The organism is Mycobacterium sp. SMC-16, from assembly GCF_046250085.1.
GTDB lineage: Bacteria > Actinomycetota > Actinomycetes > Mycobacteriales > Mycobacteriaceae > Mycobacterium > Mycobacterium phocaicum.
Genome location: NZ_CP176427.1, coordinates 2,101,457 through 2,158,276 on the forward strand (window position 1 = coordinate 2,101,457; position 56,820 = coordinate 2,158,276).

Here is a 56,820-nt window from a genome sequence, read left to right on the forward strand (position 1 = left end):
AGCATGCTGGGCTTTCCGGTGGCGGCGGTGGATCAGCTGTGGCTGCGCTGCACGCTCGGGATCGCCGCGGCCATGGGCGGCGCGACGCTGTTCATCTTCCTGGGCGCGTACATGCTGGCCGACCGCCACGACGAGTTGGCCTGGATCCTGTACGGCCTGGCATTCCTCGTCACCGCTGCCATGGTCGCCATTCCCTGGTACTGCCTGCGTGGCCTGCATGCGGTGCTCGAGGCGTCGGCCGAGGATGCCCGGGCGGCCTAGCGCTCAGCGCGGTGCGAACGCGCGAATGGTGCGCCGGACGGTCTCACCGAGATAGTCGGGCGTGACCGCGTCTGCCGTGAACAGGACGCGGAAGTAGACCGGCCCAGCGGCCATCTCCAGCACTGCGCGCGGGTCGGTGCCGGGCGGGATTTCGCCACGCGTCATCGCGCGTTCGACGACCGCGCCGCTACGCCGGAACCGCTCCTCCCAGAACCTGGCCCGCGCGGTCCGGACGTCGTCGTTGTCGTCGGCGCCGGCCAGCGCGCCGTAGAGGACGGCGCGGATGGCCCGATCGGTCAGCGCGGTGACGATGTCGGCGAGGAGCTGTTCGAGGTCACCCTGCAGTGATCCGGTGTCCGGTGTCGCGACGTTGCGCTGCGTGAAGCTCACCAGCAGGTCGGCAACCAGTGCGGCCTTAGTCGGCCACCGGCGGTAGACGGTCGTCTTGTTCACCTCGGCCCGCTTGGCCACGTCGGACAGTTGCAGGCTGTCGTACCCGATTTCCGTCAGGAGCTCGAGGGTTGCCGCATGGACCGCGGCCACCACACGTGCGGACCGGCCACCTGGTCGCGGTCGGGGGACTGCGGTGGCGTCGATGGTGGTGTCCGTCACCGATTCAGTCTCGCAGGACTGTTGACCCAGGAGCGTCACGGGGCATATAAAAGCAACCATAGGTGCTTTTAGTGTAGGAGATGCGCACATGCCGGACCAGACGCTCACCATCGACGCCGTGATCGCGGGTCGTGCCGTGTCTCGTGATGAGGTACTCGCCTGGGAGGCCAGGCGCCTGCCCAAGGCCGCCCGCAAGATCGGCCTGCCCGTGCCCGCCGGCGATCTCGCCCGGCAACGAACAGCTTTCGCCGACGCCAAGCTGGCCCTGGGTGCCGACGACGTCCGTCGGCGCTTGGCGCGTGACATCCGCGCGGCCGGGGTCGTGGCCCGCGGGTCGACGCAGCTGTCCGTCGGACGACGCGCGACGAGCGTGTGCGACCTGTACGTCACCGGCGGCAGCGCGGCGGCATTCGTCGAGTGGTTCACCGCCGCCGAGCGCGACGACTACGCCCACAGCATGATCGCCGCCAACCCCGACCACTTCCTCATCGACACCGCCCCGGACGGACGGCAGGAGGTCGTCGAAACGACCGGCGGCAGCCCACTGGCGACGCAGTTCTTCGTCGACTACGACGACACGTCACCACTCGTCACGCCCCGGGACGCGGCGTTCCCGATCGAGGCGGCGGGGGTCGCGCGTGCCGCGGGCGGTCTCGCGATCGGCGGCGTCCGGCACGAGTTCCGCGACGACGCGAACGGCTTCCATGCGCGGCTGTGCGTCGAATTCCCTTGGCTCACCGCGCCGTACATGATCGCTCAGCACAGGTGGCACCTGGCGTGCGAGTTCAGCAACTGGATCACCGCGGCGTTCGCACACCACTGAGTCTGCGCCGAGGCCGCAGGGCACTCGACTTTTCTCCCCCCCAGCGCAGGCTCAGCGCAGAAAACGGAGGCGGGGTAGGGGAGTGGACCCGAAAACGACTTCGGCCCGGTCTGGTGGAAACCAGACCGGGCCGAAACCGTAGATCGAACTAGTGATGCCCGTTGGAGCCGTTGGGCGAAATCTCGTCCTGGTACTCCTTGAGGGCGGTGAGTGCCTTGTGTTCGGCGGCGTGTTCGGCGTCGGCGAGGGCGGCTTGTTCGACGGCGGAGTCGGCGAACAGGAAGCTGCCGGTGCCGGGGGAGCCGGCGGAGCCGAGCTTGTTCATGCGCTTGGGCAGTGCGGCACCCTGGTATTCCAGCGGGATCGGGTGGCCGTGATCGTCGACCGGGCCCAGCGGCTGGTGCAGCTCGACGTACGCGCCGTGCGGCAGCCGCTTGATGATGCCGGTCTCGATACCGTGCTCGAGGACGGCGCGGTCGCTGCGCTGCAGGCCTACACACCAGCGGTAGGTGAGGTAGTAGACGATGGCGGGCAGGACCACCATGCCGATGCGGCCGATCCAGGTGGTGGCGTTCAGCGAGATGTCGAACTTGAGCGCGATGATGTCGTTCATCGCGGCCAGGGTCAGCACCATGTAGAACGCGATGGCCATGGCACCGATGGCGGTGCGGACCGGCACGTCGCGCGGACGCTGCAGCAGGTTGTGGTGTGCGTTATCGCCGGTGAACTTCCGTTCCAGGAACGGCCAGGCGATCAGCAGTCCGAACACCACGCCCATCAGCACCGCGACGCCCATCACGGCCGGGATGGTGTGGCCGAAGGGGTAGAACTCCCAGGCCGGCCAGATACGAGCCAGGCCTTCGGTCCACATCATGTAGAAGTCGGGCTGGCTACCAGCGGACACCTGCGAGGGCTTGTAGGGGCCGAGTTCCCAGATGGGGTTGATCTGCAGCAGGCCGCCCATGATGCCCAGGACGCCGGTGACCAGGGCGAAGAACGCGCCGCCCTTCATCGCGAACACGGGCATGACGCGCACGCCGACGACGTTCTTCTCGGTGCGGCCGGGGCCGGGGAACTGGGTGTGCTTCTGGAACCACACCAGCGCCAGGTGGGCGCCGATCAGGGCCAGGATGATGCCCGGGATCAGCAGGATGTGCAGGGCGTACATGCGCGGGATGATGATGTTGCCGGGGAAGTCGCCACCGAACAGTGCCCAGTGCATCCAGGTGCCGATGACCGGGATGCCGAGGGTGATCGAGGACAGCGCGGCGCGCAGGCCGATGCCGGACAGCAGGTCGTCGGGCAGCGAGTAGCCGAAGTAGCCCTCGAACATGGCCAGGATCAGCAGCAGCGAGCCGATCACCCAGTTCGCCTCACGCGGGCGGCGGAACGCACCGGTGAAGAAGATGCGCGCCAGGTGCACCATGATCGACGCGGCGAACATCAGCGCGGCCCAGTGGTGAATCTGGCGGACGAACAGGCCACCACGGACCTCGAACGAGATCTCCAGGGCCGATTCGTAGGCGCGGGACATCTGCACGCCGCGCAGCGGCTGGTAGACGCCGTTGTAGACGACCTCGACCATCGACGGATCGAAGAACAGCGTCAGATACACGCCAGTGAGGAGCAGCACCAGGAAGCTGTACAGCGCGATCTCACCGAGCATGAACGACCAGTGCGTCGGGAAGACCTTGTTCAGCTGGCGGCGTACCGCGGCCGACGGGTGGTACCGCGAGTCGATCGCATCGCCTTGTGCGGCAGCGATGTCAGCGAGCTTGGGACTCATGATTTGCGCTCCCAGAATGCCGGTCCGACGGGTTCGATGAAGTCGCCGTTGGCGACCAGGTAGCCCTCTTTGTCAATCGTGATCGGCAGCTGCGCCAGGGCGCGGGCCGCCGGTCCGAAGATCGGCCGCGCGAAGTGCAGCGCGTCGAACTGCGACTGATGGCAGGGGCACAGAATGCGGTAGGTCTGCTGCTCGTACAGCGACGAGGGGCAGCCCAGGTGCGAGCACACCTTGGTGTACGCGAAGAAGTCACCGAAGTTGAAGCTCTCCTGGCCCTGGCGCTTGACCACGCGGCTCAGGTCCTCGGGCTTGATGCGGATGAGCATCACCGGGTTACGCACACCGAGAGCGATGTGGCCGAGCTTCTCGTGCGATTCCAGGGTGGTGCCGTCGCCGTCGGACTCACGCCACGGGAACACGGTCTCCATGCCGCCCGCGTCGAGGTCCTCGGGACGCATCTTCACGAAGGGGGACTCACCCGGCAGACCGGTGGCCCGCGCCAGGAAGATGGTCTCGCCGTGGAAACGCGGGGTCCAGCCCGACGTCCACAGGACGGCCTTCTTGCCGTCGGCGGTCGGCACGACCGGCTTCCACGGGTTCTTGATCAGACCGCCGATGAAGGCGACCGCGGTGCCCAGGCCGAACGCGCCGAGGCCGACGCCGAGCGACAGGCCGATCAGCTTGCGGCGCTTGAGCGTCGAGCCCTCGAGCGCATCGGTCAGGTTGGCCGCGACGGTGGCGCGGTGGACCTCGGGGGAGGCGCCGTCGTGGCGGTCCTGGATCGAGATTTCCTCGGGGATGAACTTCTTCTGGAAGAGCACCGCACCGATGCCGATCGCGAGGATCGACAGACCGAAGGTCAGGCCGTACAACGGGGTGGCCAGCGAGTAGATGAACTCGCCGTCGGATTCGAACGGCTTGTACTCCCACGGCCAGAACAGGAACACCAGCAGCAGGGCCAGGCCGGAGAGACCACCGAGCAGCAGCCAGGCCGCAACCTGACGCTCGGCGCGCTTCTCCGCCTTGGTGCCCTCGACGGGCCAGCGCGGCTCCTTGAAGACGGTCGTGACGCCGTCGATCTTTCCGCCCAGTTCGACGAGTTCTTCGCGCGACATCTCGCGCAGTTCCGCGTCACTGGGAATGTTCACGTTCTCGCTCATGCGCGAGCTCCGATCCACATAGCCGCGCCGATCACGGCGACCATCCCGATAATCCACATCGCCATGCCCTCGGGCGCGGGGCCGAAGCCGCCGAGGCCGTAGCCGCCCTGGCTGCGGTGCTCAGCCGACTCGCGGACGTAAGCGACGATGTCGCGCTTCTCTTCCGGGGACAGCTGGCGGTCCGAGAACTTGGGCATGTTCTGCGGGCCGGTGAGCATGGCGGTGTACACCTGCGCCGGCACTTCGGCGGCATGGCCGAGGTCGGGCGCGTACTTGCCCGACGACAGTGCGCCACCCTTGCCGGTGAAGTTGTGGCAGGACGCGCAGTTCAGGCGGAACAGGTCGCCACCGCGGGCGACGTTCTCACCGATGAACGAGTGCTGGTTGATCTGGCCGTTGGCGTCACGCGGAACCTGAGGACCGCCGCCGTTGGCCTGGATGTAGGCGCCGAGGGCGTCGATCTGGTGTTCGTCGAACGCCGGGTCCTTGCGGGCGGCCTGGGCCTCGCCGCGCATGGCAGGCATGCGGCCGGTGGACACCTGGAAGTAGACGGCCGCGTCGCCGACGCCGATGAGGCTCGGGCCGCGGTCGGTCACACCCTGCAGGTTGGCGCCGTGGCACGAAATGCAGGACGTTTCGAACAACTGCTTGCCGGTACGCAGCAATGCCAGCTGCGACTCGTCGGCGACCGCGACCTGAGGCCGCGGCGTCAGGGTGGCCGCGAGGCCACCAGCGACTAGAAGTCCGAGCAGCAGCAGCATCGCTGCTGAGAGGCGCCGGTGTAACCGACGACGGGACTTGCTGGTCATCGAACCCCTTCTCATCGACGAGTTGGTCATCGGACGAAGTAGATGGTGGCGAACAGGGCGATCCACACGATGTCGACGAAGTGCCAGTAGTACGACACAACGATGGCAGCGGTGGCCTGGGCCGGCGTGAACTTGCTCATCTTCGTGCGGGCAAGCAGGTAGACGAATGCCACCAGACCGCCGATGACGTGCAGGCCGTGGAAACCGGTCGTCAGGTAAAAGACCGATCCGTAGGCACTGCCCGGGATGGTGGTGCCCTCGTCGACCAGGTTGAGGTACTCGTAGCCCTGTCCCAACACGAAGAACAGGCCCATGAGGAACGTGATGACGTACCACCGGCGCAGCCCGAACACGTCGCCGCGCTCGGCCGCGAACACGCCCATCTGGCAGGTGAACGATGACGCGATCAACACCAGCGTCACCGGCACCGCGAGGGCCAGATTGAGTTCGGTCGGCTTCGGCGGCCAATCGCCGCCCGCCTGGGCACGCGCGGTGAAATACATTGCGAACAGCCCAGCAAAGAACATCAACTCGCTGGAAAGCCACACAATGGTGCCGACACTGACCATATTCGGCCGGTTCAGCGAATGCACCCTCGACGTGATGGCGGTTCCGGAGGTACCTACAGCGCTCGTCACAGCGGTAAGTATGACGCTTTGTAGTTGTTGAACTCCACCCGGGTGCCGACATTGGTCATAATCGGGTTCGTGCCAACCACCGATCCCCATCAGGAACCGATCACCGACGGGCCGCAATGGCCCCAGATCCTGGGCCGGCTGACCACCGGCCAGAACCTTGCCGCGGGTCAGGCGGGGTGGGCAATGGACCAGGTCATGACCGGTTCTGCGACCCCGGCGCAGATCGCTGCGTTCGCCATCGCGATGAAGATGAAGAGGCCCACCTCCGCGGAGGTGACGGAGCTCGCCGACGTGATGTTGCGACACGCCCGAAAAGTGCCCGCGGACGCGCTCGCGGCGATCGGCACCGATGTCGTCGACATCGTGGGCACCGGAGGCGACGGCTCGAACACCGTGAACCTGTCCACGATGGCGTCGATCGTCGTCGCCGCGTGCGGGGTGCCGGTGATCAAGCACGGGAACCGCGCGGCATCGTCGTTGTCCGGTGGCGCCGACACTCTCGAGGCCCTGGGCGTCCGGATCGACCTGTCGCCGGGTGACGTGGCCCGCTCGGTCGCCGAAGTGGGTATCGGGTTCGCATTCGCCCCGCAGTTCCATCAGTCCTATCGGCACGCTTCCTCCGTGCGACGGGAGATCGGCGTGCCGACGGTCTTCAATCTCCTGGGGCCGCTGACGAATCCGGCGATGCCGCGCGCCGGCCTGATCGGCTGCGCCTGGGCGGAACTGGCCGAGGTGATGGCCGGGGTGTTCGCCGCGCGCGGCTCCAGCGTCCTGGTCGTGCACGGCGACGACGGGCTCGACGAACTGACCACCACGACGACGAGCACCATCTGGCGCGTGCAGGCGGGCACCGTCGAGCGGCTGACGCTGGACCCGAAGGCATTCGGGTTCGCCCGCGCCGAGCTGAGCGAGTTGCGCGGCGGTGACGCCACGGCGAACGCGGAGTCGGTGCGCGCGGTCCTGGCGGGCCAGACCGGCCCGGTCCGGGATGCCGTGGTGCTCAACGCCGCAGGCGCGATGGTGGCTCATGCCGGGCTATCCAGCGACGCCCAGTGGGTGCCGGCGTGGGAGCGGGGCCTGGCCCGCGCCACCGAGGCGATCGATTCGGGTGCTGCCGAGCAGCTGCTCGCGCGGTGGGCTCGGTTCACCCAGAAGGTCTGAGCGCTGCGCCTGCTGTGCCGCCGCCCGGGCCGACCGGGCGGTGGCGGCCCACTCGGCCCACCGGCCGGCCGCGGTGACCGGTAGGCAGTACCCGGATTCGTCGTCGGCGGAGGTGCGCACGATGCGCACACCCGGCGCGGCCAGCCAGCGCACGATGAGCGCCACCTCCTCGACGGGCGCGCCGCCCAGCGGCCGCTCCGCTGTCAGGATCACTTGTGCCGCAGCGGATATCGCGTCGACGACGGGCATTGGAGGGACGCGCCGCGGCGCGTTGCCGGCGGCGGCCAACTGGCCGTACCGGACCACGACGAGATGCCAGCCGCCGGCGCCGTCGGGCCGGGCGGCCACCAGTTCCGGCAGTGCGGTCAGGGCCCGCAGGCGCTGGCCGCGCCACAGTCCGTCGATGACGGTCGCGGCATGGTCCCGCAGCCGCGCCGCGGTCTCGTAGCGGCCCTCGGCCGCCAGGTCGTCGATGTGTCTCAGCGCCGTGCGGAGGGCGGAATCATCAACGCCGGCAATGTTTTCCGCGGCCCGCCCGGCGAATTCGGCGTAGCCGCCTGCGGTGATGCCGCGTGGCGCCGGACACGGCGAGAGTTCACGCTCGGGGCACTGCGGCCCGTGTTCGGCGGACCGTGCCAGCCGCGTCGTGCAGGTTCGCACGCCCGTGAAGCGGGCCAGCAGCAGGGCCGCGTCGACGGCGTCGGCATGGGCCCGGAACGGCCCGACCGCCCGATCGTGTCGCGGCGCCCGCACCACGCTGAAGCGGGGGAAGGCCTCGTCGGTGAGCACCACCCACCACCACTTGTGCGGGGCCTTCGAGCGCCGGTTGTACGGCGGCGCGTGCGCGGCGAGGAGCCGCAGTTCGCGCACGCCGGCCTCCAACTCGTGGGCGCACTCGACATGGTCGACGCGGATGGCCAGTGACGCCATCTCTTTCATGCGGGCGCGCGGGTCGGCGCCGGTGAAGTACTGCCGGACCCGACGGCGCAGATCGACCGCGGTGCCCACGTACAGCACCTCCTCGGACGGCCCGCGGAACAGATAGACGCCGGGGGAGCTCGGCAGCGCGTCGGCGAGCTTGCGGTTGCGGCGCTGAGCACTGGTGACGTCCGGGAGATAGCCGCGCAGTTCGGCCAGCGTGTGCACACCCTGATTGCCGATGCGCTCGAGTAGTCCGTGCAGCACGTCGACGGTGGCGCGGGCGTCGTCGAGGGCGCGGTGCGTGGGGGTGGTGGTGGCGCGGAACAACCGGGCCAGCTCCGAGAGCCGGACGCTCGGTGCCTCGTCGCGCGTCAGGACCCGGCGGGCGAGCTTGACCGTGCACAGCACCGGAGGGTTGGGCCAGGGCAGCTGCGCCCGCTCGGCCGCCGCCCGCAGGAAGCCGATGTCGAAGCCCGCGTTGTGGGCGACCAGGACGGCGCCGCGGCAGAACTCCAGAAAGGCGGGCAGCACCGATTCGATGCGCGGGGCGTCGCACACCATGGCCGTGGTGATCCCGGTCAGCTGCACGATCTGTGGCGGGATGGCGCGCCCGGGGTCGATCAGGGTGGCCAGTTCGCCGATGATCTCGCCGCCGCGCACCTTGACCGCGCCGATCTCGGTGATGGCGTCCCAGCCGCCTCCGGTGTCGTCCGCCCGGGCCCGGCCGCCGGTGGTCTCCAGGTCGACCACCACGAACGTGGTGTCACGCAGCAACGCCTCGTCGAGGTCGAAAGCCAACTGGTCGGTGGCGCTGCCGGAGCCCATGACGTGACAGTAGGGGCCGGCACCGACAAGAAATCACATCGATGTCATTCCGTTATGCGGTTGCTGATCACCCGCACTTTTTTGTCGGTGGACGTCGCTAGCGTGCGCCTCAACCGATGAAGGAGTCAGAGATGAAGTTCGACAACGGGCCGGTCAAGATCGACTGCGACGACTGCGCCGTGCGTGGTCCGGGCTGCGGTGACTGCGTGGTCAGTGTTTTGCTGGGCGTACCCGAGACACTGCTGGACGACGAGCGCCGCGCGCTGGAGGTGCTCGCCGACGCGGGCCTGGCGCCGCGCTTGCGGCTGGTGCCGATCGGTCGGCCCAAAGGCGGGGTTGGCACTCAAAACGAGACAAAGTCAAGTACTACGGGCGTAGCGTGACGACGCTCACATTGTGATGCTGGTTAACGGGATCGGGGGGCGGGCTGATAGATTGGCCATTCCCGTTGGACAACGCCGATGCCGTTTCGTAACCTATTCGAGACCTCACTGAGTTCGAAGCGGCTCGAACCCGCAGTTGAAGGACGCGAAATCTTGAGTCTCCACCGCACACACCGCACCATATGCGGTCTTAAACGACCAGTAGCCGGTGCGATCGCGGGGCTCACCATACTTGGTAGCGCATTTGCGGGCAACGTCATGGCCGATCCGGCCGACGATGCCGTAGCAAAGCTGAACGAGCTCTCGCGCCAGGCGGAACAGACCACCGAGGCCATGCACGCCGCGCAGCTCGATCTGGACAAGAAGCTGGCTGCCGCGAAGGCCGCCGACTCCAAGCACGAGGCCGCCGCTGCCGCCGCGGAAGTTGCCAAGAACGAACTGGCTACCTACCAGGACTCGGTCGACAAGATTGCTGCAGCGCAGTACATGGGCGGCCGTACCGACGGCATCGACGCCATCCTGACCGCCGATTCCCCGCAGGGTCTGATCGACCAGCTCTCGGTCCAGCGCGTGATGGCCGGTGAGATGTCCGCGCAGATGGCCAACTTCCACAGCGCCTCCGACTCCGCCACGAAGGCCGAGGCCGACTCGGCCAAGTCGGCGTCCGAAGCCAAGACCGCGGCCGAGCAGGCCGCCGCCGTGCGTGCCGATCTGCAGTCCAAGCAAAGCAAGCTGCAGGTGCAGATCGCCATCGTCAAGTCCCGTTACACCGCGCTGACGCCGAGTCAGCGGCAGGCGCTCGCGGCACTCCCGCCGGCTCCCGCCGCCCCGCCGGCGCCCGCCCCGGATGCCTTGCCGGCCCCGGGTGACGATCCCGCCATCAACGCCGCCGGCCCCAACCCGCCCGCCGAGGCGGTTCCTGTCCCGTCGGAAGGTGGCGGCACCGCTGCCGGCGCCATCGCGGTGCAGGCCGCACTGACCCGCATCGGCGACCCGTATGTCTGGGGTGCCGCCGGTCCCGGCCAGTTCGACTGCTCGGGCCTGGTGATGTGGGCGTTCCAGCAGGCCGGCATCTCGCTGCCGCACTCGAGCTACGCGCAGGCCGCCGGCGGCCAAGCGGTGTCGCGCGACCAGATGCAGCCCGGTGACGTCGTGAGTTACTACTCCGACGCCTCGCACGTGGGCATCTACATCGGTGACGGCATGATGGTGCACGCCTCGACGTTCGGCGTGCCCGTGCGGGTCGCGCCGGTCGACAACGCGCCGATCTACAACGTGCGTCGCTACTGAGCCTCTCCCGTCGCGGTCTTTCCCGTCGCGTAGTTCTCGGCCTTCTCACCGCAGAGGCGGCTGCTGCCGCTTTCGTACTGAGTCGCGGTCACTCGGCTGACGTTCCGGCCGCCCCACCGCTGCCGGCGCCGCCGCTGCCGTCGCCAACTCCGGGCACCATCCGGCTGGCCGACGGCCGGACCGCCGACCTCCTGGTCCTCGACCCCGGTTCGACGCTGCCGGGCCGCATCACCGCCGAGCTCGACGGCGCCGTCGCCGCGGTGACCGCATTCTGGGGCGAGGACTGGCGCCGTCAGATCACCATCGTGACGACCGGGACCGACGAGGAGTTCCGGGCGTTGGCCGGCGGACGTCAGGAGTTTGCCGCGGCGACGACCGTCGACCGCATCGTGTTCGGGCCCGGCGCCGCGGCGATGGGACCGGGTGCGCTGCGAATCGTGTTGCGCCACGAGCTTTTCCACTACGCCTCCCGGCCGGTCACGGCCGCCGACGCGCCCTGGTGCCTGACCGAGGGCGTCGCCGACTACGTCAGCCGCCCGCGCACGCCGCGACCCGCACCCGCCGACATGGCGGTGCTGCCCACCGACACCGACTTCCAGGTCACCGGCCCGGCGCTGTCGCTCGCCTATGACCGCGCCTGGTGGTTCGCCCGGTTCGTCGGCGCGCGGTTCGGCGATCCGGTGCTGCGCCGGCTGTATCTGGCCGCCTGCGGCGCCGGTCATCCCGACCTCGACGCCGCACTGACCGCCACGCTCGGCCTGCAGCGCGACGCGCTGACCGCTGCGTGGCAGCAGTGGCTCGCGGCCCGGGGCTGACGCGATAGCCTGACCGCGATGTCTTCCCCGTCGCTGCGCTCGCCCCGGACGTCTCGGGTGCTGCTGCTGACCAACGATTTCCCGCCCCGCAAGGGCGGCATCCAGTCGTATCTGGAGAGCCTGGTCAATGAGCTGCTCGGCCGCGGGTCGCACGAACTGACGGTGTACGCCCCGAAATGGAAGGGCGCACCGGAATACGACAAGGCCGCCGCGGCCGCCGGCTATGAGGTGGTCCGCCACCCGACGACGCTGATGGTGCCCGAACCGACCGTCGCGCTGCGGATGCGCCGCCTCATCGCCGAGCACGACATCGACACGGTGTGGTTCGGCGCGGCCGCGCCACTGGCGCTGTTGGCCCCGCTGGCCCGCGATGCCGGCGCGACCCGGGTGGTGGCCAGCACGCACGGGCACGAGGTGGGTTGGTCGATGCTGCCCATCGCGCGAAACGCGTTGCGCCACATCGGAAACAACACCGACGTGGTGACCTTCGTCAGCCACTACACGCGCAACCGGTTCGCCGCGGCGTTCGGGCCGGACGCGGCGCTGGAATACCTGTCGCCCGGGGTCGACGTCGACCGCTTCGTCCCCGACGAGGTGGCCCGGGCCGAGTTGCGGGCCCGGTACGGGCTGGGGCAGCGGCCGGTGATCGTCTGCCTGTCCCGCCTGGTGCCGCGCAAAGGGCAGGACATGCTGATCCGGGCACTGCCCGAGATCCGGCACCGGATCGACGGCGCCGCACTGGTGATCGTCGGCAACGGGCCGTACCGCGACGACCTGCAGAAGCTGGCGCGGCGCTACGACGTCACCGACCATGTGGTGTTCACCGGCGGCGTGCCCGGCGACGAGTTGCCGGCCCACCATGCGATGGCCGACGTCTTCGCCATGCCGTGCCGGACCCGGGGCAACGGTCTCGATGTCGAGGGCCTCGGGATCGTCTTCCTCGAGGCCTCGGCGTGCGGTGTGCCGGTGGTCGCCGGTGACTCCGGGGGCGCACCGGAAACCGTCGTGGAAGGCGAGACCGGCCACGTGGTCGATGGTCGCGACGTCGCCGAAATCGCGGCCGCCGTCAGTGACATCCTCGCCGACCCCGACCGGGGCGCCGCGATGGGCGCCGCCGGCCGTCAGTTCGTCGTCGACAACTGGCAGTGGAAGCTCAAGGGCGAGCGGCTCGCCGAGCTTCTCTAGCTAGCTGTAGAGCGCCGCGATCTCGGCGGCGAACTTCTCCGCCACCACCTTGCGCTTGACCTTCAGCGTCGGCGTCAGCTCGCCGGTGTCCTCGGTGAAGTCGACCGGCAGAATCTGGAACTTGCGGATGGCCTCGGCCTTGGACACCGTCTGGTTGGCGTCGTCGACGGCCTTCTGGATCTCGGCGACCAGGGCCGGGTCCGCGGCGAGGTCGCCCACGGATGCGCCGGCGTCCTTGTTGTTGCGCTGCTTCCAGCCCTCGAACGCCTCGGGGTCGATGGTGATGAGCGCGGCGATGAACGGCTCCTGATCGCCGACGCACATGGCCTGGCTGATCAGCGGGTGCGCACGCATGACGTCTTCCAGCGGGGCCGGGGCGACGTTCTTGCCGCCGGCGGTCACGATGATCTCCTTCTTGCGCCCGACGATCGACAGGTAGCCGTCGTCGTCGATGGCGCCGAGGTCACCGGTGTGGAACCACTCGCCGGTGAAGGCCTCGTCGGTGGCGGTCGGGTTGCCCCAGTAGCCGCTGAACACCACGCCGCCGGAGAGCAGCAGCTCGCCGTCCTCGGCGATGCGCATGCTGTTGCCGGGCACCAGCTTGCCGACCGTGCCGACCTTCAACTCGCCGACCCGGTTGACGGTGATGGCGGCGCTGGACTCGGTCAGGCCGTAGCCCTCGTAGATGGTGACGCCGACGCCGCGGTAGAAGTGGCCGAGGCGGGCGCCCAGCGGCGCGCCGCCGGAGATGGCGCCGACGCAGTTGCCCCCGAGGGCGGCCTTGAGCTTGCCGTAGACCAGCTTGTCGAACACCGTGTGCTTGAGGTTGAGCAGCAGCCCGGCGCCGCCGGTGTCCTGCGCCTTGCTCCATTCGATTGCGGTGTCGGCGGCGATCTGGAAGATCTTGCCCTTGCCGTCGTTGCGGGCGTTCTGCTCGGCGGTGTTGTAGACCTTCTCGAACACGCGGGGTACCGACACCACGAGCGTCGGCTTGAAGACCCCGAGGATCGGCACCAGGTTCTTGATGTCGCTGGTGAAGCCCAGGGTCACTTGGTTGCTGAAGCCGGCCACCGCGACGGCGCGGGCCAGCACGTGCGCCAGCGGCAGGAACACCAGCAGCTTCTGGCCCTTGGCCAGCAGGTCGGGGAAGCAGGCCTTGACGCCGCGCAGCTCCGACAGCAGGTTCGCGTGGGTCAGCTGGCAGCCCTTGGGGCGGCCGGTGGTGCCGGAGGTGTAGATCAGGGTGGCCGGGTCGCTCGACTTGATGGCGGCCAGGCGGGCGTCCAGCTCGGCGCGGTCCACGCCGGCGCCGGCGGCGGCCAGCTGATCGAGGGCGCCGCCGTCGATGACCAGCACCTCACCGAGCGCGGGCACCTCGGACCGGATGGACTCGATCTTGGTGGAGTGGGAGTCCGCCTCGGCGAAAGCCAGGACGGCGCCGGAGTCGGCAAGCACGTGCCGGATCTGGTCGGCGGCGGAGGTCTCGTAGATGGGCACCGTCACCGCGCCGATCGACAGGATCGCGAAGTCGATGATCGGCCATTCGTAGCGGGTCGCCGACAGCAGCACGACACGGTCGCCGGCCTTGACGCCCTTGGCGATCAGGCCGAGGGCGGTGGCCCGCACCTGGGCGGCCACCTCGGCGCTGGTCACGTCGGTCCAGGTGTCTCCGACCAGGCGCTGGATGGCTACGTGTTTGGGGTCATCGCGCTCGAGGGAGTACACCGGGGCGACGACGTTGTCGTATTCGCCGATGGTGAACGATGCGGGAACGCTGAACTCACGCACGGTGTGGCCTTTCGGGTCAGGGCAAGGCGGTACTGGCAGCAGTGCCGTGACAGCAATGCCGTGCTCAGCGTAGTCGGGTGCTTCATCACACTGTGGAGGCGTATGTGAAGCTGGTCGGGATGAACAGCATCCAGATCGCCGACGAGACCTTCGTGTGCGCCGACCCAGCCGCCGTCGGTGCCGCCGTGGCGAACCAGAGCAGCTGGCGGCGCTGGTGGCCGGACCTCAAGCTGACGGTCGTCGAAGACCGCGGTCCGGCGGGGCAGCGGTGGACCGTCACCGGTGCCCTGACCGGGACCATGGAGGTCTGGCTGGAGGCCGTCATGGACGGCGTCGTGCTGCACTACTTCCTGCACGCCGAGCCGACGGGCGTGTCCGGCGCCGCGCTCGCCGAGCTGAACCTGGCGGACCTCAACCATCGTCGCCGGGTGGCCGGCAAGAACATGGCTTTCGAGATCAAGACCGATCTCGAGCGGACCCGCCCGGTGGGCGTGTCCAGGTTGGCCTGAGGCCCGGTATCGCCCCGCCAGGGCGGGGTGCTGGCGGTACATTGAGAGCTCGGCAGACGGGCGTCTGACGCCCGCGCCGGCATCGTAGAACTCGGGGAAGTGGACACGTGGCGGACAAGACTGCGCAGACCATCTACATCGACGCCGACCCGGCGACCGTGATGGACGTGATCGCCGACATCGGCTCATATCCCGACTGGGTCGCCGAGTACCCGGAGACCGAGGTGCTCGACGTCTACGCCGACGGTTACCCGAAGACGGCGCGGATGGTCCTCGACGCCACGGTGCTCAAGGACACCATGGTGTTCGCCTACCAGTGGCCCGCCGACCGCAAGTCGGTGAGCTGGTCCCTGGTGTCCAGCACGCTGCTGAAAGCGCTCGAAGGCACATACCGCTTGTCGCCCAAGGGTTCTGGCACCGAGGTGACCTACGAACTGTCGGTCGATCTGATGATTCCGATGATCGGATTGCTCAAACGCAAGGCAGAGCGGCGCCTGACCGACACGGCGCTCAAGGACCTCAAGAAGCGAGTCGAGTCTGAGTGACACGGACCCTGCTGGGCGTGCCAGGATCAGTCTGTTCGTCGGTAAGGGTGGAGTAGGCAAATCGACGGTGGCCACGGCCACCGCGGTACGCGACGCCCGGGCCGGGCAGCGGGTCCTCATCGTGTCGACGGATCAGGCCCATTCCACCGGTGACGTGCTCGGCGCGGACGTCCCGCCGACCGGACTGCGGACGCCGACACAGGTCCCCGTCGACGACGGTGCCGGCGTCGTGCTGGATGCCCTGGCGCTCGACACCCTGGCGCTGCTGGAGGCCCGGTGGCGTGAGGTGGCCGCCGTGCTGGTCGCCCGGTTCCCGGAGTCCGATGTGGGAGACGTTGCACCGGAAGAACTTTCGGCGCTGCCCGGCATTCAGGAGGTGCTGGGCCTGCACGAGGTCGCCGAGCTGGCGGCGTCGGGCAACTGGGACCACGTGATCGTCGACTGCGCCTCGACCGCCGACGCGATGCGGATGCTGACGCTGCCCGGCGCGTTCGCGCTGTACCTGGAGAAGGCCTGGCCGCGGCACCGGCGGCTGTCGGTCGGTCTGGCCGATGCGAAGACGGCCGCCATGGTCATGCTCGTCGAGCGGCTCGCCGCCGCCACCGAGGCGCTGGGGGAGTTGCTCGACCAGCCGGACGTCACCGCGCATCTGGTGCTCACCCCGGAACGGGTGGTGGTGGCCGAGGCGGTGCGGACGCTGGCGTCCCTCACCTTGATGGGCGTGCACGTGTCCGAGCTGATCGTGAATCAGGTTCTGATCCAAGACGATTCGTACGAGTACGTGAACCTGCCCGCGCACCCCGCGTTCGACTGGTACGCCGAGCGGATCGCCGAGCAGCGCAGCATGCTCAGCGACCTGGATGCCGCCGTCGGCGACGTGCGTCTGGTGCTCGTGCCGCACCTGGCCGGCGAACCCATCGGGCCGAAGGCCCTGGGGGAACTGCTGGAGGCATCGCGGCTGCGGCACGGCGCCCCACCGCCCGCGCCGCCGCGGCCCGTCGTCGACCGCGAATCGGGCTCAGGATTGGCCGCTGTCTACCGGCTCCGGATAGAATTGCCGCAAATCGACCCGGGGTCTCTGACGCTGGGCCGCGTCGACGACGACCTGATCATCGGCTCGGGTGGCACCCGGCGCCGGGTCCCGTTGGCATCAGTCCTGCGCCGTTGCATCGTGACCGGCGCGTCGTTGCGCGGCTGTGAACTGACCGTCCGTTTTCGCCCTGACCCGGAGGTGTGGCCCAAGTGACGCACACCGATTTCGGGGCGGACGCTCTGGGCGACCTACCGGTGGACCTGCGGCTGCTGGCGCAGGCGCTCCTCGACAAGATCGATCCCGTAGTCCGGCTGTCCGTGGCCATGCTCGCCGATGGCGAGAACCCCAGCGACTGCAACCAGGTGTGGTGCCCGGTGTGCGCACTCGTCGCCTTGGCCAACGACGAACAGCATCCGATGCTGACGGCGATCGCCGAACACAGCACGACTTTTCTCGACGCGGTGCGCGCCGCGCTCGCCGACCAGGGCCCCGCCGGCCCGCACCCCGAGCCGCCGACGGATCCGTCCGGTCCCGGCGGCAGGCACCGCCAGCCCGACGATCCGGACGGTCCACCAGGGCCGGGCCGGTACCAGTCCATTCCGGTATCTGTGGAGGAATGACCAGTCCGCTGCGGGCTGTGGTCGGGCCGACAGTCGGTGGGTAAAGTTGTCGGGGGCACCGTCCGGGGGCCCTCAGCGGGAGGTTCGATGTTCTTCTGGTTCTACAAGTACATCTTGATGGGCCCGTTGCTGCGTCTTCTGGGTCGTCCGAAAGTCACGGGGCTGGAATACGTTCCCGACCAGGGGCCCGTCCTGCTGGCCAGTAATCATCTGGCGGTCGTCGACAGCTTCTATCTGCCGCTGGTGCTGCGCCGGCGGATCTTCTTCCTGGCCAAGGCCGAGTACTTCACCGGTACCGGTATCAAGGGCAAGCTCATCAAGTTCTTCTATTCGTCGACCGGCCAGGTGCCGATCGACCGCACCAACGCCGACTCCGCGGCCGACGCGCTGACCGCCGCCGCCAAGATCCTCGACCAGGGCAAGCTGCTCGGCATGTACCCCGAGGGCACGCGGTCGCCGGACGGCAAGCTCTACAAGGGCAAGACGGGCCTGGCCCGCATCGCGCTGGAGACCGGTATCCCCGTCATTCCCGTCGCGATGATCAACACCGACGTCGTGAACCCGCCGGGAAGCAAGATGTGGCACTTCGCGCGCGTCGAGGTGAAGTTCGGCAAGCCGATGGACTTCCGCCGCTTCGAGGGGCTGGCCGGCAACCGGTTCATCGAGCGCGCGGTGATCGACGAGGTCATGTACGAGCTGATGCGGCTGTCCGGGCAGGAGTACGTCGACCTCTACGCGGCCGACGTCAAAGAAGGCAAGACGCCGCCGCCCGCGATCAAGGCGGGCTGAGCGCCAGAACGACAAGAGCCGAGGATTGCCGTCACCAGGTGACCGCAGTCCTCGGCTTTCTTGATTTCGCAGGGCCGGTTCACCGGTTCGCCCACCGGACGCGGCGGCGGAACAGCGGCCGTCGGACCGCCGCGGCGTCACCGTCGCGTCAGCTGCCGACCAGCCGCCGTCAGTTCGTCGCCGAGACCGGCGCGACATGCTCGGTCGCATCGGCAGCGGGTGTGCCGCGGCCGGTGATGGTGCCCGCCGCGGCGATGACGGCCAGCCCCCACCACACGTACGAGCTGCCGACCACCTGACGCCACAGCGTTGCGTCGACCTCGTGATGTTCGGGCAACAGCCGGATCGGCGTACAGACCAGCAGGACGGCGCCCAGTGCGCTCACCGCGGCCAGGACGGCGCTGCGTTCCCGGTAGGCGATCACGGTGATGGTCACCATGGTCGGCAGGGCCCACACCCAGTGGTGCGACCACGACACCGGTGACACCACCAGGCCGAACATCGCCACGCACATCAGAGCCAGCACCGGCTGCCCCGCGCGCAGCACCCGATGGGCCGCCCACACCGTCAGCGCCAGTACCGCGAAACACAGCACGACCCAGAGCACGAATCGCGGCGTCGCCGACATCCCGAACCGCGCCAGCGTGCCGGAGATGTTCTGGTTGGTGTTCAGCGTCGCGGTGCCGATGCGGTCGGTGTTGCGGACCGTCTTGGTCCAGTACTCCCACGAGTCGCCCCACGCCAGCGCGAATGCGATGAGCGTGACCGCGACGGACGACGCCACCGTGGTGAGCAGGGCGCGGAAGTCGCGGCGCAGCAGGAAGTACAGCAGGAACACGGCCGGGGTCAGCTTGAGGGCGATCGCCACGCCGAGCAGGACGCCGCGCGGCCACGGGGTACGGCGGGGGACGCAGTCGGCGATCACCAGCGTCATCAGCACGACGTTGATCTGCCCGAAGTTGAAGTTGGACCGCACCGGTTCGAGGAACAGCACGGCAGGTCCGACGATGGCGACGGCGAGCCAGCACCGGCGGGCCAGGGCCGAGCTGCCGAGCTGCGATTGCGGCCAGACGTCCAGCCGGGTCAGCACGATCACGACCGACACCAGCAACAACACGAACGTCGTCACCGTGATGGCCACGCTCGCTGCGGGCAGCGGGAGCCAGGCGAACGGCGCGAACATGATCGCCGCCAGCGGCGGGTAGGTGAACGGCAGGTCGATGCCGGCCTCGGTACGGAAGATCGTGCTCTCGCTGTACAGCGGCGTGTTGTTCAGCCAGGCGCGGCCGCCCATCCGGTACACGTCGATGTCGATCCGGTACGGCGTATGACCCAGCAGCCGCCAGGCGCCCCATACCAACGTCAACATGGCCAGCAACTGCAGCAGCCGCCAGGCCAGCCGTTGTCCGGAGGCGGGCCAGAACCCGGGTCTGATACGCATCTCGCCGGACAGCCTATCGGGGGGACCGGCGCGTCGGCGCCCTGCGGTGCGGTGACACGCATACGCGGGCGTAAGTTTCTTCAGCGTGCGGTCGCCCTTACCTACGGAGTTCGTGTCCAGTGGGCGGCTGCCGTTGTTGTGGTGCCTGATTGCGTTCATCCTGACGTTTTTCGTGACCCGGACCGTGGTGCGCTACATCCGGGCCCATGCCGACAATCCGGCGCCGCGCAAGTGGTGGCAGCCGCGCAACATCGGTCACGGCAGCCTGCACATCCACCACGTGGTGATCGGCGTGGTGCTCGTGATGGTGTCGGGGGTGACGATGGTGACCCTCGCCGTCGACGGCGGCGTCCCCGAATTCACGGTGGCGGCAATCTTTTTCGGTATCGGTGCGGCCCTGGTCCTGGACGAGTTCGCGCTGATCCTGCACCTGTCGGACGTGTACTGGGCCGAGGACGGCCGCACCTCGGTCGACGCGGTGTTCGTCGCGATCGCGGTGGCCGGGCTGCTGATCCTCGGGTTCAACCCGCTGTCGTTCTTCGACATCACGGTCTGGCGTGACGACCAGGACGTGGCCGCCCGGATCACGGTGGTGGCGCTGGCGCTCATCACCCTCGCGATGGCGGTCATCGTGCTGCTCAAGGGCAAGGTGTGGACCGGCCTGATTGGGATGTTCATCACACCGCTGCTGGTCATCGGGGCAATCCGGCTGTCGCGACCGCACGCGCCGTGGGCCCGGTGGCGCTACACGAGCCGGCCGCGCAAGATGAACAAAGCGCTGGAACGCGAGCGCTGGCTGCGCCGGCCGGTGGTGCGGGCGAAGCTGTGGTTACAGGATGCGATCGCCGGTATGCCAAAGTTTCCCGACGACGCGGACGTTGATCAACAACTCGACCGCGAGATCCACGCGGCACCCGCGCCGCCGGACCGAACGCCGACCGAGGTTGCCTGAATGAAGTTTTTTTACGACACCGAGTTCATCGACGACGGTCGCACCATCGACCTGATCTCGATCGGTGTGGCCGCCGAGGACGGGCGCGAGTACTACGCCGTCTCATCGGAGTTCGACCCCGACCGGGCCGGTTCCTGGGTGCGCAAGAACGTGCTGCCGAAGCTGCCGTCGCCGTCGTCGAAGGTGTGGCGTTCGCGCCGGCAGATCCGCTCGGAGCTGGAGGACTTCTTCAACATCGACGGTGACGAGCCGATCGAGCTGTGGGCCTGGGTCGGCGCCTACGACCACGTGGTGCTGTGCCAGTTGTGGGGGCCGATGGCCGACCTGCCACCGGCGATGCCGCGCTTCACCCGGGAACTGCGACAGTTCTGGGAGGACTGCGGCAGCCCGCGGATGCCACCGCGGCCGCGCGATGCCCACGACGCGCTGGTGGATGCGCGACACAACCTGGACCGCTACCGGCTGATCGCCGAGATGATGACGGCGCCGAGGTAAGTCACGGTCACCAGGCGCGGAACGGCACGCTGGTGACGGCGGCGTCGTTCGGGCCGAACTGCACCGTCAGCTGCAGCGTCCACAGTCCCGGCCGCGGCGCCGTCGCGTACGTGCTGTGCCAGCGACCGTCGGCACCCGCCGTGAAACGCACTGGCAGGCTGGCGATCTCGGCGCTCGACAGGTTGCCCCGCAGCGCGGTGGCGCCGGGCACGGTGATGTCGATGGGGATGGCGCCGTGCCGCGTGGTGTCGAGATGCACCTGCGCCTGGCGGCCCTCGTCGAGCGCGGCGGTTGCGGTGAACGCGGGGCCGTAGGTGGTGCGGGCGGGCGGCTCGCCGGTGAGCACCGTGGTCATGATCAGCACCAGCACCGCGAGCGCGGTTTCCAGCGGCACGGTGCGACGCAGCCGCTCCGGGGTGAGCCGGCGCCGGCCGAGGTAGGCGAGGACGGCCATGAGCGTCACCAGGAAAAGCTTGGCGCACAAGGCCATTCCGTAGCCGGTCGACCACAGGGACTCGATGGGCGACACCTGCCGCCAGGCCTGGTACTCGCCGGTGAGCAGGACCGCCGCGACGCACCCGAACGCCACCCGGGACCACCGCGCCAGCTCGTCGCTGCGACGGGCGGGCAGGACCACCAGCGTCAGCACGCCCAACCCGCCCAGCCACAGCGCCATGGCCAGCAGGTGGACGGTGGTGACGGTGATGGCGAGCCACGGGTCCGGACCTGCGGAAGCGTGCCCCGAAGCGGCGACGCCCGCCGCGAGCGCCGTCGCGATCACGACGAACAGCGCAGTCCCGGCGCGCACGGTCGCCGCGAGCAGCGCGAGCAGGACCGCCTGCACGTAGAGCCGGCCGTCGGGTCCGGTGGTCACGGCGTCCATGACGGTCGCCGCGGCCAGCAGCAGCCAGCCGATGCCGGCCAGGACGCGCGTGCGGCGCAGCGTGAGTGCCCATCCCCACACCAGCCGGGCCGCCGCGAGCACACCGACACACAGCACCAGGCCGGCATACGTCAGACCGCGGGAGACATCCGACGCCACCGACGACGACACGACCGGACGAACCTCCGGCGGCGCGTCCGGCGCCTGCTGCACACCGAAACTCACCGACCCGGACACCTCGTGCCCGTCGGCCGACATCAGCCGCCACGTCGCGGTGTAGCTGCCGCGCGGCAGGTCCGGCGGCAGGTCCAGTTCCACCGCGGTGTTGCCCGACCGCTGCCGCACCTCGCGGTCGACCCGCGCGCCGGAGTTCGAAATCACCTGAACCGCACCGGGAATCAGGCGAACCGGCTCATCGAAGCTCAAGGTGACCCGGCTCGGCGCGGCCGGCAGGGTGGCGCCGTCCACCGGATCGCTGGAGACCAGGACGGCGTGCGCGTGTGCGAGGGGAGCCGGCAGCAGGAGCGCGAGCAGAGCCGCGAGCAGCGCTGCGACCGGTCTCAGTTTTCTAGTCGTGACTCGTCTTTCGTCGGGAGGCTGCCAGGCTAGCGATCGCCACCAGCAACGCGACCACCGACACGGCCAGCGCCGTCAGGCCCGGCCACGTCGGCGCCGCAGCAGCCGGAGCCGCGGCCGCGGGCCGGTCGTGGTCCCCGCCGCCGGCGGGCTTGAGGTGCAGGGCCGGCGCCGGGTGCTCGGGCTCGGGCTGGCCCGGGTTGGCCTTCTCGTTCCAGTTGACCGTCTTGCCGTCGCTGTAGGTCTGGACCGCGGGCAGCGTCAGGGTGTTGACCTTGGGCAGCGGGCCCGCCGAGATGGCGAAGACGTTGAACTGATGCGGCGGGATGGGCGCGTCCGGGCCGGTGGCCTTCCACTCGACCGACGAGACGTACTCGGTGACCTCGGCACCGTCGTCGTCCTTCTGTGGGGTGGGCAGCTTCTTCTTGGTGAGGGTGGCGGTCCAGCCGGCCTTCTGCTGCGTGCTGACCGAGATGATCGGCTGGTCGTCGGGCAGTACGACCAGCAGGCCCGTGGTCGACGCGGTGTCCGACTCGGTCGGCACGCGGAAGTTCAGGACACCCCAGCCACCCTGGGTGGCGTCGCCGGTCACCTTGACGTGGGCGGCGGCCGGTGCGGCCAGGGCGACGGCGCAGGCCGTCGTCGCGGTGATGGCGGCGATGGTCCGGAAAAGCGGCTCTTCACAGATGAGGGTGTAGAGGTGGTTGGCGCGTCGTTGCCGGGATAGAGGTCGAGGTCTCTCGAAAATGAGGGTTCCTACACTCCTCATCCGAAAGACCTCGACGTGCCTGACGCTACCGGTCGGGCGGGCTTCGCCTGCGCTGACCTGACGACTTTCTGCCGCCTCGACGAACTTGGGCTGCAGGTGACCGGACAACGCCTTGAGCCCGGCCGTGCTGTGCTGGCGTGCCGGGTGACCGACGAGGACCGGTGGTGTCGTCGCTGCGGCGAAGAAGGCATCCCACGCGACAGCCTCACCCGTACTCTGGCCCATGAGCCGTTCGGGTGGCGCCCCACCACACTGCTGGTGACCATCCGTCGCTACCGGTGCGCCGGCTGCGCCCACGTGTGGCGACAAGACACCACCAGGATGGCCGAACCACGTGCCAAGCTGTCGCGGCGTGCTCTGCGGTGGGCGCTGGAAGCCATTGTCTGCCAGCATCTATCCGTGGCTCGCATCGCCGAAGCGCTCGCGGTGTCGTGGAACACCGCCAACAACGCGGTGCTGGCAGAAGGCCGACGGGTGCTGATCGCCGATCCGGCCCGTTTCGACGGCGTGGCGGTGATCGGCGTCGATGAGCACGTCTGGCGGCACACCCGTCGCGGTGACAGGTACGTCACCGTCATCATCGATCTCACCCCTGTGCGTGACGGGACCGGTCCGGCTCGGCTGCTCGACATGGTCGAGGGTCGCTCAAAAAAGGCGTTTCAGGACTGGTTGGCCGAGCGGCCGCAGGACTGGCGTGACGGCGTGGACGTTGTTGCTATGGATGGCTTCTCCGGGTTCAAGACCGCTACCGCCGAGGAACTGCCCGAGGCGGCGACGGTGATGGACCCTTTCCACGTGGTGCGCCTGGCTGGCAACGCCCTCGATGAGTGCCGCCGCCGGGTGCAGCTGGCGACATGTGGGCACCGCGGCCGCAAGTCCGACCCGCTCTACACCTGCCGACGCACCCTGCACACCGGTGCCGATCTGCTCACCGACCGCCAGCGCACCCGGCTGGCCGCCTTGTTCGCCGCCGACGCCCACGCAGAAGTCGAGGCCACCTGGCAGATGTATCAGCGCACCGTGGCCGCGTATCGTGAACCCGACCGCACGAAAGGCCGCACGATGATGGCGGCGCTGATCACCACGCTGAGCACCGGCGTTCCCAAGCCGCTGACCGAACTGATCACCCTGGGACGGACCCTGAAGAAGCGTGCCGCCGACGTGCTGGCCTACTTCGACCGCCCCGGCACCTCCAACGGGCCCACCGAAGCGATCAACGGCCGCCTCGAACACCTGCGCGGATCCGCGCTGGGCTTCCGCAACCTCACCAACTACATCGCCCGGTCACTGCTCGAGACCGGAGGCTTCCGAACTCAGCTCCTTGCACCTCGGCAGTGAAGAGTCCTCAACGCATATTCGACGCGGCCAGAGCGTCATTGGTCTCGGTCACCGAGAAACGATCGGGGTGCCAGCCTCGGGGCAGCCAGTCGCGCATCTCCTGCGCACCCAGCCCCATCGGTGTTGCCCGCGGGTCGTACCCGCCACGAACCCACGCAGCCAATTCCTCATAGCCGCCCAAGCCACCACAATCCTCCGGCGGGCAGGCCATCTTGCCCGCCAGGCACACCGGAGCCGAAGGTGGATCATCGAGAACGTCTTCGACCACCAGCACGTGCTCCCATCCGTCGCCGAAGTCGTAGTCATAGAACAACCGGTCGCCCTTACCGGAGACCACCTGATCCAGGCGCACACCGTCCTCGACGAGACCGTCGTCGCCTTCGCTGAGATCAAATCTGGTGACGAAGTAGACACGGGTACGCCGGTCCGCCCCGACACCGAACTTATGCAGATGACCGTCCTGCCAGCCCATCGCAACCTGCAGCACGTCATGCAGCTCATCGAGCACGAGGTCACCCGGCAGGACCAGACGACGCCAGATCGGCGGCTTGGCGTACATCAGGTCGACCCGCACCCGGAAACCCCGCACACGCTCCGGCACAGCTCCCACCTCGGGTGTCGGTTCATCGAACACTCCCGCGAACAAATCCCGGCCAGCATCGGCCATCAGCTGTTGCAGCATCGACAGGTCCACACCACCCCCGGACACCGCGCTCTTCCTCTTACTCTTCCGCTTCTCCTCCGGCACACACCCAGCCAACCAGACACCCCAATCACAGGCCGACAGCAGCTGACCGTTCTACACCCTCAATCATGAAGAGCCGGAAAAGCTTGGGCATGTTGTCCTTTCGGGTGGGGTCAGACGGCCATGACAGCGAAGGCGACGCTCATGCCGAGTGCCATGAGCAGGTCGGCGTACGGACGCTTCGGCCCGCGCACCAGCAGGTAGAACCACCACAGCGCGGCGGCGCAGAATCCGATCGCGAGCACGACACACACCGCGGTGAACCAGCCGGGGGGAGTGACGGCGACGGCGCCGTGGCCGAGGTGGGCGCTGTGGTGACCGGAGGCTTGGGCTCCCGAACCGGCCTCAGCCACCGGAACGCCGGCGTTGGGCGCCATCAGCAGGCCCATCAGTGCCATCGCGGCCATCATGGCGCAGTGGTAGACGGGGTGCGGCAGCTCGAAGCCGAACAGGGCGAGGTAGGCGAAGTACAGCGCGCCGGCGGTGAACACCAGCACGTACAGCAGCGGTGACACCTGCATGCCGGCCGGCCAGAGCATCGCGATCATGCCAACCGAAGCCACCGCATGCAGCACCGCGACGCCGCGCTGTCGGGGTACGCGCCGACCGGCGCCCGCGAACAACAGCGCGGCCACCGCGAACACGGCAGTCAGCGCCCAGCGCAGGGCGGAGTCGGCGATCACGCTGTCATTAGTCGTACGGAAGGGGGATTCAGTTCCCGGCGGGCTTGAATCGCATGTCGGGCTGCGATCGTTCGAGCGGCGTCAGCACCACACCCAGCCAGCAGACGGCCAGCACCGCGGCTGCGACGAAACCGGCCAGCGACCACCACACCGCGACCCGCGCCGGTGACGTCTGGCACCACCAGACCGCGCCGAACCCGGCGGCCGTGGCCACGCCCGACAGGTACAGCGCCGCGCAGCACACGCGAAAGCGCTTGCGCCACAGTGCCGTTGCCGATGCGATGGCGGCCAGGGTGAACAGGATGGCGACGACCTTCAGTACCCACCGATGCGATTCCGACCAGCTGACCCCGGCCGACACCACCAACACGACGACCGCGACGGCGGTGGGGTAGCGGCGGGCAGGACCGATCCAGACCTCGTCGAACACCCGGCGCCCGATGGCGCTCAGGGTGTGCTCGAGGTCGATCGCGTGGCGGGTGGACAAGCCGAACTCCGTTCAGTCTGTAGACCAGTTTCGCAGAGTTGGTCGGGCAAGTGGCAGTGTGGGTTCCGAGGTGGGGCCGGTTGACGCTCTGGCCCGGGGTCTACCGCGGAGGGGCTCCTGCTCGGATCGTGCGGCTCACGCGGCCGAAATCGTCGATCGCTGCGCGCTGATCCGGAATACGGCTGGTGAATGCGGAAATCATTGCGGAATACTCTGCCCAAGCCGCTTCACCGAATTGAAGCCTGACGTGTGATGGTGACATCAATTCGCTGTTGTTCGTGAAGTACTTGGGCGAGATGTCGGCGTTCGGTCCGGTTGCCGTCGCGCGGGCGAATAGGTAGTTCAGTTCGGTTTCTTCGATTCCCTGGGACCAGTTTGAGTTCGGATCAGGGGAGCGCACGCCGGCGGTCGCGGCAAGTGCGATCAGACGAGCGATGGCCGCGACGGGCTCGCTCATCGCTCTCGATGCGCCCGGCTGACGGCGGATGACTTCAGACAAGTTGTCCTGATACCGCGCTACCTGACGGTCGATCGCCTGACCGAGTATCAATGAGCTTGTCGGGTCGTTGGCGAGGACCGCAAGCAAACTGCGAGTTTTGGGCATTGCGCTGCCGAGTGCATCCAGCGGTGGAAACTGGGGTGTCAGTTGATCCTCGCTGACCAGGCTTCCGAGGTACGGGACGATAGCCAGCGTGTAGCTCTGAGTGAGGGCCGGGTTTGCGCTGCCCAGCTGCTCGAGCGAGTCCGAGTTGGCGGCGAGGTAAGTCGCAATGGTGTGAGCCGTTTCGGCAGCAAGCGCCCGGTCGTCAGGGTTGGGTCCGGTTGCGGCCGCGGGTATCCATTGGAACCACGCTGTGACGCGGTTGGATTGGTCGCCCCATTTGTATGTGGATACGGATTTCAGGAATTCTTGCCCGGCCGGGCCGGGGGCGATCTGGTGTATGGATTTCGGGTCCGAATCCCCGGGCAGATTCGGTGCGGCCGGCGAATGAGAACAGCCGGGCAGAAATATGAAGGTTGCGAATACTGCCGCAAACCACCGATGACCATAGCGACGATTTAGCAAGTGATTGCTACTTCCTGGCGGGAGGGATTTGATCCAACGGTGCGTGGTAATTCTTGCCGAAATTTATAATTGACGAATCGAGAGAATGTTGTTGATTCGCGAAGTAGCGTTCTAGCGCGGCAGAATAATCAGACCATCCGGCTTCTCCGTATTTCGCTCGAACTTCGGCAGGCGTCATCAACACTCCGGAACCGTTGTTGGTGAAGTACTCGGGCCCGATGTCGGCATTGGGTGTGTGTACTAGCTGAGCTGCGACTGTGTATGCGACTTGGGTGGACGCGTTCCCCAATCCCTGGCTGCCGCTTGGGATGTCAATGTCAGGGGTGGAGTAGTCCCCGGGGAAATTGTCGATTTTCGGCTCTTTACCGATCATCCCGTCTTGGAAAGCCGAATGCGCACGGTCGAACCCCGGAAGGTTCTCGCCAACCACGTCCCAAGCCAACTTCTTCATCTCCCACGCGTCATGTGCGCGGTCAAATGCACTTGCCTGGGTATTGTTGCCGTGCTGCTGTACTTCCATGAAAACTCCGGCATCAACGAGGCCGATTAGTCGACCTGCTCTGTCGAGGTCGGCTCGATGGGGGTTTGTACCGGTGATATTCGGATCCGTTTTTGCGGCTTGGGCGAATGAATTTTCGTAGTCCATGGCAGTTTTGTAAGCATGGGCATTGAATTCTTTGGCTGCGTCGGGATTCGAGTCCATTACCGCGAACAGTGATCGGGTGTTATGTAGATTGCTGCCGAGTTGGTCCAGTGGTTCGAAGCCGTGCTTATTCTCGCCTACCATGTCGGACTGGTAGGGCAGGAGTCCATGAGCCATGCTCTGTACCAACTTTGGATCCATCTCGCCGAGGCTGTGGTGACCGGGAAGATTGAGTAACTCTCCGCCATGCACGCCGACGTAGTTGGCGTAGGCGTGGGCAGTTTTGGCGGCAATATCGGCATTCGGACCATTCGCCTCCTCATTCGTCCAACTGAACAACGATCCCGCCGCAGCACCGTTGTCCCTCCAGGCATGAGTGGTGATGTCGTGGATGAAATCGTTGCCTTTGTTGCTGGTGACGAGGTCGGATACGGCAGTATGGTCGCGGCCCGCCGACTCGAAAATGCTCGAAACCGCGGGATCGATCCATGGGTCACGTTCTCCCTCGCCTTTGACGCTCGCCGGGTCGTGCTCCCAGATGGGGGTATCCATTATTCGATCGGCTTTGTTGAGCATTTCCCGATCCAAACTGGTTCCCGCTTGTAGCGAGGAATTGCCATCCTTGACAATTCCCGAAATATCGTGCATTTGGTCTATATATTCTGCGCCAGGCGATTTGATCGCTGCCTGTACGCTTTGTGGAAGATTGTTAAATCCACCCTTCGTCATATCATTCGGGTTGTCGAGGTCGCCCGGGTGTAATGGGGTCTTCGGGAACTGCACCTTGTCGTTGCTCATCAATTGCCAGGAATTGGCGATGATGCCCTTCTGGTCGCCGAGGCGTTGTTCTGCGGCCTTGAGATCTTTGATGCTCATGCCGTTCTGCTGAGCCTGCATCTGACTGAGATACGAGCCTTGTTCGGGACTCAGCGGTTGTCCTGGTTTGATCGTGTCGAGTACATCACCGACCCGCTTCGCAGCTTTCTGGTCGCCGGCCAGCGCGTCGTGCACATCTTATTCCGCTCTCCGGCGAGCGTCGTCGTCCTTCTCGCCCGTGAGCTTGTCGATGCCATCTTTGTCGCCGGGGCCTTTATCCTTCGGATCGCCGCCAAGCTCGTCCCAACCGGCTTTCAGGATATCTACTCGCCCCGCGATAGACGCCATTTCATTGTGCGTGCGTCGAATAATCTCGGAGATCTCGCTGCTGCCTTTAGAAACCACCGAGAACAGCTGTGCGTCTCCAGCGGCGGTTTTTGGCAAACCGGCGGCCGCATCGTTCACCCATTGGCGTACTGCGTCTAATTGTCGCCGACCTGCTAACACGGCATCGGCCGAGCGGGTGATCTCCACACCCATTTTCTGATCGAGTTCGGCCATGCGGCCGAACTTACGGGCGCGGGCGTCGTTGGCGTCGGCGTACGCATCGGACGCTGAGCCGGTCCAGTGAGAACCCGGCGCGGCCGACTGAGTTTGAGATTGGAGGTCGCGGAATTGGGGGCTCTTGTCGTATCCGCTGCCGTCCACCGGGACGCCCTCGCCGAACGTAGCCCGCGTTTGGCCCCAAATCGCATTGAAGGCATCCAATGCACCCACAGCAGTTGACCTCCCCGCACTGTTGTGGGGTTCAGTCTATGGCGCCCTACGTAAGGTCAGGCCCGCCAGTTTCGCGGCGGCTCAGCCCGCGCTCTGGTCCTGGTTCCCGGCCCGCAGCAGGTCGTCGCGGGCCCGGGCGACCCGGGAGCGGATGGTGCCGACGGGGCAGCCGCAGATTTCGGCGGCCTCGGCGTAGGACAGGCCCAGCACCTGGGTCAGCAGCAGCGCTTCCCGGCGGTCGGCGTCGACACCGTCGAGCAGCATGCGGATTTCGACGATGTCCTCGAACCGGGCGGTCGGCTGGTGCATGTCGATGACGGTCTCGGGCTCGATGGCGGCGCTGCTGCGCGGCCGGCACTGCTTGCGCCGGATGTGGTCGACGACGACGCGGCGCGCGATCGACAACAGCCAGGTGCGGGCGGTCGACCGGCCGCGGAACCGGGACAGCGAGCCGAGGGCCCGCAGGTAGGTCTCCTGGGTCAGGTCGTCGGCGCTGCCGGGCTCGTCGAGATAGGCGACGGTGCGCCAGACATCGCGCTGGGTAGCCTTGATGAACTGCTCCAATGCGGCGCGATCGCCCCGGCCGGCCGCCAGTGCCAGGCGGGTCACCTCGTCGTCGTCGCCGCGGCTGTTCACGGCCCGACCATATGTGACGAGTGCCGGGAACTCACAGCCGGGCACGTCCGACCAATGTTTTTGGGTACCTCGGCTCCGCCGGGGACAATAGGAGGATGATGACGGCCAGCACAGTGGTCGGCAGCGCGGTCGACGCTGCCGCAGCTGCCGATGACAGTGCGGCTGCGCGCCGGGTGCAGCTCGACGTGACCGGTATGACGTGCGGCGCCTGCTCCGCGCGGGTCGAGCGGACGCTCAACAAGATGCCGGGGGTTCGCGCCTCGGTGAACTTCGGGACCCGCGTCGCCACGGTCGACGCCCTTCCCGAGGTTGCCGATTCCGATCTGTGCGATGCGATCCGCAAAGCCGGCTACGAAGCCGAGCCCCGCTCCGGGGTGATCACCGGCGACCGCGACGACGAGGACCTCTCGCACGCCCACTATCTGCTGCGCCGCCTGCTGGTGGCCGCGGTGCTGTTCGTCCCGCTCGCCGATCTGTCGGTGATGTTCGCCGTCGTCCCCAGCACCCGTTTCACCGGCTGGCAGTGGGTGCTCACCGCGCTGGCGCTGCCGGTCGTCACGTGGGCCGCCTGGCCGTTCCACCGCGTCGCGTTGCGCAATGCCCGCAATCGCGCGGTTTCCATGGAGACCCTGATCTCGGTCGGCGTGTCCGCCGCCACGGTCTGGTCGCTCTACACGGTGTTCTTCGGACACCACGCCACCGAGGCCACCGGCATCTGGCAGGCCCTGGTCGGCAGTGACGCGATCTACTTCGAGGTCGCGGCCGGCGTCACGGTGTTCGTGTTGGCGGGACGCTATTTCGAGGCCCGCGCCAAGTCCAAGGCGGGCAGTGCGCTGCGGGCGCTCGCGGCACTGAGCGCGAAGAACGTCACGATCCTGCTGGCCGACGGCACCGAGATGGTGATCCCCGCCGAGGAGCTCGCCGAACAGCAGAAGTTCGTGGTGCGGCCCGGTCAGACGATCGCGGCCGACGGACTCGTGGTCGAGGGCTCGGCCGCCGTCGACACCAGCGTGATGACGGGTGAGGCCAAGCCGGTCCGGGCGATGCCCGGCAGCAGCGTCATCGGCGGCACGATCGTGCTCGACGGACGCCTGATCGTGGAGGCCGCGGCCGTCGGCGCCGACACCCAATTCGCCGGCATGGTGCGGCTGGTCGAGGAAGCGCAGGCGCAGAAGGCCGAGTCGCAGCGCCTGGCCGACCGCATCGCCTCGGTGTTCGTGCCGTGCGTCTTCGCCATTGCCGCACTGACCGCGCTGGGCTGGGCCCTGGCGGGCGCGGGCCCGGACAAGGTGTTCGCCTGCGCGCTGGCGGTCCTGGTCATCGCCTGCCCGTGCGCGCTGGGCCTGGCCACGCCGACGGCGATGATGGTGGCGTCCGGACGCGGTGCCCAGCTCGGCATCTTCCTCAAGGGGCACCGGTCGCTCGAGGCGATTCGGGCCGTCGACACCGTCGTCTTCGACAAGACCGGCACCCTGACCACCGGGCACCTGGCCGTCACCGCGGTCACCGCCGTCGACGGCTGGGCAGACGAGGACGTCCTGGCTCTCGCCGCGGCCGTCGAATCGGCGTCCGAGCACGCCGTCGCGGTGGCCATCACCACGGCAGCGCCCGAGCATGAGGCCGTCACCGATTTCCAGGCCGTTCCCGGTCGCGGTGTCGTCGGCACCGTGGGGGAGCGCGAGGTACGCATCGGCAAGCCGTCCTGGGCAGCTGGCCGTGCCGCGGTGCCCGCGGCCCTCGCCGAAGCGCGGCGCGGCGCCGAATCCCGCGGCGAGACAGTCGTTTTCGTGGCCGTCGACGACGAGCTGTGTGGTGCCATCGCGGTCGCTGACGCGGTGCGCGAATCGGCGGCGGGCGCCATCGCGGCGCTGCACGAGCGTGGTCTGAAGACCATCCTGCTGACGGGCGACAACCCCGCGGCCGCCGCCGCGGTGGGTGCCGCGGTGGGGATCGACGACGTCATCGCCGACGTGCTGCCGGACGGCAAGGTCGACGTCATCCAGCAGCTGCGCGACCGCGGCCGCATGGTCGCGATGGTCGGTGACGGCATCAACGACGGCCCGGCGCTGGCCTGCGCGGATCTGGGTCTGGCGATCGGCCGCGGCACGGACGTCGCGATCGGCGCCGCCGACATCATCCTGGTCCGCGATAGCCTGGATTCGGTGCCGCAGGCCCTCGACCTGGCCAAGGCGACCATGCGCACCATCCAGATGAACCTGGTGTGGGCCTTCGGCTACAACATCGCCGCCATCCCGGTGGCGGCGGCCGGGCTGCTCAACCCGCTGATCGCGGGCGCGGCGATGGCCTTCTCGTCGTTCTTCGTGGTGTCGAACAGCCTGCGCCTGCGCAACTTCAAGTGATTTGTGCACGATTTTCCGCGCGTGCCGCGGAAAATCGTGCACAAATCCCTGGTTGACGGCGGGGTTACTGCTGGCCGCGCTGGCGGGCCAGTTCGCGCAGCATCGCGTTGTAGGCATCCAGGTCGTCGTCGGCGTAGTCCGCGTCGGCGTGCCGGTCGGCACGGGAGGCGGCGCGGCGATCCTGCCGGGCCCACTGCGCCACGAGGGCGATGACCACCAGGATCACCGGCAGTTCGCTCGAGCCCCACGCGATGGCGCCGCCGAGGTGCTGGTCGGCACCGATGCTGGACAGCCACGGCAGGCCGACGAACTTGTAGAACGGCCCGCCGATGGTGTCGGTCATGGTCATGGTCGCGATGCCGAAGAACGCGTGAAAAGGCATGACCGCGAACAACAATCCGAGCCGACCCAGGAACGGTAGGCGCTTGGGGCCCGGGTCGATGCCGATGATGCCCCAGTAGAAGAGGTAGCCGACCAGCAGGAAGTGCACGCTCATCAACTCGTGGCCCCAGTGGTAGCGGACCAGCGTGTTGAAGATCGGGGTGAAGTACACCGCGTACAGCGACGCGACGAACAGCACGAACGCGACGATCGGATTCGACAGTGCGGCCGTGACTTTCGAGTGCACGAGCCACAGGATCCATTCGCGCGGTCCGGGCGGGGCACCCTCTCCCGCCGGGGGCAGGGCGCGCAGCGCCAGGGTCACCGGGCCGCCCAGCACCAGCAGGACGGGGACGAACATGTTGAGCGTCATGTGCTCGCCCATGTGCACGCTGAACATCGCCGAGCCGTAGGCCCGCACCCCCGAGCTGCTGGTGAAAAGCAGCACCGCGCAGCCGATCAGCCACGCGAGCAACCGGCCCGCCGGCCACTCGTCGCCGCGGCGCCGCAGCTTCAGGTACGCGTACAGATACGCGCCGGCAAGGACCAGCGCGCCGATGCCGATGAACGTGTCGAACCGCCAGACCGTCAGCAGCCGAACCACATTCGGCGGGTCGGGCAGTTCGTAGCCGAGGAAGACGTCCCACGTCGTGTACTTGTGGTGCAGCAGGCGCGGTGCGGTCTGCACCGCCATGGCGGACACCGCGGCGAGCGCGGTGATCGCGGGCAGGCAGGTGGCCAGCCGGGACGGCTTGGCGCGGCGCAGCGCCGCGGCATCGGTGATCCACGACGCCGCCAGCGCGATCGCGGCGACGATCGCCCACCGCCCGTAGCCGCTGCCCGTCAGGCCGGGGGGCCCGAGCTGTTCGGCCAGCAGCAGCACGCCGTAGATCAGCGCGACGGTGCCGCAGGCCACCTGGATGATGAGCACGCGCCGGTAGAGGTCGGCGGCCGGCGGACTGACGACGGCCGCGATCTTGGTGCCGGCCAGCACCGCCAGTGCCACCGCGAACACGATGACCGCGCTGGTCGTGTAGTCGTGGTCGGGCCCTTCGCTGGCGTTGCCGGTCACCGGCAGCGCCAGGACGCCGATCACGCTCGGGAGCAACAGCACGACCATGGCGATCCACCGCACGCTGAACCGCAGCGTCAGCGCCACGACCGCGGCGCACAGGGTGGCGACGATCCAGCCACGGGCCATCTCGGACGCACCGATGGCTTCGCCCAGCCGGCCGCTCTCCACCAGTCGCAGTGCCGGGGCACCGGCGTCGGTCGCCGCCTGCACCACGACCATGAACGCGGAGGCCACCAGCCAGACCAGCGAAACCCGTTCCAGCACAAGGTGGATGCGGAAGGCGGGCGGGTCGATGACGCCTTTGGCGTCGGGGCGCGCCGTGGTGACGACGTACAGCAGGCCGCCGAGACAGACCGCGGCGGCGAGGATTGCCGTGAAGTAGCCCACCGGTTCGGCGCACGAGGTGAACGTGCCGGGGTAGCTGTCGCCCGTGGCGACGAAGCGCTGATCGCCCGAGATGAGGGCGTAGGTGACCAGGGCGGCGACCGCGGCCAGATAACCCAACAGCGGCAAGAGTTGGCCCCGTCGCGTAGCTCGCCCTGTAGCCAACCCGTCCGCCCGGTCCGAGCCCATCGAAATACCGGCCTTCCACCTGAAGAACTGATCACGCCCAGTCTACGACCAGGTGTCGTAGAAATTTTCCGGGCGCAGGAACTCCTGGCGCCGCGGGCCGACCAATACAAGTTGTGAGTCCTACCCAACTGCCCGAGTCGGACGTTGCCGTCGCGGCCGACCCCTCGGCGTGGAAGCGTTTTCGCCCGGCGTTGCTGCGGCTGCACTTCTACGCCGGCCTGTTCGTCGCGCCGTTCATCCTGATCGCCGCCGTCACCGGTCTGCTGTATGCGGTGATCCCGCAGATCGACAGCGCGGTGTACCGGCACGAACTCACCGTCGACCACGTCGGCGACCGCCAGTTGCCGCTGGCAGCCCAGCTGGCAGCCGTCCGGGCCGCGCACCCGGAGGGCACCGTCACCAGCATCCGGCCGCCCGCCGCGGCCGACGAGACGACGCAGGTGACGCTCGCGGTCGACGACGTCCCCGCCGACTACGCGCGCACGGTGTTCATCGACCCGTACACCGGCGCGATCCGCGGCGCCCTGACCACCTACGGCCAGTGGCTGCCGGTGCGGTCCTGGTTCGACGAACTGCACCGCAACCTGCACCTCGGCGCCTTCGGCCGTAACTACAGCGAACTGGCCGCGAGCTGGTCGTGGGTGATCGCCGGCGTCGGCCTGCTGCTGTGGATCGGGCACAACCGGGGACAGCCGCGCCGGCTCGTCGTCCCGGATGTGCGGGCGACCGGGCGGCGCCGGCTGCTGTCGTGGCACGGCACCCTGGGGGTCTGGATCCTCGCGGCGGTGGCGCTGCTGGCGGTGTCGGGAATGACGTGGTCGCGGTTCGCGGGGGAGAACGTCGCACAATTGCGGACGCAGCTGAGCTGGACCAGCCCGTCCGTCGACACCGCGCTGCCGGGGCAGACCGCCGGGGCGGCGTTGGACGAGGCCACCGCGCTGCGCGGGGCCGACGCGGCGCTGCGGGTCGCCCATGACGCGCACCTGCGGACCCCGATGTGGATGTATCCGCCGTCGACGGCGGGCCAGGGCTGGCAGGTCGCCGAGCGCAAGCGTGATTGGCCGACGCAGTACGACGCCATCGTCGTCGACCCCGCCACGGGCACGGTGACCTCGCGGTTGGACTTCGCCGAGTGGCCGCTCATGGCCAAGATGACCGACTGGGTCATCGACCTGCACATGGGCATCCTGTTCGGCCTGGTCAACCAGCTGGCGCTGATCGCGGTCGCCCTCGCGATGATCGTCGCGATCCTGCTGGGCTACCGCATGTGGTGGCGCCGCCGCCCGACCCGCGGGGACGGGTTCGCCCTCCCGACCGGACAACGGCGCGGCGCGCTGTCGGCGCTGCGGCCCCATGAGGCGGCGCTGCTGGTGCTCGTTCTCAGTGGCGTCGGCTATTTCGCCCCGTTGTTCGGCCTCACGCTGGCCCTGTTCGTCGCGGTCGACGTGGCACTGGGCTGGCGGCAGCGGCGGCGGGCGGCCAAGTGATCGCCGACATCTGGCTCCGGTTGTTCGTGACCGGGCTGTTCGTGCTGAGCGCGGCGCAGTGCGTCTATGCCCTCGTCACGGCCCGTGCGGACCGGGCCTGGATCGACCAGACGAGCCGCGCGCTGCACCTGTTGATGGCGGTGGCGATGCTGGTCATGGCGTGGCCGGCGGGGATGGGTGTGCCGAACCGGCCGCCGATGGTGTTCTTCCTGCTGGCGGCCGGCTGGTTCGTCGTGGTCCTGGCGGTGCGCGCCGGCCACCGGGTCGCCGACGGCTATCACGCGGTGATGATGCTGGCGATGGCGTGGATGTACGCCGTGATGGACGGGCGGGTGCTGCCCGGGCAGTGCACCGGAACCGCTGCCGACGCGCCGCAGTCGGCGTCGTCGATGCCGTCCATGCCGGGCATGGACATGTCCGGGACGACGGCGCATCCGGGGCCGATGGGCGGCTGCGGGCACCCGGCGGCGTGGGTGGACGCCGTGAACTGGGCGCTCACCGCGATGTTCGGGGCCGCCGCATTGTGGTGGGCCATCCGCTACTTCGCGGTGCGGCAGGAGCGGCCCGACGTCCCGGCCCGGCTGTGGTTCGCCGTGGCCTGTCAGGCCATGGCGGCGGCCGGGATGGCAATCATGTTCGGCGTGCTGGTCTAGGCGGCGTTGCCGTCGGTGGGCCACAGGTGGCCCCGGCGGCGGCCGCGGGAGGCGTTGTCCGGCAGCGTGATGTCGTCGAGCGTGGGGGCCGCGTCGCGGTCCGGCCGTGGCGGTTCGAGGGTGTGGCGGCGCCACACCAGCACGGTCAGCACCACGCCGGCCAGCGCCGGCAGATGGCTCAGCATGCGGACCGCGCCGACCGCTCCGGTCAGTCCGTCGACGACGACGTAACCGGTGAGCACGAGGGTGAAAACCCCGCCGACGATGGCCAGACCCATGGCCGCGGCGGGACGGGCGGCGGCGACCAGCATGGCGACGCCGAGCGCGACGGACCAGGCCGTCGACTCGTTGACCACATGCCCGCCCATCGAATGGCCGACGTGCACGCCGATGCTGACACCCGCCGCCTGCAGGACGGCTAGGACGATCTGGATGCCGCCCACCACCGCGAGGGCGATGCGCACCCAGTCGAGGCCGTCGCGGGTTTCGGGCAGGGCGGGTTGCGAGACCGAATCGGTCACCGCGGTCATCCGGGTCCGGTCGGCGGCGATCAGCCCACGCAACACGTCCATCTGGCTGTTCAGCTCGTCCTGCCACTGCCGGCATTCCGGGCAGGACGCCAGGTGCTCGTCGACGCGGCGCGCGGGGACGGGCTCGTGCTCGCCGTCCATGCGCGCGGACAGCGCCTCCCGGGCAATCTCGCACTCCACATCGTCAATAGTCGCGCACCGGGCCCGGTTTTCTCCCGGTGGTCCCCAATCCGTCGATCGGTGGCCGAATTGGCGGGTAAATAGTCGCTGGTCGGCGCCGGTACCATAGACACGTGAACTGGACCGTCGACGTACCCATCGACCAGCTGCCCGAGCTGCCCCCGCTGCCCGAGGACCTGCGCACCCGCCTTGCCGACGCGCTGTCCCGTCCGGCCGCGCAGCAGCCCAGCTGGCCTGCGGACCAGGCGGCTGCGATGCGCAAGGTGCTCGAGAGCGTGCCGCCCATCACCGTGCCGTCCGAGATCGAGAAGCTCAAGCTGCAGCTGGCCGACGTAGCGCAGGGCAAGGCGTTCCTGCTGCAGGGCGGCGACTGCGCCGAGACGTTCGTCGACAACACCGAGCCGCACATCCGGGCCAACATCCGGACCCTGCTGCAGATGGCCGTCGTGCTGACGTACGGCGCCAGCATGCCGGTGGTCAAGGTGGCCCGCATCGCGGGGCAGTACGCCAAGCCGCGCTCGTCGGACACCGACTCGCTGGGCCTGACGTCCTACCGCGGTGACATGGTCAACGGCTTCGACCCGGACCCCGCGGTGCGCGTGCACGACGCGTCGCGCCTGGTGCGGGCCTACGCCAACGCGAGCGCCGCGATGAACCTGGTGCGCGCGCTGACGTCGTCGGGTCTGGCGTCGCTGCAGCAGGTGCACGAGTGGAACCGTGAGTTCGTCCGCACGTCGCCGGCGGGTGCCCGGTACGAGGCGCTGGCCGCCGAGATCGACCGTGGCCTGAACTTCATGACGGCCTGCGGCGTCAACGACCGCAACCTGCAGACCGCCGAGATCTACGCCAGCCACGAGGCCCTGGTGCTCGACTACGAGCGCGCGATGCTGCGGCTGTCCACCGAGTTCGATGAACCGCGCCTGTACGACCTGTCGGCGCACTACGTCTGGATCGGCGAGCGCACCCGTCAGCTCGACCACGCGCACATCGCGTTCGTGGAGACCATCGCCAACCCCATCGGCATCAAGATCGGCCCGACCACGACGCCCGAGATGGCCGTCGAGTACGTGGAACGCCTTGACCCGCACAACATTCCGGGCCGGCTCACGCTGGTCAGCCGGATGGGCAACGGCAAGGTGCGCGACGTGCTGCCGGGCATCATCCAGAAGGTGGAGGCCTCTGGCCACCAGGTCATCTGGCAGTGCGACCCCATGCACGGCAACACCCACGAGAGCTCGACGGGCTACAAGACCCGGCACTTCGACCGCATCGTCGACGAGGTGCAGGGCTTCTTCGAGGTGCACCGCGCGCTGGGCACGCACCCGGGCGGCATCCACGTCGAGATCACCGGCGAGAACGTCACCGAATGTCTCGGTGGCGCGCAGGACATCTCGGACGACGACCTGGCCGGCCGCTACGAGACGGCCTGCGACCCGCGCCTGAACACCCAGCAGAGCCTGGAGTTGGCGTTCCTGGTCGCGGAGATGCTCCGCGACTAGCCCCGCTCACCGGTGGCCACCTACCGCGCGATTCTCGACGAGAAATCCGCGCAGTAGGCGGCCATTCGGCGTTCTAGAACAACCCGTCGATATTGGTGCCGAGCGTCCAGGCTCCGGCGGCGACCAACGCGGTGAGCGTCAGGATCGCGATGAGCCAGAACAGCACCGCACGGCGCGAGCGCTGCCGAGCCCAGGCGAAGTCGTCGAGGTCGATGCCGGCGAATTGCTTTGCCACCGCGGGTGATTCGAGCAGCGCGGGGTCCATCGCCGGGTCCATCGTGAACTGAAGGGTGTGCTGCGGCGCAGCTTTCGGTGCCGCGGCCCGGCCGGTCGCCACCGTGGTGCGTTCCGCGCGACCGCGCTGGGCTGCCGCGGCGGTGTGCTGCGCCGAATTCGTCGGTGCCGGCACCTGGAACTCGGGCAATCCCAGATCGGCGACGATCGCGGCGAGCTCGGCCGCCATGTCGCCGGCGTCGAGGTAGCGGTCGTCGGCCGTGCGGGCCGTCGCGCAGGCCACCAGGTCGTCGAATTGCTTTGGCACACCGGCGATTGCCGTGCTCGGCGGCGGCACGTCCTGATCGAGTCGCTGATACGCGACGCTGAGGGGGTTGTCGCCGGTGAACGGTGTCGTGCCGGTCAGGAGTTCGTAGGCCAGGATGCCGACGGAGTAGACGTCGCTCCGCGGGTCGGCGTCACCGGTGCTGACCTGTTCGGGGGAGAGGTACGCCGCGGTGCCGAGGATGACGCTCGTCGACGTGATCTTGGCCTCAGCGACAGCGCGCACCAGCCCGAAGTCGGCGATCTTGACCTCGCCACTGTCGGAGATCAGCACGTTCTCGGGCTTGATGTCGCGGTGCACCAGGCCCGCCTGGTGGGCCACCGCCAGACCGTCGAGCATCGGGGCCAGCACGGCCGCCACGGCGTGCGGGGGCATCGGGCCACGTTCGCGCAGCAACTCGCGCAGCGTCCCGCCCTCGACGAGTTCCATCACCAGGAACGGGTGCCGACCGTCGAATCCCTGGTCGTAAACCGCAACCAGCCCAGGGCTTTTCAGTCCGGCGGCGGCGCGGGCCTCGCGCTGGAAGCGGGTCAGGAACTGCTGATCGCCGGAGTACCGCGAATCCATGACCTTGAGTGCCACCAGGCGGTCGAGCCGGGTGTCCAGCCCGCGGTACACCGTGGACATGCCGCCACTGGCGATGGGTGCGTCCACGCGGTAGCGCCCGTCCAGCACCGCACCGATCAGTGGGTCCGGTCGTCGGGATGGCTGCACCTGGCAATCGTACGGCTCTAGAATCTCCTGGGTGAGCAGCATTCCGGCCGCCGAGGACGTTATCGATCCCGATGAAGCGGTCTACGACCTTCCCGCAGTGGCATCGATGCTTGGTATTCCGGTGACGAAGGTGCACCAGCAGTTGCGGGACGGACACCTCCTCGGAGTGCGCCGGAACGGTGCCATCGTGGTGCCCAAGATCTTCTTCGACGACAAGGGGCATGTGGTCAAGCAGCTGCCGGGCCTGCTGGTCGTGCTGCGCGACGGTGGCTACCACGAAACCGACATCGTGCGTTGGTTGTTCACCGCCGACGAGTCACTGACGCTGACGCGTGACGGCAGCACCGAACGCACCACCAACGCGCGGCCGGTCGACGCGCTGCATTCGCATCAGGCCAGGGAAGTGCTGCGGCGCGCCCAGGCTATGGGTTACTAGACCTCGTCGGGCGACAACAGCCCACCCAGCACCGGCGCCATGATCCGCACGATGTCGTCGTCGGACGCGGCGGCCAGGTCGGGGAACTGCAGCAGGTAGCGCTGGCTCGCTATGCCCATCAGTACCGCGCTCAGCAGCGCCGCCCGCAGCCGGGCGTCGGGCCCGTCGATGGTCGCTGCGACGGATGTGACGGCTTGTTCGGTCACCTGAGTCCGTAGCAACTCCAGTGCGTCCCGGCTGGTCATCGCGGTGCGCAGCAGTACCGCCATGGGGCCGTCCGGATCAGCTGCCCAGGCGTTGAGCATGCCCTGCAGGAAGTTCTGTGCGGTCTGCGCGGGATCGGCGGTGGTCAACTCGTCCACGGGCACGGTCCACTGCACGGCTTCGTCGAACAGGTCCTGCTTGCTGCCGAAGTGCTTGATCACCGACGCCTTGTCGACGCCGGACAGTTCGGCGATACCCCGGATGGTGGCTTTCTCGTAGCCGGCCTCGGCGAACACCTTTCGCGCGGCCAGCAGAATCCGCTGCCGCGTGCGCTGGCCCTTGCGCGCGGGGGTCGCTGCCGTCATGGTCACATCCTCTCAGGAACAAAAGTAAACACGCGGTGCGTTATTGTGGCGGACATTCGATGAGGAGGAAATGTGATCGACTGGGACGGCGCCTACCGCAACGACGAGGCGCCCGCATGGAACATCGGCGAGCCGCAGCCGGAGTTCGCCGCACTGATCGACGAGGACGGGGTCGTTCAGGGCGAGGTGCTCGACGCCGGCTGCGGCTACGCCGAGCTCGCGCTGGCCCTGGCGGCGCGGGGCCACACCGTGCACGGCATCGACCTGACCCCGACGGCCGTCGCGGCGGCCACGGCGGCCGCGGCCGAACGGGGTTTGCGCACAGCCACTTTCGAGCAGGCGGACATCAGCGCGTTCACCGGCCACGACAGTCGCTTCGGGACCATCTTCGACAGCGGCCTGCTGCACGCCCTGCCCGCCGACCTACGTGACGGCTACCTGCGGTCCGCGCACCACGCGGCGGCACCCGGCGCCACGTTCTACATCCTGGCCTTCGGCACCGGCGCATTCGGCGATCACGACGGCCCGGGACCCACCCAGTTCACGGAAGACGAACTGCGGCAGGTCGTCTCGCAGCACTGGCAGGTGGAGAGCATCCGGCCCGCACGGCTGCAGGCCGGCACCGGCGCGGACAGCGTGCGGCTGCCCGGCCATCTCGTCGTCGCCCGGAAGGCGTGACCATGACGTTCACCGTGGCCGAGCGGCACTTTCTGCTAGCACAACCGATCGGCCGGCTCAGCACCATCGGACCCGGCGGCCAGCCGCAGATCCGGCCCGTCGGCGTACACCTCGGCCCTGACGGGACCATCGACATCGTCGGCCACGCACTCGCCGCAACGCAGAAGTGGCGCAACGTGATCGCCAATCCGAAGGTGGCGTTCATCGTCGACGAGGTGCACTCGGTGACGCCACCGCGGGCACAGGGCATCGAGATCAGGGGCGCGGCGCAAGTCCTGCCCGGAGCGGGCAGCACGGACGGCGGCCTGACCGGCGACATCATCCGGATCACTCCCGCTCGAATCGTCGCGTGGGGCATCGACGGTGAGGGGACGCGGGCCCGGAATGTCTAGGCGGCGCTGCCGGCAGGCTTGGCGGACTCCGGCTGCTCGGCCTGTTCGGGTGCGTGCGCCAGCGAATACCAGGCCGCCACAGCGCATCCCGTTGCCAGGATGACGTGTAACCACGAGTACATGCCGTGCGATCCGTCGGGTTTGAAGATCACCATGATCCAGGTCGAGAACCCGGCGATCGCGGCGACGGCCGACCGGCTCTGCGCCAGCGCCGAGACGATCGCCAGCGGCCAGGTGTAGTACCAGGGCAGCGCGGCCGGCACGAACAGCACCACGACGGCCATCACCAGTGCGATGCCGATCAGCGCTTCCCGGTCGGTGTGCCGGAATCGCCACCACAGCAGGGGAAGTGAGATGGCGATGATCGCGATGCCGATGATGCGGGTGACGTCGAGCACCGCGTAGAAGCTGACGGTGGTGAACAGTCCGCCGATGGCATGGATCAGGTTGGCCACCGCCGTCGGAATGGTCAGCCAGTTGACGATCTTCACCGAACCGGCCAGTGCCGTCAGCCAGCCGAGCCCGACCCCGGCCGCCACCGTCACCACGGCGAACACCACGGTGAAGATCACCCCTGACGCCGCGGTGGCCACCAGCCACGCGCGGACCTGACCCCACGGGTGGCGTTCGCGCAACTGGCGCATCCAGACCCACACCATGAACGGAAGTGCCAGTCCCGCGGTGGCTTTCACCGCCACCGCGAGCGCGATCAGGCTGACGCCGGCGATGGGATGCCGTTCGAACGTCAGCGCGATGGCGGCCATCATCAGGCCGACCATCAGCATCTCGTTGTGGACGCCGCCCATCAGATGGATGATCACCAGCGGGTTGAGGACGCAAATCCACAGGGCGGCAGCGCTGTTGGCGCCGACGTGGCGGGCGACGCGGGGCGCTGCCCAGATCAGCATGACCAGGCCGGGCAGCATGCACAGCCGCAGCAGCATGGTGCCCTCGACCACGTGGTCGCCGACGATCATGGTGACGAACTTGGCCACCAGGATGAATGCCGGCCCGTAGGGCGCGGTGGTGGTGGTCCAGATCGGACTCACGTTGTCCAGCAACGAGTTCGGGTTGTCGACCGGCCCGACGAGGTAGGGGTCCAGCCCGTCGCGCAGCAGGGCGCCCTGCGCCAGGTAGGAGTAGGTGTCGCGGCTGAACACCGGCACGCTCAGCAGCAGCGGCGCGAGCCAGAAGCCGGTCGTCGCGATCATCGTGTAATCGGTCGCGGTGCGGTCCACGACGCGCCGGCCCAGCGCGAGCCAGGCGATCAGCATCAGGGCGACGCCGGTCCACAGCAGGATCGACGACAGCACCAGCCCGTGGCCGAACCGGAACCACGACAGGTGCATCGACTCGAGCAGGGGATCGTGCTGCCGGGTGCTGCCGGCGCCGAGGCCGCCGAGGGCGATCAGGATGGCGCCGGCGAAGCCGAGCAGCGCGGGGCGGCCCTCGTCGGACCGTCCGAAGGCGGTGAGCCGGGCCAGCGCCCCGGGAGCCGTGGTCGAAGTCGACATCGTGGCCTACGCGGACCGGTTGGACGCCCGCCGGGCGAGTTCGGTGAGTCCGGCCTTGGCGCCGTCGTCGATGGGGGCCGCGGCGAGGGCGTCCAGTCCACGCTGGGTGAGCAGCGTGATGCGCTCCTCGACGGCGCTCAGTGCGCCGACGGCCTCGATCACGCCGCAGAGTTCGCCGACCTGGGCGTCGGTCAGATCCGTGCCGATCAGGTCGCGCAGCAGGGCCGCCGCGGCCGGGTCGGAGCTCTCGGCCAGTTCCACGGCCTCGGCCAGCAGCACGGTGCGCTTGCCCGAGCGCAGGTCGTCGCCCGACGGCTTGCCGGTGACGGCCGGGTCACCGAACACCCCGAGCACGTCGTCGCGCAGCTGGAATGCGATGCCGAGGTCGGTGCCGACCGCGTGGAAGATCTTCTGGACGTCGGGCCGGTCGGCGGCCGCTGCGGCGCCCAGCTGCAACGGCCGGGTGACGGTGTACGACGCGGTCTTGTAGAGGTTCACGTTCATGGCCGAGGCCACGGTGTCGGCGCCGCTGGATTCGGCGACGATGTCGAGGTACTGGCCGCCGAGGACCTCGGTGCGGATGTGCGCCCACACCTCGTTGACGCGCCGGCGGGCGTCGGCGGACAGGTCGGCGTTCGCGACGATGTCGTCCGCCCAGGACAGGGCCAGGTCGCCGAGCAGGATGGCCGCGGACAGCCCGAACTGCTCGGACGAACCGCGCCAGCCCTGCTGGCGGTGCCGCTCGGCGAACAGCCGGTGCACGGTGGGCAGGCCTCGGCGGGTCGCCGAACAGTCGATGACGTCGTCGTGCACCAGGGCGCAGGCCTGCAGCAGTTCCAATGCGGAGAACAGGCGCAGGACCGCCGGGTCGGCCGGGAGGCCGGGGTCGGGGGCGACGGCACGCCAGCCCCAGTACGCGAAGGCCGGGCGGACGCGCTTGCCGCCGCGCAGGACGAACTCTTCGAGTGCTCCGGTCACATCGGCGTAGGCGTCACCGATGTAGGCGCTGTCCCGCCGGCGTTCGGCGAGATAGTCGCGCAGTTGATCTGTGATGGCATTCGCCAGCTCGCCAGCCGACGGACCTGCGGCATCGACGCTCAGCGCGCGTCCCCTCTCCTGACCCCGAAATGGTGCATCCAGATTAGAGGGTGCCGAGTCGGCGGTCGGACACAGTGACAAAGTCACTCATCGGACACCGCGGCCAACTTGGGGGATCGGTCGCGGCTCCAGTAGGCGACGCCGCCGATCACGCCGGCGACCGCGAAGGCCAGGATGGCCATCCAGATGGCGGCCGTGGTGAAGGAGCGCGCGCTCGGGTCGGTGTAGCGGGCCTGGGCCTTCATGGTGGTCACGACGCCGGGCTTGAGCTTCCACTGGACGATGTCGCTGGCCACCCGCTCGCCGTTGGTCGACGTGACGTCGCCGGGGAACGCCACCGACAGCGTCACGTCGGAGTCCGGGTCGCTCAGCGTCGTCAGGTCGACGCGACCTTCGAGGATCACCAGGTCACCGGCGCGGCGCAGGGAGATGTCGGCACCGGCCGAGTCCCGGCTGAGGTTGGCCAGCTGCGGCACCTCGGAGAAGTTCAGGTCCGAGAACACCGCCTCGGAGCCGACGTAGTCGTCCTTGTGGTAGTCCGAGACCACCACCTTCTGGGCGAACGGCAGGTTGTTGGTCAGCTGAGGACCCTTGTCGTCCGCGTTCTTGGCCTTCGCGGCGGCCACGATCTGACCGGACACCCGGTCGTCGGGCGAGATGGTGAGCGAGGTGTGGACGCGCACGCAGCCGACGGCCAGGGGGAGCAGCATCAGAAACAGCAGCAAGGCGCGCAGGTGGCGGCGGCGGTTCACGCCGTTATCGTGCCAGATCGCGGCAGGGACAGCGGCACGCCGGATGGATCACAGTGGCAGGGCCCGGCCCAAAATGGCGAACGGCCGTGGATCACCCGGGAAGAAGTAGCTGCGCATGACGTCGTGGAAATCGAGCCGGCGGTACAGCTTCCAGGCCCGGTTGTCTTCGCCGGTGATCTCCGGCGTCGACAGCAGGACGTGGGATTCCGTGGCGCCGGCGAGCAGTCGGCGGGTGAGCGCCTCGCCGAGTCCCTGCCCCTGGGCCCGCGGGTGGATGTGCAGCTCGGTGAGTTCGAAGTATCCGTCCATCAACTGGCCGATGCGTTCGCTGGGGGTGCCGACGTGCCGCAGGCCCGTAGCGACCTGTTGGTACCACCACTGATCGGGCGCGCCGCGGTACCCGTAGGCGACCCCGAGCATGGGGGCGGACCGCAGGGCCGACTCCGGCTCTTCGTCGGCGGTGGGCACGTCGAACGCCGCGACTCCCGTCCAGCCTTCGCGGCGGGTGTGTTCCAGCCACATCGCGGCCCGCTGGCGTTCGGTGCCCCGCGGGTAGCGCATCGCGTCGACGTACACCGACAACGCGTCGTCGAGGCGGAGCTGCATGTCAGCCGGCGACAGATCGGTCAGGAGCGTCGCCACAGTGTGAGCCTTTCGGTGCCGCAGAGAAGTCTTGAGAGGTCGGTGGGAACGATTGTGTCGGGTTGCTGAACAGGCGCTGTCGCCCGGCCGACGTCCCAGTCTTACAATTCGGGAGTCTGAAGTATGTGGTACGTGTCTGTGTGACCTCGTATCATGACTGTTAGGTATCCGTGACCACGGGTGCAGACGTCAGGAGCCGCTGCGGGCAGCGGTGTGAGTTGGGAGGCGCGGATGCCACTCTCCGATCATGAGCAGCGCATGCTCGACCAGATCGAGAGTGCGCTGTACGCCGAGGACCCGAAGTTCGCTTCGAGCGTCCGGGGCGGCACGCTGCACGCGCCGTCGGCGCGACGGCGACTGCAAGGCGCGGGGCTGTTCGTCCTGGGTCTGGCGTTGCTGGTGCTGGGTGTGGCCTTTCGGATTCTGTGGATCAACCAGCTGCCGATCCTGAGCGTCATCGGTTTCGTGGTGATGTTTGCCGGTGCGGTTTTCGCCGTGACCGGGCCGCGCGTGCTCTCCAAGGAGAAGTCGGCGCCGTCGGGCGGCAAGTCCAAGCGGGCCCGGGCCGGCAACTCGTTCACCAACCGCATGGAAGACCGGTTCCGTCGCAGGTTCGACGACTAGACGCGCAGGCGTGACGCAGGGGTAGCCGATTCGGCTGCCCCTGTTTTTATTTGTTGACGCGCCCCGCGGCGGTGTGACGCGCGACACGCCGGGCTGGTAGCGAAATTTGCCGGCGGCGATGCACGCCGCGATTTTCCAGGGACTGTGCTCCGCGGTTCCCCACAATGCCCCACCAAACTCCCACGGGCGCCTCAAGCTGCGATTTTGGCGCACATCCAGGCTCTTTGAGGCCGCCCTCCACCTCTGATTCGGCGTGATTGCTGCGTCGGGTGGGGCAGATAAGGCGATTTTTAGACTTGAGATGGAGAGAAGTGGGGGATTGTGGGGTAATGTGGCGGACATCGGAGAGACCGGACTCCGGAGTGGTGGGAGGTGCCTGATGTTCCTGGGTACCTACACGCCGAAGCTCGACGACAAGGGGCGACTCACGTTGCCCGCCAAGTTCCGCGATGCACTGGCAGGAGGGTTGATGGTCGCCAAAAGTCCAGATCACAGCCTCGCCGTGTACCCGAGGGCCGAGTTCGAAGAAGAGATCGCCCGCCGCGTGGCGAGCACTCCCCGGAACGATCCCGCCGCTCGTGCCGACCTGCGCGTTTTCGCAGCGGGCGCCGACGAGCAGCACCCAGACGCGCAGGGCCGCATCACGCTGTCCGCCGATCACCGTCGCTACGCGAGCCTGACCAAGGAGTGCGTCGTGATCGGTGCGGTGGATTACCTCGAAATCTGGGATGCCGCGGCCTGGCAGAACTACCAAGAAACTCACGAAGAGAACTTCTCCGCGGCAAGCGATGAAGCGCTCGGCAGCACCCTTTGACCTGCAGGCCCGTGCAGCGTGGCCTCTGCCCGAACCGGCCCTGGCGTACTTCCCCAACGTCAGGTTCGCGAACTCGGACAGAGACCTCGCTGCGGGGGCCGCACAAATCCACCAGCTGAAGCCTTTTGGGGGTGTTGCGTTGACCGATCGTCGTCCGCACATTCCGGTGCTGCTGGACCGCTGCGTCGAGCTGCTGGACCCCGCGCTCACGCGCAACAGCTCCGACGGTGCCGGCGCCGTCATGATCGACGCGACGCTGGGCGCCGGTGGCCACTCCGAAGCGTTCTTGACGCGGTTCCCCGCGGTGACGCTCATCGGCCTGGACCGCGACCAGACCGCGCTGCGGCTGGCGGGGGAGCGTCTCGCGCCGTTCGGTGACCGGGTGCACCTGGTGCACACCCCGTACGACGGCATCGACGAGGCACTGACCCAATCTGGTTACCGCCCAGGAGAATTGGATGCCATCCTGTTCGACCTCGGGGTGTCCTCGATGCAGCTCGACCAGGCGGAGCGCGGTTTCGCGTACGCGCAGGACGCGCCGCTGGACATGCGGATGGACCAGAGCTCGGGACTGACCGCGGCCGACATCCTGAACACCTACGACGCCAAGGCGCTGACCCGCGTGCTGCGGGAGTACGGCGAGGAGAAGTTCGCGCCGAAGATCGCCCGGGCGATCGTCAGTGAGCGGGCCCGCCGCCCGTTCACGACGACGACCGAGCTGGTCGAGCTGCTCTACGCGGTGATCCCGGCGCCGGCCCGTCGTACCGGTGGGCATCCGGCCAAGCGGACGTTTCAGGCGCTGCGCACCGAGGTCAACGGGGAGCTGGACTGCCTGCGGGCGGCCATTCCCGCCGCGCTGGACGCACTGCGTCCCGGCGGCCGCATCGCCGTCGAGGCGTACCAGTCGCTGGAGGATCGAATCGTCAAGGGGTACTTCACCGATGCCATCGCATCGCGTACCCCGGAGGGCCTGCCCATGGAGCTGCCCGGCTACGAGCCGCTCTTCACCTCGCTGACCCGGGGCGCCGAGCGGGCCGATGAACACGAACTCGAATTGAATCCGCGTAGCGCGTCGGTTCGCCTGCGCGCTCTGGAAAAAGTTGTCACAAGGGGAGGTCTGTGATGGCAAAGCGGCCAGCACCGGTACGCGGCGGCAGTGCTCGACGGGACTCCGACCCCGATCCGCGCCGCCGTGCCACGCGTCGCGGTGCCGACGAAGCGGTGTCCCGTCGCGAGGGTGGCAAACGGGAAGCCAAGCGCGACAACAAGACTGACGCGCGCGTCAAGCGCGGTAAGCGCGACGTCCGGCCGCAGCGGTCCAAGCCGACCGGTGCCGGACCGCAGACCACGCCGTTTGCCCGGCCGACAGCTGCGCCGTCACGCCCCAAGAGCGCCTCGCAGGCCAAGGCCCGGGCCAAGGCTCGCAAGGCCAAGGCGCCCAAGGTTGTTCGCACCCCGCTGCGGGAGCGCCTGCTCATCCGCATCGCCGAGATGGACCTCAACCCGCGGCGGCTGATCGCACGGGTGCCGTTCGTCGTGCTGATCATCGGCGCGCTGGGCATGGGCCTGGGCGTCACGCTGTGGCTGTCGACCTCCGCGGCCGAGCGGTCGTACGAGTTGGGCCGCGCCAAGGAGATCAATCAGGCTCTGCAGCAACAGAAAGAGGCCCTCGAGCGGGACGTGCTGGTCGCGCAGGCCGCGCCGGCGCTGGCCGACGCGGCGCGCAACCTCGGCATGATCCCGTCACGTGACACCGCGCACCTGGTGCAGGATCCCACCGGCAACTGGCTGCTGGTCGGCAGTCCGAAGCCGGCACAGGGCGTACCGCCGCCACCGCTGAACACGCCACTGCCCGAAGCGGCTCCGCCCGCCCCACGGCCCGCAGCGGCCCCCGCTCCGGCGCCGGTCCCGGCTGCCGCGCCGGCCCCGGCCCCCGCTGCGGCGCCCGTGCCTGCTCCGGCAGGCGTCCCGGCTCCGGCTGTTGCCGTTCCGGGCGCGGTTCCGGCTCCGGCCGCCGCGCCGGCGCCCGTCGTCGTCGACCCGCGGGAGCAGGTCGTGCACGGCCCGGCGCCCGTGGCTCCGGTGCTCCCGGTCCCGGCTCCCGCCCTTGCGGCACCCGTGCCGGCAGCGCCGGCGCTCCCGGTGCCCGGACTGGGCACGCTGCCCGGCCCGGTACTGCAGCCTGAGGCCGCGCTTTCCGTGCCGGCCGCACCGGCGCCGGTCGCACAGGCACCTGCCCCGGTTGCACAGGCCCCGGCCCCGGCGGCCCCGCTGCCAGTTCCGGCCCCGGTGCCGGCGCAGCCCGCCCCCGGCCTGCCCGCATGAGCGGCGCGCGACCCCGCAAGACCGGTGCCGCGCGGACGGGCGCGCCGCGCAAGCGGCCGGCCGCCAAACCGCGTACCGCGCAACCGCATTCGGCCCATGACCGGCGTACCCGCGAAGCCGTCGTGCCCGAGGGTCGCACCGGCTCGTTCGGGTTCCGGCACAAGCTCGGCAACATCATCATCGCGCTGGTGCTGCTGACGGCGGCCGTGCAGCTGTTCTTCCTGCAGGGGCCGCGCGCCGCCGGTCTGCGCGCGGAGGCCGCCAGCCAGCTCAAGGTCACCGATGTGCAGAAGGCGGTGCGCGGCAGCATCGTCGACCGCAACAACGCCAAGCTGGCGTTCACCATCGAGGCCCGGGCGCTGACCTTCCAGCCGAACCGGATCCGCCAGCAGCTGACCGAGGCCAAGGCCAAGACCCCGGCGGCGCCGGACCCGGACAAGCGACTCAATGAGATCGCGGTCGGCGTGGCCGGTCTGCTGAACAACCGGCCCGACGCCGCAACCCTGGCCAAGAAGATCACCGGCCGGGACTCGTTCGTCTACCTCGCGCGGGCCGTCGACCCGGCAATCTCCGACGCGATCACCAAGAAGTACCCCGAGGTCGGCGCCGAGCGGCAGGACATCCGGCAGTACCCCGGCGGCTCGCTGGCCGCGAACGTCGTCGGCGACATCGGCTGGGACGGACACGGTCTGCTCGGCCTCGAAGACTCCTTCGACGCAAAGCTTTCCGGCACCGACGGTTCGGTCACCTACGACCGCGGCTCGGACGGTGTGGTGATCCCCGGCAGCTACCGGGACCGGCACGACGCCATCAACGGCGCCACCATTCAGCTGACGCTCGACAACGACATCCAGTACTACGTCCAGCAGCAGGTGCAGCAGGCCAAGGACATGTCCGGCGCGCACGACGTCTCGGCGGTGGTCCTGGATTCGAAGACCGGCGAGATTCTCGCCATGACCAACGACAACACGTTCGACCCGGCACAGGAACTGAGCCGGCAGGACGACAAGCAGATGGGCAACCTGCCCGCGACGTCGCCGTTCGAGCCGGGTTCGGTGAACAAGATCGTCACCGCGGCGTCGGTCATCGAGTTCGGGCTCTCGAATCCCGATGAGGTGCTGCAGGTTCCGGGCAGCTACAACATGGGTGGCGTCACCATCCGCGACGCCTGGGGCCACGGCACCGACCCGTACACCACCACCGGTGTCTTCGGGAAGTCCTCGAACATCGGCACCCTGATGCTGGCCCAGCGGGTCGGCCCGGAGCGCTTCGCCGACATGTTGACGAAGTTCGGCCTCGGCCAGCGCACGGGCTCGGGCCTGCCGGGTGAGAGCGCGGGGCTGGTCCCGCCGATCGACCAGTGGTCGGGCAGCTCGTTCGCGAACCTCCCCATCGGACAGGGCCTTTCGATGACCCTGCTGCAGATGACCGGCATGTACCAGGCCATCGCGAACGACGGTCTGCGCATCCCGCCGCGCATCGTCAAGTCGATCGTCTCGGCCGACGGCACGCACCAGGACCAGGCGGCGCCCGAGGGCGTACAGGTCGTCTCGCCGCAGACCGCGGCGACGCTGCGCAACATGTTCCGCGCGACCCTCCAGCGCGACCCGCGCGGCACCCAGCAGGGCACCGGCTGGCCCGGCGCTGTCGAGGGCTACCAGATGGCGGGCAAGACCGGCACCGCCCAGCAGATCAACCCGGCCTGTGGCTGCTACTACGACGACGACCACTACTGGATCACCTTCGCCGGCATGGCGCCGTCGGACGACCCGCGCTACGTCGTCGGGATCATGGCCAACAACCCGCAGCGCAACGCCGACGGCACGCCCGGCCACTCCATGGCGCAGCTGTTCCACAACATCGCGGCGTGGCTGATGCAGCGCGAGAACGTGCCGCTGTCGCCGGACCCCGGTCCGCCGCTGGTCCTGCAGGCCACCTGACGGGCCGGGTGCCCGTCACCGGCCCGGTACTGTGTCATGGCCATGTCTTCGCCTACCTTGCGCCCCGCTGACCCTGTCGGGGCCGCGCTGGGCTCGTTGGCCGACCACGTCGGCGCAGCACTGCCATCCGAGGCCGGAGCCGGGGAGCTGCGCGTCACCGGTGTCACGCTGAGTAGCCGCGACGTCGTCGCCGGTGATCTGTTCGCGGCACTGCCCGGATCGGCCGCACACGGTGCGCGGTTCGCCGCCGACGCCGTCGCTGCCGGTGCCGCCGCGGTGCTGACCGACCCGGAGGGCCTGGAGCTTCTCGACGTCGGTGTGCCCGTGCTCGTGCACCCCGACCCGCGGGCGGTCCTGGGCGAAGTCGCCGCCGAAATCTACGGGCGGCCCTCGGAGCGGCTGCGCGTCATCGGCATCACCGGGACCTCGGGCAAGACCACGACCACCTATCTGGTCGAGGCGGGGCTGCGCGCCGCGGGTCGGGTGGCCGGGCTGATCGGCACCGTCGGCATCCGGATCGACGGCCGCGACCTGCCGAGTTCCCTGACCACCCCGGAAGCGCCGGCGCTGCAGGCGCTGCTGGCCACCATGGTCGAACGCGGTGTCGACACCGTCGTCATGGAGGTGTCCAGCCACGCGTTGTCGTTGGGTCGGGTGGACGCGCTGCGCTTCGCCGCCGGCGGTTTCACCAACCTGTCGCGCGACCACCTGGACTTCCATCCGACGATGGCGGACTACCTCGACGCCAAAGCCCGGCTGTTCCAGCCTGATTCGCCCAACCATGCCGAACTGTCGGTCGTCTGCGTGGACGACGACTGGGGCCGGCAGATGGCGGCGCGGGCCGCCGATCCGGTGACCGTCAGCACCACCGGCGACGCCGACTGGACCGTCAGCGGCATCGAAGCCGACCGCGGAGGCCAGAAGTTCACCGCCATCGGCCCCGACGGCGCGCGGCACGCGCTGCGGATCGGCCTGCCCGGCGGCTACAACGTCGCCAACGCCCTGCTGGCCGTGGCACTGCTCGACGCGGTGGGCGTCACCCCCGAGCAGGCGGCACCCGGACTGGCCGCCGCCACCGTGCCCGGCCGCTTGCAGCCCATCGACCGCGGGCAGGACTTCCTGGCCCTCGTCGACTACGCGCACAAGCCCGGTGCCCTGGAGGCGGTGTTACAGACGCTGCGCCCGCAGACCCGGGGCCGGCTGGCCGTGGTGTTCGGCGCCGGCGGCAATCGGGACGCCGGGAAACGCGAACCGATGGGGCGCATCGCCGCGGAGCTCGCGGACCTCGTCGTGATCACCGACGACAATCCGCGCGACGAGGATCCGGGCCTCATCCGGGCCACGATCGCGGCGGGTGCCGCCGACGGCGAGGCCGAGGTGGTGGTGATCGGTGACCGTCGCGCCGCCATCGACCACGCCGTGGCCTGGGCCCGCGCGGGGGACACCGTCCTGGTCGCGGGCAAGGGGCACGAGTCGGGTCAGACAAGCGCAGGCCGTACCCGTCCCTTTGACGATCGTGACGAATTGGCCGCCTCGCTCGATGCGGCGGCCGGGAAAGCTGGGGAGTCACCCGCATGATCGACCTGACCCTGGCAGAGATCGCCGACATCGTCGGCGGCGAGCTGTCCGACATCACGCCCGAGGCTGCCGCCGCGACGCGCGTGACCGGAACCGTCGAATTCGACTCGCGGGCCGTCACCGCGGGCGGGCTGTTCCTGGCCCTGCCGGGAGCCCGCACCGACGGGCATGACTTCGCCGCGGGTGCAGTCGCGGCGGGCGCTGTCGCAGTGTTGGCGGCCCGGCCCGTCGGCGTGCCGGCCATCGTCGTGAAACCGATTGCCGGACAGGTCGATTCGGCCTCCGGGGCGCTGGAGCACGACACCGACGGCTCCGGCGCAGCCGTCCTGGCGGCCCTGGGCAGGCTGGCTCGCGCCGTGGCCGACCGGCTGGCCGCCGGGGGTCTGCGGATCATCGGCGTCACCGGCTCGTCGGGCAAGACGTCGACCAAGGACCTGCTGGCCGCCGTCCTCGCGCCGCTGGGTGACGTGATCGCGCCGCCGGGATCGTTCAACAACGAGCTCGGCCACCCGTGGACGGTGCTGCGCGCCACGACCGACACCGACTTCCTGGTGCTGGAGATGTCGGCGCGGCACCCCGGCAACATCGCCGCACTCGCCGCCATCGCGCCGCCGTCGATCGGTGTGGTGCTCAACGTGGGCACCGCGCACCTCGGCGAGTTCGGCTCCCGTGACGTCATCGCGGCAACGAAATCCGAACTGCCGCAAGCTGTTCCAGCGGACGGTGTCGTCGTCCTCAATGCCGACGACGGTGCCGTCGCGGCCATGGCGGAGACCACAGCAGCCCGCGTCGTGCGGGTGTCCCGGTCACCCGGCGCCGACCTGTGGGCCGGTGACGTCACCCTCGACGAACTGGCCCGTCCGCGCTTCACGCTGCACGCGGGGGAGCAGCAGGTCGACATCGCCCTAGCCGTGCACGGCGACCATCAGGTGTCCAACGCGCTCAGCGCCGCCGCCGTCGCGCTGGAATGTGGTGCGACCCTGCAGCAGGTGGCCGACGCGCTCGCCGGTGCCGGCCCCGTCTCGAAGCACCGCATGCAGGTCACCGCCCGGGCCGACGGGGTGGTCGTGGTGAACGACGCCTACAACGCCAACCCCGACTCGATGCGGGCGGGCCTGAAGGCACTGGCCTGGATGGCCAAGTCGGCGCGGGCGGAATCCGGCGCGCCGGTGCGTAGCTGGGCGGTGCTCGGCGAGATGGCCGAACTGGGTGACGACGCGATTGCCGAACATGACAGCATCGGTCGACTGGCCGTGCGTTTAGATGTGTCACGACTGGTTGTCGTCGGAACCGGGAGGACTATGGGCGCCATGCAACACGGCGCGGTGATGGAAGGCTCGTGGGGCAGCGAGGTATCGCCCGTCCCCGATGCCGGGGCCGCTCTTGATTTGCTGCGCGCCGAGCTGGAGCCCGGCGATGTCGTGCTGGTCAAGGCCTCGAACTCCGCGGGGCTCGGCGCGTTGGCCGAGGAGCTGGCGCGGGAGGGGCAGGCATGATCCAGATCCTGTTCGCCGTCGGTATCGCGCTCGCGGTGTCGATCGTGCTGACGCCGGTGCTGATCCGGCTCTTCACCCGTCGGGGCTTCGGCCACGAGATCCGCGAGGACGGTCCGGCCAGCCACCAGAAGAAGCGCGGCACGCCGTCGATGGGTGGCGTCGCGATCGTCACCGGCATCTGGTGCGGGTATCTCGGCACCCATGTGGTGGGGCTGCTGGTCGACGGCGAAGGGCCGTCGGCCTCGGGCCTGCTGGTGCTCGCTCTCGCGACGTCGCTGGGCGCCGTCGGCTTCATCGACGATCTGATCAAGCTCCGCCGGGCCCGAAACCTGGGTTTGAACAAGACCGCCAAGACGATCGGTCAGCTGGTGTCGGCCGTCCTGTTCGGCGTGCTGGTGCTGCAGTTCCGCAACGGCTACGGGCTGACGCCGGGCAGCGCGGGGCTGTCGTACGTGCGCGAGATCGCGACGGTGACGCTCGGTCCGGTGCTGTTCGTGTTGTTCATCGTGGTGCTGGTCAGCGCGTGGTCCAACGCCGTCAACTTCACCGACGGCCTGGACGGGCTGGCCGCGGGTGCCATGGCGATGGTCAGCGCGGCGTATGTCCTGATCACGTTCTGGCAGTACCGCAACGCGTGCGCCACCAGCCCGGGGCCTGGCTGCTACAACGTCCGGGATCCGCTGGATCTGGCGCTGGTCGCGGCGGCGACGGCGGGCGCGTGCATCGGATTCCTGTGGTGGAACGCTGCGCCGGCCAAGATCTTCATGGGCGACACGGGCTCGCTGGCGCTCGGCGGCATCATCGCCGGCCTGTCGGTGACCAGCCGGACCGAGACGCTGGCCATCGTGCTGGGCGCGCTGTTCGTCGCCGAGGTGACGTCGGTGGTGGTCCAGATCCTGGCCTTCCGCACCACGGGGCGCCGGGTGTTCCGGATGGCGCCGTTCCATCATCATTTCGAGCTGGCCGGCTGGGCCGAGACCACGGTGATCATCAGGTTCTGGTTGCTCACCGCCATCGCCTGTGGACTCGGGGTGGCGCTGTTCTACAGCGAGTGGCTGTCGGCGGGTGGCCGCTAGACACGCGGCTCACAGCCGACATCCAGTATTTGCGCGGTGGTGCCGGGGCCCGCTGTTAGGGTTCGCGCCATGAACGTCGAGAAGTACCTGGTCGGGCCCCTTGGGTTGGCGACCGTCGTGCTGGCGGGCACGGCGCTGATCGCCGGCTGCGGGGGTTCGGACGGCAAGTCCGGCAGTGGCAGCCAGGCCGCCGCGAAGTACGACATCTCGAAGGTCGGCAGCGCCAAGAGCAGCCTGCCGCCGGGTTACGACCCGATGGATCTGGAGGCGGACACCGTCACCCAGGAGAAGCTGGATGCCCCCGGCGTCGGCGCGCTCACCACCACGCCGCCGTCGGTCGTCACTCCCGCCGAGTGCGCGTCGCTGCTCAAGCCGCTCGCGCCGGCCGGCGTCGGCGCCAAGACCGCGGGCTTCATCGGCAGCAACCAGGAGGGCCACACCGTCATCGTGATGGCGGCGGAGGCGGACAAGACCGTCGGCGAACTCGGCCATGCGGGCTGCGATCAGTTCACCGTCGACTCGACCGACGGCGTCACCGCGACGGTCGAGCGCGTCCCCGGCCCCGACATCGGGGGCGCGAAGACCATGGGCGTGCAGGCGCACATCACCGCCAAC

At 68.7% G+C, this 56,820-nt stretch carries 55 protein-coding genes and 1 pseudogene (2 of these 56 only partly in view); 31 read left to right on the forward strand and 25 right to left on the reverse strand.

All coding sequences use genetic code 11. The features are described from left to right. On the forward strand, positions 1 to 261 hold the end of the coding sequence (locus ACJEIK_RS10145) for a DUF2561 family protein (RefSeq protein ID WP_135357084.1). It extends 411 nt beyond the left edge of the window; the window shows 261 of its 672 coding nt (coding positions 412–672); the start codon falls outside the window, past its left edge; it ends in the stop codon at positions 259 to 261. A 3-nt stretch (positions 262 to 264) separates the two neighbouring features. On the opposite strand, the gene ACJEIK_RS10150 is transcribed toward ACJEIK_RS10145, so the two are convergent. Beyond that, positions 265 to 873, reverse strand: a complete 609-nt coding sequence (locus tag ACJEIK_RS10150; protein ID WP_237162879.1) for a TetR/AcrR family transcriptional regulator — start codon at positions 871 to 873, stop codon at positions 265 to 267. Between the two features lie 88 nt (positions 874 to 961). Between ACJEIK_RS10150 and ACJEIK_RS10155 the strand changes: the two genes are divergently transcribed. After that, positions 962 to 1,696 (forward strand): hypothetical protein, encoded by a 735-nt coding sequence (locus tag ACJEIK_RS10155; protein ID WP_135357085.1) that lies wholly within the window; start codon positions 962 to 964, stop codon positions 1,694 to 1,696. A 148-nt stretch (positions 1,697 to 1,844) separates the two neighbouring features. Here the strand turns inward: ACJEIK_RS10155 and ACJEIK_RS10160 are convergent, their stop codons facing one another. The 4 genes from ACJEIK_RS10160 to ACJEIK_RS10175 are packed head-to-tail and all read right to left on the reverse strand — an operon-like array spanning position 1,845 to position 6,089. After that, entirely contained in the window at positions 1,845 to 3,482 is a 1,638-nt protein-coding gene (locus tag ACJEIK_RS10160; protein ID WP_409431432.1) for a cytochrome b, read from the reverse strand. Next, complete coding sequence (locus ACJEIK_RS10165) at positions 3,479 to 4,642, reverse strand: ubiquinol-cytochrome c reductase iron-sulfur subunit (RefSeq protein WP_064858744.1); 1,164 nt, start codon at positions 4,640 to 4,642, stop codon at positions 3,479 to 3,481. The genes ACJEIK_RS10160 and ACJEIK_RS10165 overlap by 4 nt, the downstream gene beginning before the upstream one ends. Then, positions 4,639 to 5,481, reverse strand: coding sequence for a c-type cytochrome (locus ACJEIK_RS10170; protein ID WP_409431433.1), 843 nt, complete (start codon positions 5,479 to 5,481; stop codon positions 4,639 to 4,641). The genes ACJEIK_RS10165 and ACJEIK_RS10170 overlap by 4 nt, the downstream gene beginning before the upstream one ends. After that, a complete protein-coding gene (locus tag ACJEIK_RS10175; protein WP_082762195.1) occupies positions 5,478 to 6,089 on the reverse strand; it encodes a heme-copper oxidase subunit III in 612 nt (203 codons plus the stop codon). Before ACJEIK_RS10175 ends, ACJEIK_RS10170 begins: the two co-directional genes overlap by 4 nt. A gap of 57 nt (positions 6,090 to 6,146) precedes the next feature. On the opposite strand from ACJEIK_RS10175, the gene trpD reads away from it, so the two are divergent. After that, positions 6,147 to 7,250, forward strand: a complete 1,104-nt coding sequence (trpD, locus tag ACJEIK_RS10180) for an anthranilate phosphoribosyltransferase (RefSeq protein ID WP_061003211.1) — start codon at positions 6,147 to 6,149, stop codon at positions 7,248 to 7,250. Here trpD and ACJEIK_RS10185 read toward each other — a convergent pair. Next, positions 7,188 to 8,996: pseudogene (locus tag ACJEIK_RS10185) on the reverse strand (DEDD exonuclease domain-containing protein); the annotation flags it as partial. The gene trpD and the pseudogene ACJEIK_RS10185 sit on opposite strands and share 63 nt — an antisense overlap. Positions 8,997 to 9,112: 116 nt before the next feature. Between ACJEIK_RS10185 and ACJEIK_RS10190 the strand changes: the two are divergent. From ACJEIK_RS10190 to ACJEIK_RS10205, 4 genes are all read left to right on the forward strand, one after another. Then, positions 9,113 to 9,379 carry a hypothetical protein gene (locus tag ACJEIK_RS10190; RefSeq protein ID WP_061003141.1) on the forward strand — a complete coding sequence of 89 codons (267 nt, stop codon included), beginning with the start codon at positions 9,113 to 9,115 and terminating at the stop codon, positions 9,377 to 9,379. A 153-nt stretch (positions 9,380 to 9,532) separates the two neighbouring features. Further along, positions 9,533 to 10,669 carry a peptidoglycan hydrolase RipC gene (ripC, locus tag ACJEIK_RS10195; RefSeq protein ID WP_061010535.1) on the forward strand — a complete coding sequence of 379 codons (1,137 nt, stop codon included), beginning with the start codon at positions 9,533 to 9,535 and terminating at the stop codon, positions 10,667 to 10,669. 260 nt (positions 10,670 to 10,929) lie between these two features. Continuing rightward, entirely contained in the window at positions 10,930 to 11,484 is a 555-nt protein-coding gene (locus tag ACJEIK_RS10200; RefSeq protein WP_234785545.1) for a peptidase, read from the forward strand. Positions 11,485 to 11,502: 18 nt separating this feature from the next. Next, a complete protein-coding gene (locus ACJEIK_RS10205) occupies positions 11,503 to 12,669 on the forward strand; it encodes a glycosyltransferase family 4 protein (protein ID WP_061006818.1) in 1,167 nt (388 codons plus the stop codon). On the opposite strand, the gene ACJEIK_RS10210 is transcribed toward ACJEIK_RS10205, so the two are convergent. Continuing rightward, a complete protein-coding gene (locus ACJEIK_RS10210; RefSeq protein ID WP_061006817.1) occupies positions 12,670 to 14,457 on the reverse strand; it encodes a long-chain fatty acid--CoA ligase in 1,788 nt (595 codons plus the stop codon). It abuts the gene before it with no gap. Between the two features lie 119 nt (positions 14,458 to 14,576). Between ACJEIK_RS10210 and ACJEIK_RS10215 the strand changes: the two genes are divergently transcribed. The 5 genes from ACJEIK_RS10215 (at position 14,577) to ACJEIK_RS10235 (ending at position 17,953) form a co-directional block, all read left to right on the forward strand. Continuing rightward, positions 14,577 to 14,966, forward strand: coding sequence for a polyketide cyclase / dehydrase and lipid transport (locus ACJEIK_RS10215; RefSeq protein ID WP_061006822.1), 390 nt, complete (start codon positions 14,577 to 14,579; stop codon positions 14,964 to 14,966). 107 nt (positions 14,967 to 15,073) lie between these two features. Continuing rightward, entirely contained in the window at positions 15,074 to 15,511 is a 438-nt protein-coding gene (locus ACJEIK_RS10220) for an SRPBCC family protein (RefSeq protein ID WP_061006816.1), read from the forward strand. Further along, positions 15,504 to 16,757: an ArsA family ATPase gene (locus tag ACJEIK_RS10225; RefSeq protein ID WP_061006815.1), complete on the forward strand. Its 1,254-nt coding sequence runs from the start codon at positions 15,504 to 15,506 to the stop codon at positions 16,755 to 16,757. The genes ACJEIK_RS10220 and ACJEIK_RS10225 overlap by 8 nt, the downstream gene beginning before the upstream one ends. Continuing rightward, positions 16,754 to 17,164 (forward strand): hypothetical protein, encoded by a 411-nt coding sequence (locus ACJEIK_RS10230; protein ID WP_082762216.1) that lies wholly within the window; start codon positions 16,754 to 16,756, stop codon positions 17,162 to 17,164. The genes ACJEIK_RS10225 and ACJEIK_RS10230 overlap by 4 nt, the downstream gene beginning before the upstream one ends. An 87-nt stretch (positions 17,165 to 17,251) precedes the next feature. Further along, the gene (locus ACJEIK_RS10235; RefSeq protein WP_061010504.1) at positions 17,252 to 17,953 is read left to right on the forward strand and encodes a lysophospholipid acyltransferase family protein; all 702 of its coding nucleotides are present in this window, start codon (positions 17,252 to 17,254) and stop codon (positions 17,951 to 17,953) included. Between the two features lie 169 nt (positions 17,954 to 18,122). Here the strand turns inward: ACJEIK_RS10235 and ACJEIK_RS10240 are convergent, their stop codons facing one another. After that, on the reverse strand, positions 18,123 to 19,394 hold the full coding sequence (locus tag ACJEIK_RS10240) for a glycosyltransferase 87 family protein (protein ID WP_409431434.1): 1,272 nt from the start codon (positions 19,392 to 19,394) through the stop codon (positions 18,123 to 18,125). A 112-nt stretch (positions 19,395 to 19,506) separates the two neighbouring features. Between ACJEIK_RS10240 and ACJEIK_RS10245 the strand changes: the two genes are divergently transcribed. Together ACJEIK_RS10245 and ACJEIK_RS10250 are read left to right on the forward strand one after the other, a co-directional pair. Beyond that, positions 19,507 to 20,346, forward strand: coding sequence for a hypothetical protein (locus tag ACJEIK_RS10245; protein WP_234785546.1), 840 nt, complete (start codon positions 19,507 to 19,509; stop codon positions 20,344 to 20,346). Further along, positions 20,347 to 20,841 (forward strand): polyadenylate-specific 3'-exoribonuclease AS, encoded by a 495-nt coding sequence (locus ACJEIK_RS10250; RefSeq protein ID WP_061006811.1) that lies wholly within the window; start codon positions 20,347 to 20,349, stop codon positions 20,839 to 20,841. 7 nt (positions 20,842 to 20,848) lie between these two features. Here ACJEIK_RS10250 and ACJEIK_RS10255 read toward each other — a convergent pair whose 3' ends face one another. After that, positions 20,849 to 22,192: a copper resistance CopC/CopD family protein gene (locus ACJEIK_RS10255; protein WP_409431435.1), complete on the reverse strand. Its 1,344-nt coding sequence runs from the start codon at positions 22,190 to 22,192 to the stop codon at positions 20,849 to 20,851. Positions 22,193 to 22,292: 100 nt separating this feature from the next. Beyond that, positions 22,293 to 23,069 carry a YcnI family protein gene (locus ACJEIK_RS10260; RefSeq protein WP_409431436.1) on the reverse strand — a complete coding sequence of 259 codons (777 nt, stop codon included), beginning with the start codon at positions 23,067 to 23,069 and terminating at the stop codon, positions 22,293 to 22,295. A gap of 15 nt (positions 23,070 to 23,084) precedes the next feature. Between ACJEIK_RS10260 and ACJEIK_RS10265 the strand changes: the two genes are divergently transcribed. Further along, positions 23,085 to 24,407, forward strand: a complete 1,323-nt coding sequence (locus ACJEIK_RS10265) for an ISL3 family transposase (RefSeq protein WP_052545499.1) — start codon at positions 23,085 to 23,087, stop codon at positions 24,405 to 24,407. A gap of 7 nt (positions 24,408 to 24,414) precedes the next feature. Here ACJEIK_RS10265 and ACJEIK_RS10270 read toward each other — a convergent pair whose 3' ends face one another. From ACJEIK_RS10270 to sigC, 7 genes are all read right to left on the reverse strand, one after another. Continuing rightward, positions 24,415 to 25,116, reverse strand: a complete 702-nt coding sequence (locus ACJEIK_RS10270) for a plasmid pRiA4b ORF-3 family protein (RefSeq protein WP_052583420.1) — start codon at positions 25,114 to 25,116, stop codon at positions 24,415 to 24,417. A gap of 149 nt (positions 25,117 to 25,265) precedes the next feature. Further along, a complete protein-coding gene (locus ACJEIK_RS10275) occupies positions 25,266 to 25,835 on the reverse strand; it encodes a DUF5134 domain-containing protein (RefSeq protein ID WP_135356804.1) in 570 nt (189 codons plus the stop codon). Between the two features lie 28 nt (positions 25,836 to 25,863). Continuing rightward, positions 25,864 to 26,322: a hypothetical protein gene (locus ACJEIK_RS10280; RefSeq protein WP_135356805.1), complete on the reverse strand. Its 459-nt coding sequence runs from the start codon at positions 26,320 to 26,322 to the stop codon at positions 25,864 to 25,866. 100 nt (positions 26,323 to 26,422) lie between these two features. Then, entirely contained in the window at positions 26,423 to 27,388 is a 966-nt protein-coding gene (locus tag ACJEIK_RS10285) for a hypothetical protein (protein ID WP_409431437.1), read from the reverse strand. A gap of 7 nt (positions 27,389 to 27,395) precedes the next feature. Continuing rightward, on the reverse strand, positions 27,396 to 29,042 hold the full coding sequence (locus ACJEIK_RS10290; RefSeq protein WP_409431438.1) for a hypothetical protein: 1,647 nt from the start codon (positions 29,040 to 29,042) through the stop codon (positions 27,396 to 27,398). Positions 29,043 to 29,045: 3 nt separating this feature from the next. Continuing rightward, positions 29,046 to 29,624: an EspA/EspE family type VII secretion system effector gene (locus ACJEIK_RS10295; RefSeq protein WP_409431439.1), complete on the reverse strand. Its 579-nt coding sequence runs from the start codon at positions 29,622 to 29,624 to the stop codon at positions 29,046 to 29,048. Between the two features lie 81 nt (positions 29,625 to 29,705). After that, positions 29,706 to 30,260: an RNA polymerase sigma factor SigC gene (gene sigC, locus ACJEIK_RS10300; RefSeq protein ID WP_409431440.1), complete on the reverse strand. Its 555-nt coding sequence runs from the start codon at positions 30,258 to 30,260 to the stop codon at positions 29,706 to 29,708. 194 nt (positions 30,261 to 30,454) lie between these two features. Between sigC and ACJEIK_RS10305 the strand changes: the two genes are divergently transcribed. Continuing rightward, positions 30,455 to 32,620: a heavy metal translocating P-type ATPase gene (locus ACJEIK_RS10305; protein ID WP_409431679.1), complete on the forward strand. Its 2,166-nt coding sequence runs from the start codon at positions 30,455 to 30,457 to the stop codon at positions 32,618 to 32,620. Between the two features lie 64 nt (positions 32,621 to 32,684). On the opposite strand, the gene ACJEIK_RS10310 is transcribed toward ACJEIK_RS10305, so the two are convergent. Further along, positions 32,685 to 34,649 (reverse strand): cytochrome c oxidase assembly protein, encoded by a 1,965-nt coding sequence (locus ACJEIK_RS10310; RefSeq protein ID WP_064858734.1) that lies wholly within the window; start codon positions 34,647 to 34,649, stop codon positions 32,685 to 32,687. A gap of 113 nt (positions 34,650 to 34,762) precedes the next feature. On the opposite strand from ACJEIK_RS10310, the gene ACJEIK_RS10315 reads away from it, so the two are divergent. Both ACJEIK_RS10315 and ACJEIK_RS10320 read left to right on the forward strand, forming a co-directional pair. Then, a complete protein-coding gene (locus tag ACJEIK_RS10315) occupies positions 34,763 to 36,136 on the forward strand; it encodes a PepSY-associated TM helix domain-containing protein (RefSeq protein WP_409431441.1) in 1,374 nt (457 codons plus the stop codon). After that, positions 36,133 to 36,789 (forward strand): DUF5134 domain-containing protein, encoded by a 657-nt coding sequence (locus ACJEIK_RS10320; RefSeq protein ID WP_409431442.1) that lies wholly within the window; start codon positions 36,133 to 36,135, stop codon positions 36,787 to 36,789. The genes ACJEIK_RS10315 and ACJEIK_RS10320 overlap by 4 nt, the downstream gene beginning before the upstream one ends. Here the strand turns inward: ACJEIK_RS10320 and ACJEIK_RS10325 are convergent. Beyond that, positions 36,786 to 37,499, reverse strand: a complete 714-nt coding sequence (locus ACJEIK_RS10325) for a zf-HC2 domain-containing protein (RefSeq protein ID WP_409431443.1) — start codon at positions 37,497 to 37,499, stop codon at positions 36,786 to 36,788. The genes ACJEIK_RS10320 and ACJEIK_RS10325 overlap by 4 nt on opposite strands. Before the next feature lie 113 nt (positions 37,500 to 37,612). Here ACJEIK_RS10325 and ACJEIK_RS10330 point away from each other — a divergent pair, with 113 nt between their 5' ends. Further along, positions 37,613 to 38,998, forward strand: coding sequence for a class II 3-deoxy-7-phosphoheptulonate synthase (locus ACJEIK_RS10330; protein ID WP_020103604.1), 1,386 nt, complete (start codon positions 37,613 to 37,615; stop codon positions 38,996 to 38,998). A 73-nt stretch (positions 38,999 to 39,071) separates the two neighbouring features. On the opposite strand, the gene ACJEIK_RS10335 is transcribed toward ACJEIK_RS10330, so the two are convergent. Beyond that, positions 39,072 to 40,313 carry a protein kinase domain-containing protein gene (locus ACJEIK_RS10335; protein WP_409431444.1) on the reverse strand — a complete coding sequence of 414 codons (1,242 nt, stop codon included), beginning with the start codon at positions 40,311 to 40,313 and terminating at the stop codon, positions 39,072 to 39,074. Here ACJEIK_RS10335 and ACJEIK_RS10340 point away from each other — a divergent pair. Further along, complete coding sequence (locus ACJEIK_RS10340; protein ID WP_061005643.1) at positions 40,303 to 40,707, forward strand: Rv2175c family DNA-binding protein; 405 nt, start codon at positions 40,303 to 40,305, stop codon at positions 40,705 to 40,707. The two genes, ACJEIK_RS10335 and ACJEIK_RS10340, sit on opposite strands and share 11 nt — an antisense overlap. On the opposite strand, the gene ACJEIK_RS10345 is transcribed toward ACJEIK_RS10340, so the two are convergent. Next, entirely contained in the window at positions 40,704 to 41,207 is a 504-nt protein-coding gene (locus ACJEIK_RS10345; RefSeq protein WP_409431680.1) for a TetR family transcriptional regulator, read from the reverse strand. The two genes, ACJEIK_RS10340 and ACJEIK_RS10345, sit on opposite strands and share 4 nt — an antisense overlap. A gap of 144 nt (positions 41,208 to 41,351) precedes the next feature. Here ACJEIK_RS10345 and ACJEIK_RS10350 point away from each other — a divergent pair, with 144 nt between their 5' ends. Next, positions 41,352 to 41,954 carry a class I SAM-dependent methyltransferase gene (locus ACJEIK_RS10350; protein ID WP_082762218.1) on the forward strand — a complete coding sequence of 201 codons (603 nt, stop codon included), beginning with the start codon at positions 41,352 to 41,354 and terminating at the stop codon, positions 41,952 to 41,954. A gap of 2 nt (positions 41,955 to 41,956) precedes the next feature. Continuing rightward, on the forward strand, positions 41,957 to 42,346 hold the full coding sequence (locus ACJEIK_RS10355; protein ID WP_061005650.1) for a PPOX class F420-dependent oxidoreductase: 390 nt from the start codon (positions 41,957 to 41,959) through the stop codon (positions 42,344 to 42,346). Here ACJEIK_RS10355 and ACJEIK_RS10360 read toward each other — a convergent pair. The 4 genes from ACJEIK_RS10360 to ACJEIK_RS10375 form a co-directional block, all read right to left on the reverse strand. Further along, a complete protein-coding gene (locus tag ACJEIK_RS10360; protein WP_061005652.1) occupies positions 42,343 to 43,860 on the reverse strand; it encodes an alpha-(1->6)-mannopyranosyltransferase A in 1,518 nt (505 codons plus the stop codon). The genes ACJEIK_RS10355 and ACJEIK_RS10360 overlap by 4 nt on opposite strands. 6 nt (positions 43,861 to 43,866) lie before the next feature. Further along, complete coding sequence (gene idsA2 / locus ACJEIK_RS10365) at positions 43,867 to 44,925, reverse strand: bifunctional (2E,6E)-farnesyl/geranyl diphosphate synthase (RefSeq protein ID WP_061005663.1); 1,059 nt, start codon at positions 44,923 to 44,925, stop codon at positions 43,867 to 43,869. A 116-nt stretch (positions 44,926 to 45,041) separates the two neighbouring features. Continuing rightward, positions 45,042 to 45,668: an LppM family (lipo)protein gene (locus tag ACJEIK_RS10370; RefSeq protein ID WP_064858747.1), complete on the reverse strand. Its 627-nt coding sequence runs from the start codon at positions 45,666 to 45,668 to the stop codon at positions 45,042 to 45,044. 90 nt (positions 45,669 to 45,758) lie between these two features. Further along, positions 45,759 to 46,352, reverse strand: coding sequence for an N-acetyltransferase (locus ACJEIK_RS10375; protein ID WP_061010512.1), 594 nt, complete (start codon positions 46,350 to 46,352; stop codon positions 45,759 to 45,761). 231 nt (positions 46,353 to 46,583) lie between these two features. Between ACJEIK_RS10375 and ACJEIK_RS10380 the strand changes: the two genes are divergently transcribed. The 9 genes from ACJEIK_RS10380 to ACJEIK_RS10420 all read left to right on the forward strand — a co-directional run. Further along, on the forward strand, positions 46,584 to 46,976 hold the full coding sequence (locus tag ACJEIK_RS10380) for a DUF3040 domain-containing protein (RefSeq protein WP_061005655.1): 393 nt from the start codon (positions 46,584 to 46,586) through the stop codon (positions 46,974 to 46,976). 379 nt (positions 46,977 to 47,355) lie between these two features. Beyond that, positions 47,356 to 47,790: a division/cell wall cluster transcriptional repressor MraZ gene (gene mraZ / locus ACJEIK_RS10385; protein WP_061005656.1), complete on the forward strand. Its 435-nt coding sequence runs from the start codon at positions 47,356 to 47,358 to the stop codon at positions 47,788 to 47,790. Next, positions 47,765 to 48,913, forward strand: coding sequence for a 16S rRNA (cytosine(1402)-N(4))-methyltransferase RsmH (gene rsmH / locus ACJEIK_RS10390; protein ID WP_409431445.1), 1,149 nt, complete (start codon positions 47,765 to 47,767; stop codon positions 48,911 to 48,913). The genes mraZ and rsmH overlap by 26 nt, the downstream gene beginning before the upstream one ends. Further along, positions 48,913 to 50,115 carry a hypothetical protein gene (locus ACJEIK_RS10395; protein ID WP_409431446.1) on the forward strand — a complete coding sequence of 401 codons (1,203 nt, stop codon included), beginning with the start codon at positions 48,913 to 48,915 and terminating at the stop codon, positions 50,113 to 50,115. The genes rsmH and ACJEIK_RS10395 overlap by 1 nt, the downstream gene beginning before the upstream one ends. Next, a complete protein-coding gene (locus tag ACJEIK_RS10400; RefSeq protein ID WP_133426998.1) occupies positions 50,112 to 52,055 on the forward strand; it encodes a peptidoglycan D,D-transpeptidase FtsI family protein in 1,944 nt (647 codons plus the stop codon). The genes ACJEIK_RS10395 and ACJEIK_RS10400 overlap by 4 nt, the downstream gene beginning before the upstream one ends. Positions 52,056 to 52,097: 42 nt before the next feature. Further along, complete coding sequence (locus ACJEIK_RS10405; RefSeq protein ID WP_409347421.1) at positions 52,098 to 53,633, forward strand: UDP-N-acetylmuramoyl-L-alanyl-D-glutamate--2,6-diaminopimelate ligase; 1,536 nt, start codon at positions 52,098 to 52,100, stop codon at positions 53,631 to 53,633. Then, positions 53,630 to 55,129 (forward strand): UDP-N-acetylmuramoyl-tripeptide--D-alanyl-D-alanine ligase, encoded by a 1,500-nt coding sequence (gene murF / locus ACJEIK_RS10410; RefSeq protein ID WP_061010518.1) that lies wholly within the window; start codon positions 53,630 to 53,632, stop codon positions 55,127 to 55,129. Before ACJEIK_RS10405 ends, murF begins: the two co-directional genes overlap by 4 nt. Then, complete coding sequence (gene mraY / locus ACJEIK_RS10415) at positions 55,126 to 56,205, forward strand: phospho-N-acetylmuramoyl-pentapeptide-transferase (RefSeq protein ID WP_061001150.1); 1,080 nt, start codon at positions 55,126 to 55,128, stop codon at positions 56,203 to 56,205. The genes murF and mraY overlap by 4 nt, the downstream gene beginning before the upstream one ends. 69 nt (positions 56,206 to 56,274) lie before the next feature. Then, a protein-coding gene (locus tag ACJEIK_RS10420; protein ID WP_409431447.1) for a DUF5642 family protein crosses the window boundary here: on the forward strand, positions 56,275 to 56,820 show its 5' portion. Its footprint extends 132 nt past the window's final position; only the first 546 of its 678 coding nucleotides appear in the window; it begins with the start codon at positions 56,275 to 56,277; its stop codon lies beyond the right edge, outside the window.

What these genes read in the sequence shown, in the direction of transcription:
- ACJEIK_RS10155 (WP_135357085.1), top strand. Translation starts at nt 962, where the DNA reads ATGCCGGACCAGACGCTCACCATCGACGCCGTGATCGCGGGTCGTGCC.
- ACJEIK_RS10160 (WP_409431432.1), bottom strand. Translation starts at nt 3,482, where the DNA reads ATGAGTCCCAAGCTCGCTGACATCGCTGCCGCACAAGGCGATGCGATC.
- ACJEIK_RS10165 (WP_064858744.1), bottom strand. Translation starts at nt 4,642, where the DNA reads ATGAGCGAGAACGTGAACATTCCCAGTGACGCGGAACTGCGCGAGATG.
- ACJEIK_RS10170 (WP_409431433.1), bottom strand. Translation starts at nt 5,481, where the DNA reads ATGACCAACTCGTCGATGAGAAGGGGTTCGATGACCAGCAAGTCCCGT.
- ACJEIK_RS10190 (WP_061003141.1), top strand. Translation starts at nt 9,113, where the DNA reads ATGAAGGAGTCAGAGATGAAGTTCGACAACGGGCCGGTCAAGATCGAC.
- ACJEIK_RS10205 (WP_061006818.1), top strand. Translation starts at nt 11,503, where the DNA reads ATGTCTTCCCCGTCGCTGCGCTCGCCCCGGACGTCTCGGGTGCTGCTG.
- ACJEIK_RS10215 (WP_061006822.1), top strand. Translation starts at nt 14,577, where the DNA reads ATGAACAGCATCCAGATCGCCGACGAGACCTTCGTGTGCGCCGACCCA.
- ACJEIK_RS10235 (WP_061010504.1), top strand. Translation starts at nt 17,252, where the DNA reads ATGTTCTTCTGGTTCTACAAGTACATCTTGATGGGCCCGTTGCTGCGT.
- ACJEIK_RS10240 (WP_409431434.1), bottom strand. Translation starts at nt 19,394, where the DNA reads ATGCGTATCAGACCCGGGTTCTGGCCCGCCTCCGGACAACGGCTGGCC.
- ACJEIK_RS10250 (WP_061006811.1), top strand. Translation starts at nt 20,347, where the DNA reads ATGAAGTTTTTTTACGACACCGAGTTCATCGACGACGGTCGCACCATC.
- ACJEIK_RS10260 (WP_409431436.1), bottom strand. Translation starts at nt 23,069, where the DNA reads ATGAGGAGTGTAGGAACCCTCATTTTCGAGAGACCTCGACCTCTATCC.
- ACJEIK_RS10305 (WP_409431679.1), top strand. Translation starts at nt 30,455, where the DNA reads ATGACGTGCGGCGCCTGCTCCGCGCGGGTCGAGCGGACGCTCAACAAG.
- ACJEIK_RS10310 (WP_064858734.1), bottom strand. Translation starts at nt 34,649, where the DNA reads ATGGGCTCGGACCGGGCGGACGGGTTGGCTACAGGGCGAGCTACGCGA.
- ACJEIK_RS10335 (WP_409431444.1), bottom strand. Translation starts at nt 40,313, where the DNA reads ATGCTGCTCACCCAGGAGATTCTAGAGCCGTACGATTGCCAGGTGCAG.
- ACJEIK_RS10355 (WP_061005650.1), top strand. Translation starts at nt 41,957, where the DNA reads ATGACGTTCACCGTGGCCGAGCGGCACTTTCTGCTAGCACAACCGATC.
- ACJEIK_RS10360 (WP_061005652.1), bottom strand. Translation starts at nt 43,860, where the DNA reads ATGTCGACTTCGACCACGGCTCCCGGGGCGCTGGCCCGGCTCACCGCC.
- ACJEIK_RS10370 (WP_064858747.1), bottom strand. Translation starts at nt 45,668, where the DNA reads ATGCTGCTCCCCCTGGCCGTCGGCTGCGTGCGCGTCCACACCTCGCTC.
- ACJEIK_RS10380 (WP_061005655.1), top strand. Translation starts at nt 46,584, where the DNA reads ATGCCACTCTCCGATCATGAGCAGCGCATGCTCGACCAGATCGAGAGT.
- mraZ (WP_061005656.1), top strand. Translation starts at nt 47,356, where the DNA reads ATGTTCCTGGGTACCTACACGCCGAAGCTCGACGACAAGGGGCGACTC.
- rsmH (WP_409431445.1), top strand. Translation starts at nt 47,765, where the DNA reads ATGAAGCGCTCGGCAGCACCCTTTGACCTGCAGGCCCGTGCAGCGTGG.
- ACJEIK_RS10395 (WP_409431446.1), top strand. Translation starts at nt 48,913, where the DNA reads ATGGCAAAGCGGCCAGCACCGGTACGCGGCGGCAGTGCTCGACGGGAC.
- ACJEIK_RS10400 (WP_133426998.1), top strand. Translation starts at nt 50,112, where the DNA reads ATGAGCGGCGCGCGACCCCGCAAGACCGGTGCCGCGCGGACGGGCGCG.
- ACJEIK_RS10405 (WP_409347421.1), top strand. Translation starts at nt 52,098, where the DNA reads ATGTCTTCGCCTACCTTGCGCCCCGCTGACCCTGTCGGGGCCGCGCTG.
- murF (WP_061010518.1), top strand. Translation starts at nt 53,630, where the DNA reads ATGATCGACCTGACCCTGGCAGAGATCGCCGACATCGTCGGCGGCGAG.
- mraY (WP_061001150.1), top strand. Translation starts at nt 55,126, where the DNA reads ATGATCCAGATCCTGTTCGCCGTCGGTATCGCGCTCGCGGTGTCGATC.